This window comes from Leptolyngbya sp. FACHB-261, assembly GCF_014696065.1.
Lineage (GTDB): Bacteria > Cyanobacteriota > Cyanobacteriia > FACHB-261 > FACHB-261 > FACHB-261.
This window is the reverse complement of sequence record NZ_JACJPL010000004.1, coordinates 1-57,671: the sequence shown is the minus strand read 5'-3', so window position 1 is coordinate 57,671 and position 57,671 is coordinate 1. Positions and strand designations below refer to the sequence as shown.

Genomic DNA, 57,671 nt, shown 5'->3' with positions numbered 1-57,671 from the left:
AAGTTGACGATCCAGTCAAGGTTCAAGTTTTCAGAACAGAGGGTATTACCTGCACATTGAGCAATTTAGGCAATAACAAAGGCGTGACCCTTGAAGTAGAAACTCCCGTAGTTCAGAGGCCACTCAAGCTTGTGTTCAATGACGATGGAATTGAAATCAATAATAAAGACACAATAACTGCTAAATTAACAGCGGATAAAATCGAACTAAAAAATGGTGAATCATCCACAGTTACCCTGACTTCTAATTCGATTGAACTTAAAGAAAGTGCCATTGAGATCAAACTCACTGCCAGTAGCATCGACCTTAATTGCTCGCCAGCAACGATCAAGTTGAGCACTTCTTCCGGCCTGGAGCTAATTAATAGTCCGGCTAGCGCCAAGTTGAGCTCATCTGGGGTTGAACTCAACGCTACCCCTGCTGCTGTCAAAATAACCCCATCACAGGTCGAACTCAGCCTCATAGCCGCCAATGTCAAGCTCACTCCTGTTGGTGTAAATATCAACAATGGTGCCCTGGAGGTGACTTAATGCCAGGTTATTTGCTCAATGTTGGCAGCACTGTCATCTGTGTCCATGCAGGACAGGCCAAGCCCACTGTTCCCAATCCCCGCGTAAGAGTGATGGGACTACCCGTGGTGACCCAGGGGCCTCCCTTTGTAATTGCTGGCTGTGTGAATCCGCCCCCACCCGCTAATGTTGGTCCCTGCATTACTGCAACTTGGGTGTTGGCAGCCTTGCGGGTGAAGGTGATGGGCCTGCCCGTTCTACTGCAAGACAGCCAAGCAATTTGTATTCCCACTGGCACACCGCTACAGGTTCTCTTAGCGCAGCCCCGAGTCAAAGGCATGTAGTCAAGGGCATGTAGTCAAGGGCATGTAATCAAGGGCATATAGTTTTATGCATCAGTATCAAATTGGCTATCCCCTAGCGGTAAATGGGCGAGGACGGACCACGGATGCTACTGAAGAACAGCACATTCGGCAACTGATCGAGCAGGTGTTGTTTACAACACCAGGAGAACGGGTCAATCGCCCTAACTTTGGTTGCGGTCTGAGACAGTTAATTTTCGCGCCCAACAGAGATGAATTAGCAGCAGCCACGCAATTTTTGGTGCAAGGGGCATTAGAGCAATGGTTGGGTGAAGTGATCGAGGTGGAGGCCGTAGAAATCGAGAGCGAAGCGGCTCGCTTGCAAGTCACCGTGCAATATCTAATTCGCCGCACCCAGCAAGACCAGATTGCTCAATTTTCGCGTGAGGCTTGAACACAGATGAGCAGCCAGTATCGTTGCAAAAATGAGCGGCGACGAGCTGAAATTCGTAAACGGCCCATTGTAAATGGCATCGATTATCTGGAAGTGTCCCCAGACCAAAAAACGCTGAGTGTTCATTTTATCTATCCGCTGCCTGGGCCTGAGCAGAACAATGCCGTCCCTGACAACCGCAAACTTTTACAAGCAGCTAACGTGGCGATTTCAGGCGGCACGCGCAGAGAAGTGCAGGTCGAATCGGTTAGTTCATTTGCTGAAGTTCTTACCCTTAGAGTTAAAGCACCTGGTGATTTTTCAACCTACACTTTGCGTCTGGTTGACTCCCCTACCGGTTCATCGCCACCCGTAGGCTTCGATCCACAACTGTCTCAAGTCGATTTTTCGTTTCGGGTCGAGAACTTCAGCGAGTTTGACTGTCAACCTGCGGCATCACCGACGAGCCCCAGGCAACCGCCGCCTGCCATCGATTATCTAGCCAAAGATTACGCCAGCTTCCGCCAACTCATGCTCGACCGGTTGGCGGTCACCATGCCAACTTGGCAAGAACGTAATCCAGCAGATCTGGGAGTGGCACTGGTTGAACTGGTGTCCTATGCCGCCGACTACCTCAGCTACTACCAAGATGCTGTGGCAACTGAAGCCTATCTCGGTACCGCCCGCAAGCGGGTTTCAGTGCGTCGTCATGCCCGTTTGCTCGACTACTTCTTGCACGATGGCTGCAATGCTCGGGCTTGGGTTGTTATTGAGGTCAATTCAGGCGCAACGGCCAATGAGAAAACAGGGGAAACCGGAAAGACACAACAGGGATCCCCTGCCACCCTCCCAGCGGGCACTCGCCTGCTGACGAGGGTTGAACGCTTACCCACAATCCTTGAGCAAAGCGAGTTTGAAACCGCTCATCCAGGGGCACAAGTTTTTGAAACGATGCATGACTTGGCCCTACAGGCCTCTCGCAATGAAATCCACTTCTATACCTGGCAAGACGAGCAGTGTTGCCTGCCAGTGGGTGCGACTCAGGCAACTCTACAGAGCAGTGAAGGACTGCGCCAATGGCCTCTTGCCCCAGGCGATGTGCTGCTCTTTGAAGAGAAGTTCGGACCTAATAGTGGTCAGGCTGCGGACGCAGACCCGGCTCACCGTCATGCCGTGCGCTTGACTCAAGTCACGCTAAACCGAGATCCTCTATTTGATCAGGAGGTCATCGAAGTGCAGTGGTCACGTGAGGATGCCCTGCCCTTTGAGCTGTGCCTGTCTACCGTGCTTGAGGGTAAACCCTATGCCAATGTGAGCGTGGCACGGGGCAATGTAGTGTTGGTTGATCACGGCTATACCTATGTAGAAAGCCTCGCTCCTACTCCCTCTGAGGGGCGCTATCGACCCCGCTTAAAATTTGGGCCATTAACCCAACAAGGTTACGTTCAAGATCAGCGCACGCAATGGGTGCGTTTCGACCCTACAGCCTCAGCGAGCGCCGCTTTACGCTGGCAAATGCGTGATGTCATGCCTAGCATTTCGCTACAAGAAACGCAGGGACAAAAACAGACCTGGCAGGTGCAACGGGACTTGCTGAATAGCGATCGCTTCGCAACCGAATTTGTGGTTGAAACTGAGGATGATGGGCGCGCCTATGTGCGCTTTGGCGATAATACTTTGGGCAAGCAGCCAGAAGCGGAGAATCACTTTCAAGCCATCTATCGAATTGGCAATGGTCAAGCCGGTAATGTTGGGGCGGAAGCGATTGCTCACGTATTTCCCAGCGGTAGAGGGGTCCAAGGTGGAGAATCAGCCAGTGGCCTAGAGAGCCTGATTATCAACATTCGCAATCCCCTACCCGCACGCGGCGGCATGGATCCTGAACCGATTGAGCAGGTCCGGCTCTATGCACCGCAGTCCTTCCGCATCCAAAAACGAGCGGTCACTGAAGCTGATTATGCTGCCGTTACCCAACGTTTTCCTGGCGTGCGCAAAGCGGTGGCAACGCGACGTTGGACAGGTAGCTGGTACACCATTTTCATCACTGTAGACCGGGAGGGTGGGCAGCCCGTTGATGCACAATTCGAAGAGCAGCTACGGACTTTTTTAGAACGTTTTCGCCTAGCCGGTCACGACTTGAATATCGATGGCCCTCGCTTCGTACCTCTCCAGATTGGGCTGAATGTGGAAGTGGGTTCTGACTACTTTCATAGTGCAGTTAAGCAGGCATTATTTGAAGCCTTTAGCGCTCAAACTTTAGCCAATGGTCGGCCTGGCTTTTTCAATCCAGATAACTTTACGTTTGGGCAACCGGTCTACTTGAGCCAAGTCATTGCCACTGCCATGCAGATAGCCGGTGTTCGCTCTGTGGTAGCCACTCAGTTTCAGCGCTGGCAACAGCCGCCCCAGGGTGAATTAGAAGCGGGTGAAATCAGTTTTGAGCGCTTAGAAATCGCTTGCCTAGATAGTGATCCAAACGCTCCAGAAAACGGCAGGATCTCCTTTGAAATGCGAGGTGGGCGGTGAGCACTCCCAACGATGCCAATGCCTCGGCACAACCTTACAACCGGCCTGGTTTGCCAGCGCTGACTTATCGGATTGGCGACTATGCCGCTTTTCGCCAGCGTCTATTGGCTCGGTTGCCCCTGGCCCTGAGCCCTGAGAATGATCCGAATCAGGGTGGCCCACTCGCCAAACTCACCACCCGCGCTAGTGATGACCCTGCGATCGCTCTGCTCGATGCTTGGGCAGTGGTCGCCGATGTGCTGACTTTCTATCAGGAGCGGATTGCCAACGAGGGCTATCTGCGCACTGCCACTGAACGCCGTTCGGTTTTGGAATTGGCTCGTGCCATTGGTTACGAGCTGAACCCAGGCGTTGCTGCCAGTACAGTCCTAGCCTTTACCGTAGATGAGAGCCCAGGGACTGCGGGCGTAGCCACTGTGCCCCAAGGAACGCAGGTAGTCAGTATTCCTGGTCAGGACGAACTGCCCCAGACTTTCGAAACCAGGGACGAGATTGTTGCTCGGGCTGAGTGGAATGCACTCAAGCCGAGGCCAACTAGGCCCCAAACTATCAATCAACACAGTCAGAGTCTCTATCTTCAGGGTCTAACCTCTCAATTACAGCCGGGCAGCCAGATCCTGCTGGTTGGTGAAGGCAGCCCCCCTGCTGAGCATCTGCTGACGCTGACTACAGTGCAACCGATTCCTCAGGCAGGCCATACCCTGGTGGCTTGGGAACAGCTTGCACTCCCACCGATCGAGGCTACCCTTCAAAACCCCAAGGTGTTTGCCTTTCGGCAACGGGTTTCACTGTTTGGCAGCAGTGCTCCTCGATGGCAGACGATGCCCGTTGAACTACAGCGGGCAGCTGTGCTGGCAGCTCAGAGCACGATTCCAGGCGGCGTCTTTGCCAGCACCAATAACGGATCCTGGTCCTCGGTTAGCACTGGACTACCCAGTACGGACATCCTTTGCCTCACCCTGGATCCAGCGACAGGCTACCTGTTTGTAGGCACCCCTGGCAATGGAATTTTCCGGTCTACAGACAGAGGCACAACCTGGACCGCAATCAATACCGGCTTAGCAAACCTAAGCATCCAAACTCTTACTTGCCTCGACAAAATGCTCTTAGCTGGAACGCCCGGAGGAGGCGTTTTTCGCTCTAAAGATAATGGAGATACCTGGGCAGCCATCGGCATCGGCAGTGTTCGGGTCAAATCGAATCCCGAGCAACCGAACCGTTGGGGCTCAATCAATACAGGCTTGCCCAACACCGTTGTGCGGGCTTTATCAACTCACGTCCTACCGGGTCGATTGGGTCAGGGCACTGTTTCTGGAGATGGTATGCCCCTTAGGGGAGAGAACACCGATTTTCAGCAACAGTTGTTGTTAGGAGATGCAATTATTATCGAGCGACAAACTCGGATCGTCACTGCAATTGGTCCCGATCAAACGATAGAAATCGATGTTCCTTTCGCCACACCGTTAGTTAGCAAAAACCTCTCAATTGACAGCAGAACTTATATCTTTGCAGGCACGGATGATGGAGTTTATTGTTCGCTCGACCAGGGTAAAAACTGGCAGCTGAAAGGTCTGCCCAGCAAAGCTATTCGCTCGCTTCTGGTTACCACTACTCGCTTGATGTCTGGCAAAATTACTAGCTGTGGCACTCAGGTTTTGGGTAAGGGCACCAGCTTTAAAAAGAATCTGCGGCGAGGCGATGTAATCGTTGTCAGCAATCAAAAAAGAACCGTAGCTGAAATTATTTCTGACACTGAACTACAGCTTGACCTGGCCTTCACTCCAAATCTAAGTGAGGCATCGCAATTTTCCAGTGGCAAGGAAATTACCTATATTTTTGCAGGAACTGATGATAGTATTCATTGCTCTGAAGATCTAGGTGAAAGCTGGTCTCCAAAAAGCCCAAGCGGGAATAAGACCGTTCATACTCTGCTGGCCTACGAAGACGCTGGTAGTCATTATGTCTTGGCTGGAACTAATCAGGGTTTCTATCGCTCCAAGGATCAGGGAGAGCACTGGCAGCACAGCAACTTGTCGGAGGAACACAGAGCCAGTGCTATTCGTTCATTAGCTTTTGACAAGCGTGAAACAGGTCCAGTTATCTATGCTGGAACTGACAGTGGTGTGTTTAGCTCCAGTGATAGAGGAGTTAATTGGCGCTTATGTCAAAACCAGCCAACTGCAATCGAAATTACTGCACTCGCTGTAAACAAAAACGGTGAAGTTTTTGCCGGAACCCGTTTTGTTAACTTTACTGCTGAATCCAGCCAGGCAGCTGCAAGCCGAAATAGTCCTGTTTACACAGATTGGCCCAACTTTCAGGTTGAAACGCAAGCTGTTGATCTAGATAGTCTCTACCCACAAATCCTTGCAGGTAGTCGTTTTGTTCTCCTGGTTTCTGAGCCTGAATCAAAGCTGGCAGCGCGTAAAGTCAGCGATCTTTCTACGGTCCTGCGCCGAGATTTTGCCCTGGAGGCAAAGGTCACACGTTTAGTTCCCAACTCTGCAATTCAAGCCAACAGTTTTGGCCTGCGCGACACTATTGCCTTGATCCAAAGTGAGCCCCTGCAACTGGCTGAGGAGCCTCTAACCGTAACGGTACAGCAGGGCCAGATTTTTAGCGATCCGATTGTTAGCAATAAAATTTTGCTCAGCCAGTTTGTAGCAGGACTGCAAGCCGGTCAAATGCTAATTGTTAGCGGTAAACGCATTCGCGCCACTATCAACACGATTGGTGGAGTTTTTCATCTGCCACAGAGGAGCGCAACCTGGCAGCGCAAGTCTCAGGGCTTAACTGACTCCAGAATTCAAGCTTTAGCTCTGCACCCAAATAATCCAAATAGTGATCTTTTTGCGGGCACCCCAAGCGGTGTATTTGTGCGTCAGCAGAACTCTGAAGCCTGGCAAGCAATCAATGAAGGATTGACTAGTCTAGAGGTCCAAGCCATCGCCATCCACCCAGATGGCTCGGTATTTGTTGGCACGAACAATGGCGTTTTTTGTCTCCCGAATGAGCGCAAGCTGTGGGTACCTATTAATACAGGTCTTGTGCATCCTCAAGTGCGAACCCTGGCGATTCAACAAAATGGCAATCTCTTCGCTGGAACCAAGGATGGCGGTGTTTTTCTCCTGGTCAATGGTGGTCAAACTTGGAGCCAAACTGGCTTAACTAATACAGATATTCAAGTCTTAGCCATTGGTCCCAACGGTAACAGCAGTATTTTTGCAGGCAGCCTTGATGGCGCTGTCTTTTGCTCCAAAGATAATGGCAACAGTTGGCAAAACCTGAGCCAGGGCTTACCCAATACCAGCATTACTGCAATCGTCGCTTATCAAGATCAGCAATCGCATGAGCAGGTTTTGATTGGAACCGCTGATAGTGGTGTCTTTCGCTTGAACCGCTCCTCGGATACAGGCCCTTGGGAGCCGTTCAATATCAATCTCACCGATATGAAGATCCGCTGTCTTGCAGTGAATTCTACTAGTGAGGTAGAGCAAATTTTTGCAGGTAGCGCCAGTGGAACTGTCTTCCGTTCTGACAGCCTAGCTCCTGGTTGGGAAGCAGTTCAGGTGAGCTTGATCAATACAGAGATTCGAGCACTCATTGTTGGCCCATCTAACCAAATATGGGCTGGTGGACCTGGGATCTTGCTTTCCCCAGAGGGTTTTGCAGCTGTTGAACTGAGGCAGGGAGATCAAGTGCAGGTTATGGCACCGCCTACCCTGGCAGTGAATGTCCCGGAAATGAATGCCACGGAAACGAACGAAACTATTGCTAATTCAGCAACTGCTCAAAACTGGACTTTATTAGATAAAAACGGCTTTATTGGCCACCTGACAACCCTGCAGCCCAGTGACATTAGCCTGCAACCGGCTCTAGCTGATGATCCAATGATTAGCGAGATTAGTGTGGTTGCAAACCCACCCGAAGACCAGCAAAAACCGATTTTGGTGTTGCAGGCTCCCTTGCAAAATAGCTACGACCCCACCACCACGACCCTTTGTGCAAACGCTGTACACGCCACCCATGGTGAAACGGTGCTTGAGGCTCTAGGCAGTGGTGATGGCAATGAGGCGAACATGCAGTTCATTTTGAAAAAACCGCCTCTGACCTATGTCTCAGCTCCTACAGCAAGTGGAGCTGAAAGCACTTTGAACGTGCACGTCAACGGTGTGCTCTGGCAGAATGTGCCCTCATTGGCAGAATTGGCTGCCCTCGACCATAGCTACATCACCCGGATTGATGACGATGGCACGACCACTTTGACCTTTGGCGATGGCGAACGGGGAGCGCGCTTACCCACCGGTCAGGAGAACCTGACTGCCAGTTATCGCAGTGGGCTTGGGCCAGCAGGCGAGGTTGCGGCTGGCAGTCTGAGCCTACTGAAAACTCGACCTCTAGGCATTCTGGAGGTTACCAACCCGCTGCCTGCACTCGGAGCGGCGGCACCCGAAACCCAGAATGAGGCTCGCGCTAAGGCTCCAGCCAGCGTGCGCACCCTAGATCGCATTGTTTCTCTGCGGGACTTTGAGGATTTTGCCCTTGCCTTTGCTGGCATCGGCAAGGCTCAAGTAGCTGCGCTGTGGAACGGCGAGAGCCAACTGGCTCAGCTCACAGTTGCGGCTAGAGGGGGAGGACCTGTTCCTCAAGGCTCCAGGCTCTACGAAAACCTAGTTCAAGCCATTGATGCAGCTCGCGATCCAGTACAGCTTGCTCAAGTTGATTCCTACGAGCAATTGCTATTTAACTTGGAGGCCAAAGTGCTGGTTGATTCTCGCTATCCCATGGATGCTGTTTTAGCCCAGATCAATACTGCTCTCCGTGAAACCTTTAGTTTTGAAAAACGCCAATTTGGTCAAGATGTTACTACCTCAGAAGTGATTGCAGCTATTCAGGCAATCGCGGGTGTGGTGGCCGTTGATCTCGATGCTTTATATCGCCTTGGTTTCAGCAAAACCTTAGAAAAGGTGCTACCCGCTAGCCCTGCCCGCTGGAACGCCTCAAACAGGCAAGTTCAACCGGCTCAGCTGTTATTACTCAATGCAGCCGGTGTCACCCTGAGCGCAGAGCTGACGCCATGAATAATTCTCCAAGCCAACGCTCTGCTGAGCGCCTTTATAAGCTACTGCCCTCGATTTATCAACTACAAGATGTGAAGCAGGGTGAGCCGCTTCGGGCTCTGCTTGCGATCATTGAGAGTGAGTTTCAGGCCATTGAAGCCGATATCGAAGGCTTATATGACAACTGGTTTATTGAGACCTGTGAGCCTTGGGTCGTTCCCTATATTGGCGACCTATTAAAGGTACGTGATTTGTACGCTGATGACACGCTGACCTATGGCCCGGAACAGCGTGCTCATGTCGCTAATACCCTGGCATATCGACGTCGCAAAGGGACTGCGCCTGTTCTCGAACAACTGGCTCAAGATATTACTGGCTGGCGTGCTCGTGCCGTAGAGTTCTTTCAGCTTTTAGCCACTACACAGAACCTCAATCACCTTCGTACGAATACTAGCGTTGACCTGCGCAGTAACAAGCAGCCAGAACTGTTGGGTACACCATTTGAGCAACGGGCTGCTTATACAGCAGAAATTCGGCGAGTAGCTAATGCTCAAGGTAAGTACAACGTTGGCAACATGGGACTGTTCTTATGGCGACTGCGTAGCTATCCAATTGAGCGAGGGACAGCTCGGGCCGTTAAGGGTCATAAGGCTAAAATCAACGGCCTTTACTACACATTCAACCCTCTGGGACGTGAAGCTGTACCGCTGTTCAATCAGCCTCAGACCGAAACTGAGATTACTCAGCTAGCTGAGGAAATCAACGTTCCTGGCAAGCTATTTCGCCATCTGCTTCAAGCCTCAATAGGGACTGATTCTGCCTCCAAAATCTTCCCCCGAATTTTTGTTGACGGCCAAGCAAACCCAATTTCACCAGAAGAAATTTTAGTTTATAGCTTGGGCCAGGAAGACTCCCAACAGTGGCAGCTACCGCCTCAGAACCTGTATTTGCAGACAGACGGTACGCCAATCAAGAAAGTCGCTCTCGATCCTGAGTTAGGACGATTGGCTTTCTTGACTGGGACGCCGCGCCAGGTTGAAGTCAGCTACTCCTATGGCTTTAGCAGCGATGTTGGCAGTGGTCCCTACGACCGCAGTGAATCGCTTGCCAAAGCTCTACACGGCTCTGGCTCCCGCCTGATCTGGTCAGTGCAGCAATTCAGTCCTACAGGTCATACAAGTCATACAAAGCATGTAAAACGTAAGCCCCTCGCAGAGGCGGTTCGAGCCTGGAACAAGCTGGCGCAGATTTGGCAATTCTGTCAGGACCAAATTTATATTCCCTTGGCTCAGATTAGTGTAGATGCTAACGGTAAAATCAGCCATCTGGATACCACTCGTCGCCGCCTTGCTAAATCTGCTCGTGGTATTTATCAGCCGGGCATCGTTAAGGGCCTCGACGTCAATCCGGCTGAATCTGGCTTCGCTCAGATTCAAATTTCACCTGGCAAGGCAATCAATCGTAGAAGGCGAACACTCAAACTAGAGAACCGCTATTTACTGGATTTGAGTCCTTACACAGGCCAAACTGTGACCGTGTTCATTGCTCTTATTTCATCCCGAGGACAGTCACCAATTAGGGTGGTTCAGGAGGTAGAAACAGGCGTGATTACGGTTGAGGACAATCACACTTACAGAGGCAATTTAACCCTAAAAATTCCTGCAGGACGGCAGGTGAAGCTACTCGCTGCTAATCAGTGTCGTCCTCATATTCGTGGCAATTTGTCAGTAATAGGTTTAGGCATTGCTGATGAGACGGTCACATCCGGGAGATTGACTTTAAATGGATTGTTGATTGAAGGCAGATTGACAGTTCAGCCGGGAGATCTTAAAAGCTTACAGGTTTCCCATTGCACCTTGGTGCCTGAAGCGGGAGGACTCATTGTTGAAAAGTCAAAACTAGCACCAGAACCGGAGGCAGAGGAAGATGTATCATTCCTCGCTCTGCTCATGTATGGTCTTAGCCTTATTAGCAATATCTTGCGCTGGGGCGCGAGTGTCAATAACACCCCCCCCAAGCAGAATTTAGGCAAACTTGTTGAACTTGGTCTACAACAAACCGTTCGGGTTTTCGCTACGGTTCAAGCAGTGCTTCGAAGCTGGCAATCTTCAGATTTTCAGGATCCTGACTCAGAGTCTGAGGACCCGCAAGAAACTGAAGCAGATTGTCCTGGACAATGTTCAGACACTAGCGATACATCAGAAGTTGATAACAGTCAGCTGGAAATTGCTCTCGAACGTAGCATCTGTGGTCCTATTCACCTGGCTGATACGGTACCGAGTTTGTGGATCGCCGATAGCATTATCGACAAGGGCTGCGACAACGAGAACGGCGCTGCAATCATTGCAACTGGGACTGCGGCTACGATCAGGACTACGACTGTTTTTGGCAGCAGCCATATACGCAGTCTAGAGGCGAGTAGCAGCATTTTTAGTGAGAAAGTAACAGCAATCCGACGACAGGTTGGGTGCCTGCGGTTCTGTTATGTAGTGGACAACTCCCACACACCGCGTCGCTATCGCTGTCAACCAGATCTAGCTCTCAGTGAGGCTTTTAGTGAACCTGATAGCTTACCTAGCGCGATGACTTCACTGGTTGTTTGTGACACTGATTTAAGCTATCTGTTTGCTGCTACAGCAGGAGATGGCATATTTCGTTCCACTGATAACGGCGAGCAATGGCAGCCCTTCAACAATGGGCTCACTAATCTGCATATCACTGCACTTTTGGCTTATCACACCACCATTGGCTCTAATACCGTTGCCAATGGCGCAGAGAACGACGCAGATAACAATACAGACAACAAAGCTTATATTCTCGCGGGTACAGCGGGCGGCGGTATCTTTTATGCTGTAGCAGAGAGTGAGCTGAACTGGATCGCTGTTGACACCAACATCAAGATTGGCACTGATAACGACACTGATGCTGGCCTTGATGCCAAACTGAATACCGATATCACAGCTTTAGCGGTCTACCCTCAACCGGACACTAGCGCTCTGATTTTGGCTGCCACTGCTGGTAACGGGATCTTTAGCTTCTCAGTGAATAGCAGCCTAGAAAATGGCAATTCTTTGCAGCAGCTCAACCGCGGCCTTACTAATCACCATGTCACTGCCCTGGCTGTACATCCCAATGGTCAGATTTTCGCTGGCACAACAGGTGGCATTTTTCGCACAGATCGCAGCCACAACTGGGTAGCAAGCAATCGAGGTTTAACCAGTTCACACGTCACCGCCCTGTTGATTAGTGCCAGTGGCCAAATATTTGCTGGAACTTCGACTGGATTGTTTCACTCCGCCGATCGTGGTGAGCATTGGCAGGTTCTCAACTTGCCTGCAACCACAGAAATCACTGCATTGCTCAACTCAATCAAGTATGGACAAGGCACAATCAACAGTACAGGCACAACCGTAAGGGGTATAGGTACTGCCTTTAAGCAAGAGCTAAAGATGGGAGATGCTCTTGCAGTTGCGGGCCAAATCAGAATTGTTACTCACATTGATTCAGATGAGTTGCTGACGATCAATAGCGCTTTTAAGCCTGATCTACCGGCAGGAACGACTTTTACCATCGAGTCCCTCTGGGCTGGAACTGCAGGTCAGGGTATTTTCTATTCCACTGACAATGGCAATCATTGGATTGCAGCAACCACTGACTTAGCAAGCACTGATGTGGCTGCTCTAGCGATTAAAGTGAGCCACAGCATCAACACGACAAGCGATACCCAAAGCAACGCCCAAAGCAATACCCCGTCAGGCCATCGACAAATTTTTGCCGCAACAGCTGTGGGTGGTATTTTGCGTTCCGGCAATGAAAATAGCAGTTGGACATCCATCAATCGAGGGCTCAAAAATGTAGACGAGAAATTGCTAATTCTAGCTCGATTACAGCCTAGTTTTACCTGGACCTGTTATAGTGATCCAGGCTATGCCCAGCTCGCATCTAGCTGTCCTCCAAAAATTCGAACTGGTGCAGAGGACAGCTCGGAAATGGGAGTTTTTAATGATCTAAAACAACCGCAACGTGAGGCCAACTTACGTGCCAGCCTTGAAGAATATCTTCGGTTTGGCCTGGAAGCGGGTATTTTTTATATCACCTGAGAGAGTAATTTATGAAAGGCGATTTCACCCGGTCTACATTTCGCTCAAAAAAGCGCTATAGCAGTGTGCGCATGCAGCAGGGCCGGTTGCAATTAGATGCTGACTGGAATGAGCAGGTAGACATCCAAAGCGACTTGCTCCAAACTCAGGTAAAGGATACGATTGGCCTTTCGAGTGTTTCCAGAGCGGCAGGCGATGGCTTCAAAATCAGCTTGCTCTCAGAACAAAATGATTTAGATCTCAAAATCTCGCCAGGTCGAATTTATGTCGATGGTATTTTGTGCGAACTCAGCGAAGAGATTACCTATCAGAATCAACCCGACCATCCCAATGCCCTGAAGTCAGATTTACAAGATTCTGGTTTAACAAGTTTAACAAAGGGTTCAGCTTACTTAGCTTATTTGGATGTATGGCAACGCCATATTACTGCTCTCGAAGATCCCACCATTCGCGAAGTTGCACTCAATGGCCTAGACACGACTACACGGACTAAAACCATTGCTCAAATCAAGCTGCTTGCTCTCAAGCCCTTGAGTTCTAATATTGCACCTGGAACCGAGACAACAGACCAAGATCCAGCAGCAAGATCCAAACGGAAAGCCAAGATTAAAGCGCATTGGCAAGAACTCATTCAGGCTCCTGCTCTTAGTAATGCGATAAATGGGTCTAAAGCATCCTTGACGGTGCGAACCGAGAGTAATGCAGCACAGAAAGGTGCTAGCAGTTCAGGAGGCGGTTATCGTCTATCGGAGAACCAACTATATCGAGTTGAAATTCATAGCTCCGGTGGAGTTGAGACAGCTAAGTTCAAATGGTCGCGCGATAACGGCACAATTATCAGTGCAATTGAAGAAATTAAAGGGAACACGATCACAGTTCGCAGCCCAGGTCGGGATGCTTCGCAGTTCTTTGCCCCAGGGCAGTGGGTGGAAGTTCTTGACGAAGAACGAGAATTGAATCGACAAGTAGGAACCCTGGTTCGTTTGACAGGGGCAACGTCTGGAACAAAATTAGTTTTTGATCCTGCAAGCGTAGTCGGTGATGCCATTAGCGCCGAGAACTTTCGACCAGAGCGCAAAGCGAAGGTGCGACGCTGGGATCATCAAGGGTCTGATGCTGCAATTGCAACCAACAAGGCTGATTGGATCGCTCTAGAAGCGGGCATTGAGGTCAAGTTTGAAGTCAATCCCAAGCAGAAGAATCCTTTCTATAGAGCTGGTGATTATTGGCTAATCCCGGCTCGGGCTACGACCAGCGATATCGAGTGGCCCCGCGACTCGTTGGGGCTCCCAGAAGCTCAGCCGCCTCAGGGCAGTGACCATTTTTATTGTCCCCTGGCCCTTCTTCACTACGGCGAGAACGGATTTTCACTGAGTCAAGAAGATGACTACCGCGATTCCTTTCCGCCGCTAGTGCGTTGCTTAGATAAAAGCGGCGATACCATGACGGGTGTGCTGGAGTTGCAAGCCGATCTTCACGTCACTGGCCAATATATCGACGACAAATATCAGGCTGGTAAAGTTGGCATTGGTACCACTAAACCCCAGCAGGCGCTCATCATTGCCGAAGCGGGTAAGATTGGCATTGGCTACAATGACCCTAATCAAACTGCGGCTCTCGCTGTCAAAGATAATGTTGGCCTTGGCACTCATGCCCCTGCCCAAAAACTAGTCATTGCTGACGGCAAAGTGGGTATTGGTTTCAACGAAGCAAACCAAACCGCAGGCTTGGCGGTCAAGGAGAATTTGGGTGTTGGCACTCCCACGCCTGCCCAAAAACTAGTCGTTACCGGCGGTAAGGTTGGCATTGGTTTCAATGAGGCCAATCAGACTGCAGCTCTGGCGATCAAAGACAATGTTGGCATTGGCATTGCCACACCCGCTCAGAAGCTGGTGATCGCCAATGGCAAAGTCGGCATTGGCTTCAACGATCCAAACCAAAGCGCGGCTTTAGCAGTCAGCGGCAACTTGGGCATTGGCACGGTTACTCCCGCTCAGAAGCTAGTAGTTAGTAATGGCAAAGCGAGCATCGGCTACAACGACTCTACTCAGACCGGAGCACTGGCTATTAATGGCAATGTTGGCATTGGCACTGTCAATCCTAACCAAAAGCTAGTGGTGACTGAGGGCCAAGTAAGTATTGGTTTCAATGAAGCTAACCAAACTGGAGCACTAGCTGTCAATGGCAATGTCGGTATTGGCGTTGCTACCCCTGCCCAGAAGTTGGTAGTCAATGATGGACAAGTTGGCATTGGGTTTAATGATGCCAATCAAACTGCAACTCTGGCAATCAATGGCAGCGTTGGCATTGGTGTTGTGGCCCCTGCACAAAAGCTCGTTATCAGTCAGGGCAAAGTTAGTGTTGGCTACAACGACGCTAATCAAACTGCTGCTCTTGCCATTGATGGCAACCTGGGCATTGGCACAACAACTCCCAATCAAAAACTCGTTGTTGATGGCAATCATAAAGTTGGCATTGGATTCAATGAGGCCAATCAAACTGCAACTCTGGCAATCAATGGCAACGTTGGCATTGGCGTTGTCAATCCTAACCAGAAGCTAGTGGTCAGTGAGGGGCAAGTCAGTATCGGTTTCAATGAAGCCAGCCAGACTGGAGCACTCGCTATTAAGGGCAATGTGGGTATTGGCATCACCACCCCGGCTCAGAGGTTGGTGGTCAAGGATGGGCAGGTTGGGATTGGGTTCAACGAGGCAAATCAGACGGCAGCCTTGGCAGTCAATGGCAATGTTGGCATCGGTACTCACCTACCTCAACAAAAGCTGGTGATTGATCAAGGGCAAGTGGGAATCGGCTATAACGACACCAACCAAACTGCAGCCCTAGCGGTCAATGGCAACACAGGGATTGGCACCCATACTCCCAGACAAAAATTAGTAGTTGACCAAGGGCAAGTAGGAATTGGTTATAACGACGCCAATCAGACTGCTAGCTTAGCAATTAATGGCCGGTTGGGAATTGGGACAGTAACACCGGCTGAGCAACTACATCTTGCCAGTAAAGGAAGTGCCAAGATATTGCTAGAAGCGGACACGGACAACAAAGGCGAAGACGGTCATTCACAACTGATCTTTCGGCAGCGGGGCGGGCAAGTTTCTGGCTTTGTTGGCTTTGATGGCAAGACCAATGAGCTACAGATTGCCAACACTTGGGCGAACAGAGCTGCCAACATCACCTTTGCGACTCAGTCGAAAATGAGAATGAGCATCAACGGCGAAGGGGTAGTTCAGATCAATGGCAATGTCTTGCACGATGGTACTTCATGGCAAGTCTCCTCTAGAGAAGTGAAAGACGAGATTATTGAGCTTCCTAGCCAAGAAGCAGCTGAAATTCTAGACAACCTTAACCCTGTCAAATTCGTCTACAAAGCCGATCCAGATAAAAACACGCGTATCGGCTTCATCTCAGAAGAGGTGCCTACCCAAGTTGCAGCCCCAAGTAAAAAAGCGATTAGCTCATTAGACATTGTTGCAACAGTCACACGCTCAGTCAAAGATCACCAACAAATGATGGTTCTGCTGATCAAAGCAATGGAAGAGCAGCAGAGAAAGATGGCGGCTTTGGAAACCAAACTAGAAGCCTTTGAAAGACAAACCAAAAAACAGCTCTGGTTTCGTTAGAGCAGTGGCCCAATGTTTAAAGAAAGACTAGAACAACGGTTGCAAGCCCTCAAAGCTGAGTTTAAGGCAGGGCAGGATATGCTGGCTGAACTAGAAGCCAAGCAAGCCAGTTTACGAGAAACCATGCTGCGGATCAGTGGGGCTATTCAGGTACTTGAAGAAGTGCTGAGTGAAGCCGAGGGGGAAACAGAAAATAACTGATCACCTTCTCTGAAAAGAGGGCATTAAGAATCCGAGACCCATACCCCTTATCTTTCTCACCTTGCCCTTCTCACCTTGTCTTTGCCACCTTGACTTAGCCCCCAGTGTAATAATCGACACAAGTATGCTACATAATAAGCCTGTAGGCCAAACTCTGAGTCAAGCCATTCAAACCCCCTCCTCGTAAGGATAGATGCGGATCTCCTACTCAAAACTGTTAGAGTGAAGCCCAGGCTGGTCAATCGGGGAATCTGTGGCGCACACATTTTTAATGCAGTCTGGCCGCTGGTCACTAGAGGGGAACTGGCTAGAGCGCGATGGGATGCCCCTTCTGGTTCGGGGCAGAACTTTGGTCGTTTGGAGCCGAGACGCTTGGTTCTCAATGGTGACAAAGCTCGTTTTTCCAGATCCCGAAGCTGAACGGGAGGAAATTGCCCTTCAGTACAAGGGACGTCTAGACTCTGCCGAGCGGCAGTACACCTTTGTCCTTCAGCACAGCCAGCTTGGACGGATCGAGGGTGAAGGCTGGGTGGCTCCCGATTCGATTGTGCAACGCTACTGGGTACTTAACGACCGGCAGCGTCGCAGCGGCTTCGAGACTTTACGCCGCTTGGATGAGGACCACTATCATGTCTCCAGCGGCATTATGGCCGGCCACTATCTGATCAGCATTATGGAGGCTAATTTAGAGCGTCAGCCTGAGGCTCAATGAGTTCCATGAGGCAGTCAACATGAAGTTCTGTGCTAGTAGAACTCTACTTAAAACTCTAGTAGTGAAGGCTTTAGCAGCGGCGGTAATGACATCACTGCTGCCAAAGTGAGTCGTGGTGGATTAAAGGGTGGCAGCCTAAACGAGTTTGCTGGCCAATAGATGAGCCTGATTTCAATTTAAGCTGTTGAAATTCTCAGCTGAGTTAAGAAAGTTTCATTTTAATGCTAAGTGGATTTCTTCTAGACACAAACGCCCTGATCTCAGTCTGTTACTTTGCAATTGCGGCTTGGGGAGGCTTCAGCCTGGCAACTCAATTTTGAGCAACGTTTTCAGAAGCTGCTAATCATGGGCTGTGATCGCTTCGACTTAGAGATTGGTGTTCTGGCCCATGTGGCAGGTGAGCAATACGAATTGACTGCTAGATGGAAGACGCTCTCCACTAACTGCACTGTGTTCAAGCAGCGGTGGCAGCGAATAATGCAGTAGGGCTACGGCAGGCAGCTCATGGACTTAAGAGTCAACCAGCGCTCCAAAGGCAGCGCTGGCGCTGTCCCTGTGCTGCCAGGAGCTAGAGCAACAGTTTCTAGCGGGTGCCCTGCCCTGGCCAGTTGCAGCTGTTGCAAGCTGAGTATGAGCGGACCAAAGCAGCTTTGCCGCAGGAACGCCAACAGTGCAACTGAGCGCTGTAGGTCTTAGCGCTATAAGTCTCAGTGTTGTAAGCCTTAGAAGTGGAGAGGAAGAGAAATAACCCCAGCAGGCTCCAACCAAGCTCACAGTCTACCTAGACAAAACCCGCCCCATGGTAGGTGGGCGGGCGAAATTCACTGGTCGTATGGCTGACTCCTATATTGGTGCCCTAAGGAGAAGGGGGACGTGCGCAAGGTCACAGGGTTTGGCCCACTTTGTCACTGCCAATCCTAGCTTTAGGGGCAGGCGAGTATTCTGGTCAGAGCTTGAACGTAGCGACTCAATAGCTCTCATCAGACACATGTTACCCAGAAGTGTATCCTAACCATCACCTCTATTCTTGGTTGTGTATCCTTCTAGGTCTCTTTGATTGTCTCGATCTGTGGCCTAAGATAGGCCTTAGACTATGAACGAAAAATAGTGCTGCTAAAGCTTTTGAGATGCCAATAATGACAGTTCAAAAGGAGAGCCTCAGCAGCTGAAATATACGACCATTACCAATTTTACTTCAGTGCAATCCTTAGCATCGCTCAACGACTGGAGAGGAAAAACTAGCGAGCGTTTGCTGAATAGTTGTCTCTAGTTGTTCCACACTGTAAGGCTTGGCAAGATATTCATCGAACCCAGCCGCTAGTGCTAGTTCTCGATCTCCTACCATTGCCATTGCCGTGAGTGCAATGACTGGAATGCTGGCTGTAACCAAATTGGTTTTGAGACGATGAACAACCTCTAACCCACTCAAATCGGGCATAGCGATATCAAGCAGAATTAAGTCCGGATGATAACGATGGCTTAACTCTAAAGCCATATAGCCGTCGGAGGCGCTGATGCAGGCGTAGTCTAGCAGCTTCAGAATTTGAACCGCCAGGACTTGATTGTCATCGTCGTCATCCACAACAAGAATTAGAAGTGGTTTTTTCATAGTCTGGCTCACGGTTTAAGGTTCCAGTTTCGGCGTTTAACCAAAGTGGAAATATTAACGGTTGTAGCGCTGGCAGTTCTAGAGGCAGGTAGCTTTCTCTAGAAGCACCTCCTGCATAGAGTGGGGCTATATTCTGTGCCTACTTTGAGACAACTATGTTCATTTCAGTGTCCCTCTTCTCAAAACGAACTAAAAGTTAGGATTGCCTAACACTCCTGTGAGTGATCAATCAGATTTTGATGAAGAAAAAGTCATGAGAACCCAAGCACCAAAGATTCTCAACCTTCTCACGGTGATTTAAAATTATCTGCCAGCGATGAGTCTAAATACTGACAACTGACAACCTAGACAAGCTATCTATTGAGCAAACTGCTTAGCGTCGCCACTAAAGTAACAGGTTCAGTCGGCTTGGCTAGGTGTCGTTGGAAACCTGCAGCTAAGGCCCGTTCCTGATCTTCTGGTTTTGCATAGGCAGTTAGAGCAATCGCAGGCAGTTGTTGTCCTTGCTCCCGGAGACGGCGCATCAGTTCGTAACCGTTCTCGCCCGGCATGCCGATATCACTCACTAGGGCATCGGGCTGAAAACTCAGGAGCACAGTGAGGGCTTCCGCCACTGAGGTTGCGGTTGCCACCTCAGCACCACAGGCTTCCAGCACTGTCGAGATCAGAGCGCGAGCGTCAGCTTCATCATCAACCACCAAAATCCGGAGTCCACTCAAGCTGGGAAGCTGCCCCTGAGCAGTTGGGCGTTCGCCAGGTTTCGCTCGAACTGCCAGCAGAGGCAGCTTGACGATAAAGGTCGCTCCACGGCCTACCCCGTCGCTTTGAGCTTGCACTGTCCCCCCTTGCAGTTCGATCAGTTGGCGCACAATTGCCAGCCCAAGCCCAAGCCCGCCGTGGGTTCGCGTGGTGCTGCCATCTGCCTGACGAAAACGCTCAAAGACGTGGGGCAGAAACTCAGGGTTAATGCCTTGCCCTGTATCACTGATGACCAGAGCTGCTTGAGAACTAATACGGGTTAAGGTCACGCGGACTTGCCCGCCTTCAGGCGTGAATTTGATCGCATTGGCAAGCAGATTCCAAGCCACTTGTTGCAGACGAGTGGCATCACCTAGTACGGGACCGACTGAGGCATCTAGGGCGGTTTCTATTCGGATCGCCTTGGCCTGGGACGCTGGCTGAACAACTGCCAAAGCTTCCGAAATTACTGGAATCAGTTCGACCGGGTTGACCTCTAACCGCAGATTGCCAGTAATAATCCGCGACACATCAAGTAAGTCATCGATCAACCGGTTCAAGGATTTGGTATTGCGCTCAATCGCTTCAACCGCCCGAGAGTAAGTTGCATCGTCTAAACGCCGCACACGGATGAGCTGCGCCCAACCCAGCATCGAATTGAGCGGGGTGCGTAGTTCATGGGAGAGCGTGGCCAGAAACTCGTCTTTGAGCTGGTTCGCTGTTTCAGCCTGCTGGTAAAGTCGCGCATTATCGATAGCAATAGCAGCTCGACGACCAAACTCCTCCGATAGCACCTGGTCCGCTGTGCCGAAGCGGCGCTGTGGCTGTGAGGAGATTAGAGACAGCACCCCCAACGTATCGGTTCGCGCAACTAGGGGCACAGCTAATAACGATTGGAGTGACAGGGCTTGCAGCAGCCTCAAATGCTCAGCATCTTGGGCAATAGCCGCTAAATACTCAACCGTCACCTCGGTCACAAGCTGAGACTGACCGGTATGTAGGACCTGGGTGACAGGACCCTGCCAGTTTGGGTGGGGGTAGCGCTGCAACAACTCCCGGAGCTCAGCCTCTGGCTGAGCCTGGGCATGGGCCAACTCCACTGGCATCAGCTGATCTTCGTTTCGAATGAGGTAAACCACACAGGCGTCCGCTAGGTAGGACGCTCCTAGACGGGCAATTTGAGTCAGGGTAGCGGTTGGGTCCAGCGAGCTGGCCAGCGCTTTGCTGGCTTCTGCCAGGAAGGTGGCGTTGCGCTGTTCCAGGCGTTCGCGCTCTAGAAGCTGGTCCCGCTCTGCTTGCAGGCGCGCATTTAAGCGGCGTGCGGCAGCTCTCTCCAGGGCCGAGCGGGCAGCCAGGGGCAGGCGCACAAATTGTTGCGGAGACTTGATTACATAGTCATCTAGGCCGGACTTCATACCTTCAACCGCGATCTCTTCGGTGCCGGTATTGGTGAACATCACGACTGGACAGGCAGGATAGCGGGCTTTGATGGCTTGTAGAATCTTGAGCCCGTCACTCCAGCCCAACTGATAGTCAGTAATGACGAGGTCAAAATCCTCAGCAGTTAGGGCTAGTTCAAAATTGTAGGCATCTGTGACCTGCACAATTTTGACATCGGCAAACTCACGACGGAGCTGACGAATGGCGAGGATGCGATCAGCCGGGTTGTCATCGATTAGGAGGAAGCGTGGTGGAGACAAGGTAGGTTTCGTAGCTCTTTACCCCCGTTGAATTCTAACCAGCCTGCAATCTCACCCATCTAGGACTGCCCCAATTTACTTTCCCAATTTGCTCCAATGCCCTGTCAATACCACTGGCAAGCCACGTATATAAGGCGCATTTGACCAGCGAGCGTATCAATAGTCCTTTGCTAACTGTCCTTAGCTAACAGAATGCTGGCTGCTTTTATGCTCATTTAAAATCTACCTGTTTGGGTAACTTCATTGAGAAGTACTCGCGAACAGTATTCTGCACAGATTCAAGGGAATCTTGTTCTGCGGATGGTTATTCATGCCAACAGAACCTCTGGCACGTTCCATCTGACTCAGCTCCCCCAGCTTGAACCCCATCAGCTGCGGGCATTACCTACCACTGCAATGACACAACCTATCGTTATTCCGTTGCCTCAGCATCCTGCTTCAGGTCTGCGTCCCGCTAGTCAATCTGCTGTAGAGCGGGCTTTAGCGACGCTCGACCTGACTGGGCTGGTTGCCTGCCTGCAACAACTGATCGCCATCCCCAGCACCACGGGCTCGAACGCCGAGAGTGTGGCGCAGCACTGGTTGGCTGAACGTTTCGCGGAAAGTGGCTTCGAGCCTGATCTCTGGCCCATTGATCTCGCAACGACGAAAGCAGCTCCTGACTTTCCAGGAAGCGAAGCACCGCGCAGCCAAGCTTGGGGGCTGGTAGGCAGTTGGGGGCATTCAGCCGGTCCCACTTTAGTGCTCAATGGGCATATTGATGTCGTGCCACCTGGGGACTTGAGGCAATGGACTGACGAGCAGCCTTACGGTGGGCGTGTTGCTGATGGAGCCGTTTATGGGCGCGGTGCCTGCGATATGAAAGGCGGGCTCGTGTGCAACCTATTTGCGCTCAAGGCCATCCAGGCTGCGGGTCTACAGCTTCAGGGGCGAGTGTTGCTGCAGAGCGTCGTTAGCGAAGAAGACGGGGGCTTAGGCACCTTTGCCACCCTGCGCCGAGGTTATCGGGGTGATGCTGCCATCATTACCGAACCGACCAGGCTGAATATCATTCCTGCTTGCGGCGGCGCTTTGACCTTCCGGCTGCGCTTGAGCGGTTGCTCAACCCACGCCAGTGTGCGTCGTGAAGGGGTTAGTGCCATTGAGAAGTTCTGGTTGGTTTGGCAAGCGCTGGAAGCGCTGGAAGTCCGCCGTAATGGGCCAGGCCACCCTCTGATGAAGGGGCTAGATTTGCCCTACCCTCTGAATGTTGGCACCCTGCAAGCGGGGAACTGGCCCAGCAGCGTACCCGACCAACTGGTTGCGGAAGGGCGGTTGGGCGTGGCCTTGGGAGAAGATCCTCAGACGGCACGCCAGGAACTGGAAGCGACACTAGCCGCTGTTTGTGCGCAAGATGCTTGGCTACGGGAACACCCAGTGCAGGTGGAGTGGTTCGGGGGTCAGTTTGCCAGTGGGCAAATTTCAGCGGAGCACTCACTGGTTCAGTTAGTTAGCCAGTGCCACCAAGACCTCCACGATAATCAACCCCAGATCCATGGTGCTCCCTACGGTAGCGATCTGCGTCTGATGGTTGGGCTGGGCAACATTCCAACCCTGCACTACGGCCCTGGGAACGTCAAGCATGCCCATGCCCCTGATGAACCACGTGTCCATTGAAGAGCTAGAGAAAGCAACCCAGACCTTAATCGCTACGATTCTGCAATTCTGCGGTTGCGAAGCCTAACAGATTCTATTTGAGCTTGATCAACAGTGGCTCCCGGTAGGGGCGAGATCCTCTCGCCCTTACAAACACCCCACACAGTTCAAGCAAGAATCCCCAAGAATTTTTAAAGAGGAGCCCTAGTAATTTGGCTGAAGTTCTCTGCAATATCAGAGACTTTGATCGTCAAATTTTGGAGATCAGGCGTAGCTTTCAGTTGGCTAAAAATTGGACCCGCCAAGTAAGCTTGAGCACTGGCCTCATCTTCCAATAAATAGATGCCACCTACTTCCAATGTGCCAGTATTTTAGGTTAGCGCCTAATTTGCTCAACTTCGCCATGCTTTTTCAGCAGAGCTGCAAGCTTGCGCCGCATGATAATGCCTGGTTTATCAGTCAGCATATGCTGTTCCTGATTAATGTCCAGGGGGACATCAAAATCAGTGGTCTCTAGAATTGCCTTGTCCTCCAGAGTGACCTTACGATCGAAAGCGATAATATCCTCGCCTTTTGTGTCTTGTTCTGTATCATTGCGGACGCAGAATTGGACGATTTGTGAAGTCGAGTCATTGATAGGAGTTGTTGTATTAACGATGATATGAACTAAACCGTTAGGATAGGCGATTCGCAGTTTGGCGGTGAAGGGCATAAACCAGGTCATATGCATTGTGCGCACGGTCTTGTCCTGTGCCATTTTCAAGTTCTGCTTTTGCAGTGAGGGATTCACTACGCCGAGAACAGAGCGAAAATGCAGTTCCCATTCCGTTTCACTGAATTCCATGGAATCAGGGACAGGGTGCTCTTCACTACCAAAGGTTTCAGTATGGACGAATGTGGGGTGAGCCGTGTCAAATTCGTTTTCCATGACTCGCAAGCCTGCACAGTGCCAAGGCTCATAGAATTCGTGAATCAAACGATATTGAGGGTCTGCCACTTCCGGAATTTCTGGGATGTCTTTTAATGGATCCGCTAAACAGACCCAGGCGTAGCCATAACGTTCAGCACAGTGATAGGCACTAACTTTGTAACTGGTAGAGATTGGGCTATTTTCAGCCTGAGGAACGTGAACACAAGCGCCGTTTGAATCGAACTTCCAGCCATGATAGGGACAGACAATATTGCCGTTGACCACCTTGCCTTTTGACAACTGGGCAGAACGGTGGCAACAGCGGTCTCTTACTGCCGCAGGCTTACCAGAGGCATCCAACCACAAAACAATTTTTTGGCCTAATAATTCAAAGGATTGAGGGCCGTTTAATAACTGGGCAATGGGAACAACGGGATACCAAAATCGTTGTAATACAAGCTGTTTTGTGACTAGCATAATCAGGAAGCCTAGAATTTGACCATCAGGTTAAGCGATTTGAGATCGGCGATTTTGTAGCAGAAGAACCAAAAACTAGAGGCTGGGATCTCACGGTTTTGGGCTAAGCAGGAGTTTGCCGTCCCGCACAACCACTCGGCCTTGCTTAAGCACCAGCTTCCGTGCCGGACGGGTGACGACTGCCTCAGCAATGCAACTGGCTTCGAGCACAACCAAATCAGCTCTAGCGCCAACCGTCAGGCCGTAATCGCTCCAGCCCAAAACCTGGGCAGCAGCAGTTGTAGGCAGTTCAAAGGCCACAGCTAACTCAGCATCGGTACGAAAGTCTGAGCGATAGGCAATAAGCATGGCCCGTTCGAGCATATCGGCGTCACCAAACGGCCACCAAGCATCGCGGATGTTATCGGAGCCCGCAAAGACGGTCACACCCGCTGACCGGAGCGCCAAGATTGGCGGAAACGCATGACTGCCAGGTGCGTTGGTCATAATCGCCACCCTAGATCTAGCAAGCAGCTCGGCAGTGCGAGCCATCACCGGCTCAGGCACCATACCCAGTGCGTAGGCGTGGCTGACTGCAACGCGGCCTTCTAACCCCAGCGACTGGGTGCGTTGCGCAATCTGCTCAAGCTGATAGATCCCCAGGTGATCAGGGTCGTGTAGATGGATGTCTATACCAACGCCATACCTTTCTGCTAAGGCAAAAATGGCATCTAGTTGTCCTGGAATATCGCCATCGATCCCTGCCGGATCTAGCCCACCGACTAAATCTGCCCCCTCTTTAATTGCAGCCTCCAAAAGGTCAAGCGTGCCTGGGCAAGACATCACGCCGCTTTGTGGAAAGGCAACAATTTGAATCGCAATCAGATCTCTGTAGCGCTCTCGCAGTTCTAGGACACTGTGCAGGTTGCGCAAGCCCAATTCGGGATCAATATCAACGTGGGTGCGTAGGGCAGTGGAGCCACATGAGAGCGCTAGTTCAATCAAGCGAGCAGCTCTTGCCTCTACGGGAACGCTTAAGCCAGCTAATACCTGTTTCTCTGCCGCAATTCGCTCTCGCACTGAGCCACCGGGTACATGCGGTAGCCAAGCGGCTCCTAGGAAGGTTTTGTCTAAGTGAATATGGCCGTCAATGAAGCCTGGACAGAGCAGGTTGCCCTCTAAGTCAATTACTTCTGTAGCCGGACCTATCTCCTCTGGCTGAGCGCCGATGGCAATGATTCGACCAGCTTTAACTGCTACTGAAGTAACAGAGCCATTGGGCAAGGTCGCTTGTTTGAGTAAAAGATCTAAGTCTTGCATTCGCTTAGGTCTATTAAGTTTTGTCGCCCTAAGTCTGTATATCAAGATACAGTCATCAATTCGGTTTTATCCAGTGAAAACTATTAATAAAAAGTGAATGTAACAGTCAAAAAACATAGAGAGGCTGGTAGACTCTTTGGCATTGCTGAAGCAATTCAGTAGAACTCAAACTGGCAAAAGCACTTGTAGATTTATTTTTTTGACTGTGAATTTTTTTAGATCCTTAAGGTTTTATTGAGCCAGCCAAACGCAAGTCCAAGCGGATGTTGACCAATCACGGGCGTTATTCTTATTCAGCGATTGTCAATCGACCAGACTATTGCTGGCCGGAGGGCAAACGTTTAGCCGTCTATATTGCTCTTAATCTAGAACATTTCGCTTTTGGTGAGGGTTTGGGAGCCGAACTTGCCCCAGGTGGTCCGCAACCAGACATTCTCAACTATGCCTGGCGCGACTATGGCAATCGGGTGGGGGTGTGGCGGCTCTTGGAACTGTTCGAGCAATTGCAGCTGCCGGTGTCTTTATTGGTCAACTCCTCTATTTATGACTATTGCCCAGAAGTTGTAACTGCTTTCCGCCAGCGAGGCGACGAAATTGTCGCTCATGGCCGTACAAATTCGGAGCGTCAGAGCCTGCTCAGTGAAGCAGAAGAAGCAGCGTTAATTGCTGAAGTTACCCAAACTTTGAAGCAGCATGAGGGACAGGCGCCGATGGGCTGGTTGGGTCCCTGGATCTCACAGAGTTGGCAAACACCAGATTTACTCAAACAGGCTGGCTATCGCTACTTACTCGACTGGTGTTGCGATGATCAACCCATTTGGTTCAAGACAGAGTCTGGCCCAATTTTGGCAGTTCCCTATCCTCAAGAAGTCAATGATATTCCTGCAATTATGGCGCGGCGGATGGGGGCTGCTGAATTTGCTGATCTGATTATCGACAATTTTGATGAAATGCGTGAGCAAGCCAAGCATCAGCCTTTAGTATTTGGTATTGCCTTACATCCCTACATTGTGGGTCAGCCTTTTCGGCTCCGGCATTTGCGTCGCGCCCTGCAACATATCGTGGCTTATACCTCTGAGATTTGGCTCACGCAAGCGGGTCAAATCGCAGCTCATATTGAGGCTTTACCAAGGGGTACCGTTCCTTAGGTTGTTGCTTTAGTTTGTTTCTTTTAAGAGTAAAGGTCTATTCAAAAGCTAGTACTTCCAGCTCCAAACAGGTTCAATTCGAGTAGAAATTCCTCATGACAGACGTATTGATTACTGGTGGGCGCATTGTTACTGCTGTTGATGATTATGTTGCTGATATCCTGGTGCGGAACGGCAAAATTGAAACAATTGGCCGACAGCTTACAGCTCCCTCAGCACAGCAACATGATGCTAGTGGATTGCTGATCTTTCCTGGCGGCGTTGATGTCCATACCCACATGGAATTCTCTCTTGGCCCCTCAGAAACCTGCGATACCTATGAGACAGGAACCCGTTCCGCAGCCTTTGGCGGTACAACCACCATTATTGATTTTGTGCTGCAACGTCAGGGGCAGAGTCCCAAACAAGCTTTAGATGACCGACTAGCTCTAGCGGAACCTCAAGTTTGTGTGGATTATGGTTTCCACTTAATTCTGACTGACGCCAGCATTGATAAGTTAAAAGAACTGCCCGATTTAATCAATCAAGATGGTATTTCCAGCTTCAAGATGTTCATGGCTTATCCTGGCATTTTGATGATGGATGATGCTGCTATTTTCAGAACCATGCGGACTGTCGGAACCCACGGCGGTATGGTCAATCTGCACGCCGAAAACGGGGGTGTGATTGAAGTTTTGATTGAAGAAGCTTTAGCTCAGGGCAATACCTCACCCAAGTATCATGCGCTCACCCGTCCCAGCATTATGGAAGGTGAGGCAACCCATCGAGCCATTCGTCTGGCTGAACTGGCTGAAATTCCGGTCTACATGGTTCATCTATCGGCCAAGGAAGCTTTGGAGGCAGTGGTTGAAGCCCGTGATCGTGGCATTTCTGCTTTCGCAGAAACTTGCCCTCACTACCTATTTCTGACTGAGGAAGAATATGAGCGCCCTGGATTTGAGGCAGCCAAGTATGTGATGACGCCGCCCCTGCGGGACCACCATTGCCAACAGGTGCTATGGCGAGGATTAAAGTTTGACGATCTCCAAGTAGTTTCTACCGACCACTGTCCTTTTTGCTTCAATGAAAATCCTTACGGTCTGCACCGTTCCAAGCAGATGGGACACGATGATTTTTCTAAAATTCCCAATGGGGCTCCTGGGGTTGAGCTGCGCCTTCCTCTCCTCTTCGACGGGGGTGTACGCTCTGGCAAAATCTCACTCAATCGATTTGTCCAACTCACTTCAACCGCACCCGCCAAGTTGTTTGGTCTGTTCCCTAGCAAAGGCACGATTGCCGTTGGCAGTGACGCCGATCTTGTGCTGTTTGATCCGGAGCAACAACACGTTTTGAGTGCAGCGTCTCACCACGCCAATGTGGACTATAGCTTGTTTGAAGGGCGCTTGGTGACGGGTAAAGTTCAGAAAGTTTTTCTGCGAGGCAATCTAGTGGTTGATGGGGAGAACTGGCTGGGACAAAAAGGCTTGGGACGTTACCAAAAGCGCTCAGCTTCAGGCGTCTTCTAGAGAAGATTAGGGCAGAAATATCTCATTGTTCCTGAGCAATCCCAGTGTCTTGATCAGTATCTTGAAAAGTTTGCATTTCCTGTGCAACTCGTTCTTTACTGGCAAGTAAATGCTCTTTGATTGCCTGAGCCGCAGTATGGGGATCCCGCCGAGCCACTGCTTCGTAAACGCGATGATGCTCGGTCCGGATTTCCAATACATTCCGATTATGTTGAATCGTTTGAATTCTGAATAGGATCATCTTGTCAAATACCTGATCGAGAGAAGATCTCAGCCACAAGTTGCCAGAGCTCTCCGCCAACAGGCGATGGAATCTGTAGTCTAGCTCAAGCAGTTGAAAGTTGTTGAGGTGGGAGGGTTTGCTTTTGACTAGTTTCTCCGCTTGGATGACCATGCCCTTGAGTTCTTGTAACTGGCCGTCCGCTGCATTTCGGCAGGCTTCTACAACTGACAACTGCTCCAAAGCAATCCGGCAATCGTACAACTGCATCGCATCTGTGACCGAAAATCTAGCGACCCGGAGTATGTTTTGAGCATCCAATGTTGCTAGATCCTCGTGTTGTAACTGCCGGAGCGCTTCCCGAATTGGTGTTCTGCTGACCTGCAACTTGTCGGCAAGATGAGTTTCTACTAATCGCTGTCCTGGAGCTAATTCACCAGATAGGATAGCCGCGCGTAGTGCCTGATAAGCCTGTTCCTGTAATGATTGATTCCGCTGGAGTGAGCGAGGAGACAGGGGCAAAACATTACTCCTTACCGTCTTGAGTGAAGGATCAAACCGTTGAATATTCCAATCCTAAAAGTGTATAGACAGCTACACTAATTGGTTCTGCTATGGCTGTATACAGTATACATTCTGTGATTGCTAAGGGTTGCTCGGGCTGATATTTGTACCCATCTCTTTAATCCACTACTGTCTATAGCCCTATCAGCCCTATTGAACAATTTTAATTTGGCCTCATACACCCAATGTCATGATTTTGGTGTAATCGACTTCAGCTTTGTCCGGCAATCTGTGCGAACTTAAGCGGAACTCAGTTTCTTGTCCACATTTACGTAACCCTAGAGTAACGAGCTATGACGGCTGGAACCAGAAACTCCTTCACGGATACAACTATTCAGCAAGCCCTTGCTGAGGCTGCTGAAGGCGTTTCACTCAGGTCAGTCACCAAAAAATATGGCTCGGTGACAGCCATAGAAGACATGACCTTAGATATTGTGGCTGGCTCTTACTGCTGTCTGCTCGGTCCTAGTGGTTGTGGTAAAACTACAGCACTTCGCCTGATTGCTGGTCATGAAGAAGCAAGCAATGGCGATATTTTTATCGGCACTCGTCGGGTAAATGACCTACCGCCTGCCAAACGGAACACAGCCATGATGTTCCAAAGCTACGCCTTGTTTCCCCATAAAACTGTTTGGGAGAACGTAAAGTTTGGTCTTAAGATGCGCAAGATGCTGGAAAGCGAGCGGCGAACCCGAGTGGGGGAGATGTTGGAAATGGTTGGGCTGAGCCATCTCGCTGAGCGCAAACCTCATATGCTGAGCGGTGGGCAGCAGCAGCGCATCGCATTGGCCAGGGCATTAGTAACCCGTCCTCAAGTCTTGATGCTCGATGAGCCCCTAAGTGCCTTGGATGAAAATCTGCGGGTGCGCATGCGGGGGGAGTTACGCAGAATTCAGAAGCAATTTGGTATGACGTTTATCCAGGTGACTCACCACGTCGAAGAAGCTTTCTCTTTATCCGACCAAGTTGTGGTGATGAACCATGGTCATATTGACCAAATTGCTTCACCTACCGAGATTTTCGACAATCCAGCTTCGCAGTTTGTAGCCAGATTTATGGGGGACAACAACATCTTCAGCGGCAAGGTGATGAATTGTGCGCCCGACACGCATGGCCATTTAATTCAGCTAGAAGTCGAGGGAATTGGCTCTCTATTTTGTCGAGGCCAAGCGACTCCCTTGGGCAAAACAGCTGCTTGTTCAGTTCGTCCTGACCTAGTACGGTTAGAGCCTCACTTAGCGAACGCCTCGCCTCAGTCTAGCCCTGGACCCAATCATGTCTCAGCTCGGATTACTGCGGTTGAACTAACGGGTTATGTGACACGAGTTTCCCTTATGGCGGAAGCAACAGGGCAAGAACTGCTCTACAAAGTGCGTACCCATGATTGGAATACAAGCTCTTTCCAAGAAGGCCAATTAGTAACTATGCGCTGGTCGGCAGATGACTGCGTTTTTCTGCCTTATTGAGCCTCAGATTTCCTCCTCACATATCTTTGTTTTCGCCAACCTTGTGACTTCATTTCAAGATGGAGTGCTGAAATTATGCCTAGAATTAGCCGACGCCAACTGTTAAGAACTGGACTGGCTGCTGGAGCAATGCTGACCGCCACGCAGTGTTCTCCTAAAACTGCTGAAGCGCCTCTAGGGACGCCGAACAACCCGTCCACTGGGCCCCAAATTAATACCAACCAAATCAAGGATGTGACGCTGCGCTTCATCGGGACTGGCGTCTCTCAAATCAACGAAATTCGGGATAAAGCTCAAGCCGATCTCGGTTTCAAACTGGATATGCGAGCCCTCAGCACCGAGGAAAATAACCAGATCGCGATCACTCAGCCGGGCCAATACGACGTTTTTGATGGGGAATACTTCAGCCTGCCCTTGGTGGTTCCCTCGGGAAACCTTCAGCCCGTCGACGTCAGTAAGATCAAAGACTTTGACAAGATTGTCAGCATCTTCACCACCGGCAAGTTTGAAGGGGCAAAAGTTGAGGCATCTCAAGGCACCGCTCCTTATCGAGTGATGTACCTCAAGGATAAGGACGCCAAAGAGTTCGCTACTGAGCCAACCGATTGGGCAACTCTGATCCCATTTCAATACAATGCGGATACCCTAGGTTACCGCCCCGATCTGGTGGGCAAAAAGATTGAAAGCTGGGCTGAGTTGTTTGACCCAGCCTTCAAGGGTAAAACTTCGCTTCTGGATATTCCCTCGATCGGCATTATGGATGCAGCGATGGTTGCCGAGGCATCAGGACTGTTGACTTTTGGGGACAAAGGCAACATGACCCGCGAGGAAATCGATAAGATTACAGCGCTTTTGATTGAACAGAAAAAAGCCGGTCAGTTCCGCGCCTTTTGGAAAACCTTTGATGAATCGGTCAACCTGATGTCATCGGGTGAAGTGGTGTTGCAGTCCATGTGGTCGCCTGCTGTAACTGCGGTTAAGGCTAAAGGAATCAAGTGCGTTTACGCGCCCCTCAAGGAAGGCTATCGCGCCTGGGGGGGTGGCATTGGCCTGTCTAAAAACCTCAGTGGCATTCAACTAGACGCAGCTTACGAGTATATGAACTGGCTGCTAGATGGTTGGGTCGGAGCCTTTCTAGGACGGCAGGGCTACTACAGCGCCATTCCAGACAACGCCAAGAAGTTTATGAAACCAGCCGAGTGGGATTTCTGGTATGAAGGAAAGCCTGCTGCCGAAGACATGGTTGATCCCTTCGGCAAGACTTTGGAAAAGAAAGGGGCTCTACGTGATGGCGGTTCCTTCAAAGAACGGATGGGCAACGTTGTCGTTTGGAACTCCACGATGAAGGAGCAGGTTTATCTGGTTCAGAAGTGGAATGAATTCATCGCTGCCTGATCGTGTACCTGCTCGTGTTTGAGGCGCTGTTTGAATAGGTAATAGGCGATGGGTAACGGGCAGATATTTTCGACCCGTTACCCGTTGTCACTTTAATGAAAGGTCAAATGCATAAAGCTTGGAAAACTGTCCAACCCTATCTACTAGCTACACCACAAACCCTGATTTTTCTTCTGTTTCTGGTGTTTCCAATCGCCATGATTGTTATTGTCAGCTTCTGGCAATTCAATGGCTATGCAATGGTACCCGCCTTTACGCTGGATAATTACGTCAGCATCTTTACCTCCAAGGTATCGGTGGCAACCTATGTAAACACCTTTAAATACGTTTTTCTGGTCTGGTTTTTCTCGCTAGCTCTTGCTTTCCCCGTCGCCTATTTTCTAGCGTTCCATATTCATAATCAGCGTTTGCAAATCATTCTATTTTTGGTCTGTACCGTGCCCTTTTGGACATCCAATATCATTCGCATGATCTCTTGGATTCCAGTTTTGGGTAAGGAAGGGTTAGTTAATCAACTGCTGATGGGGTTGCAGCTAACCCAGCAACCTGTTGAGTTCTTTCTGTACTCTGATTTCGCGGTTGTGCTGGGGATGGTGCATCTCTACACCTTCTTCATGATTGCGCCGATCTTTAACAGTTTGATGCGGATCGACCGGCGATTGATTACAGCAGCAGTCGATATGGGAGCTTCCGGTTTTCAGACCTTGAAAGAAGTTATCTTGCCGTTGTCAGCGCCTGGTATTGCGATTGGCTCAATTTTTATTGTGACTCTAGTGATGGGAGAGTTTGTGACCGTGCGACTGATGGGCGGTGGCCAATCGGCTTCAGTTGGCAAACTGATTAGCACCCAGATCGGCAGCTTGCAATATCCTCTGGCGGCAGCCAATGCGGTGATTTTGCTAGCAGTGACCCTGATTTTGGTGATGGCAATTTTGCGAGTCGTTGATATCCGCCAGGAGTTGTAGCGATGGGCCTGCGCAAACGACCCCTTTCCTTTTATTTTCTCGCAGTCTTTTTTGGGCTCTTTGTCTTGTTTCTCTATGGCCCGATGATCGGCATCTTCATGCTGTCACTCCAGGGGCCGGATGGTGGACTGACCTTTCCGCTTAGGGGCTTTAGCTTTTACTGGCTAGGACAGGTGTTTCAGGAGCAGCGGGTGGGCAACTTTGTCGAGGCCTTTCAGCGCTCACTGCTCTTGGGTTTGGCAGTCACCGTTCTGTCAGTCATTGTCAGTGTGCTAGCAGGGCTAGCATTTCGTAGTCGCTTTAGAGGTTCTAGTTTTGTTTTCTACCTGACAATCTCTAGCTTGATTGTGCCGAGTGTGCTGATCTCATTGGGGATTGGCATTGCCTTCCAAGTTTCGGGCGTTCAAACCGACTGGTTTTCGTCAGGTTTGGGAGCCCATTTGACCTGGACAGTTCCCTTTGCCTTCTTGATTATGATTGGCGTTTTTAATCGCTTTAATCCGTCCTACGAAGAAGCAGCACGGGATTTGGGAGCTAGCGACGTTACAACTTTTGGGGAAGTGGTTTTACCCTTAATTGCGCCCAGTTTGGTCGGCATCGCGCTGCTGGGTTTTACACTTTCCTACGATGAATTTACGCGAACCTCCCTGGTTTCAGGTCAGGACAATACTCTACCCTTAGAAATCTTTGGCATGACCACCAATGTCACTTCTCCAGCCCTTTATGCGCTCGGAACCTTGACGACGGTGTTCTCATTTAGTTTGATTGCCATTGCCTTTGCTGCCTTCCAATTCTTTGCTCGCCGTCAGGAAAGTTAGAAATTTCACTATGACTGCCAGCTTAGCGCCCAAGATCAACAGTGAGCGTCTGAACCAGAGCATTGCGGATTTGGCAGAGATTGGTCGTTTGCCCAATGGCGGGATCCGACGCATTTCCTATAGTTCGGAAGACCTACAGGCCAGACAACGGGTGCGGGACTGGATGGTTGAGGCTGGCATGACGGTCCGCAGCGATGCTGCCGGTAATATGATCGGCACCTACGCTGGCCGACAAGCGGGGCTTGGGGCGCTGGCGACCGGCTCTCACATTGACACAGTTGCTGTGGGGGGGCGCTACGACGGCGTGCTGGGGGTGCTGGCAGGAATTGAGGTGATTCGGGTGCTGCAAGACCATGCCATCCGTCTGCTACATCCGATCGAGGTCATTGTGTTTACCGACGAAGAGTACAGCATGATTGGCTGCAAAGCTATGGCTGGTACTGCGGTGAACGATCCAGAACGCTATCGGCACAGAGATGGTACGCCGATTCAAACCTGCTTGGCACGATTAGACGGAGATTGGTCGAAGCTAGCCACGGCGCAACGTGATCGCTCCGAGATTGCCGCCTACGTTGAGTTGCATGTGGAACAAGGTGGCCTGTTAGATGGCGCAGGCAAACAGATTGGCGTCGTTGAAGGCATTGTCGGCCAGTACCGCTATGCCGTGACCCTCATTGGCCGCCCCAACCACGCTGGCACAACTCCAATGAACCTGCGTAAAGATGCGCTAGTGGCAGCTGCTCAGGTGGTATTAGCTGTTAATGCTTTGGCAACCCAGACAGTTGGCGAACAGGTGGCAACTGTGGGAGCGCTCAATGTCTCGCCCAATGCGGTCAATATTGTGCCCGGTCAAGTTGATCTGAAAATAGACATTCGCGCCCTGTCACAAGCTCATCTCGATCAGTTGGTCGACACCCTAAAGCAACAGTTGGCTGAGATTGCTACTGCCACTGGCACAGAAATTACCATAACCCCAATCTTGCAGGCTGCTCCGACCTTGGCGGAGCCTAAAATTCAGGCGGCAATTGTTCAAGCTTGCCAACAATTGGGGCTCACTTATGCCCATCTGCCCAGTGGAGCGGGACATGATGCTCAAGAGATTGGACACTTCACTGATATGGGCATGATTTTTGTGCCCAGCCTCGCAGGCATCAGCCATGCCGAAGATGAGTACACTTCCCCAGAGCAATGTAGCCAGGGTGCTAGTGTTTTGCTGCAAACTCTGTTGCTACTGGATGCTCTGTATTGAATGTCTCTATGTTGAATTCTGATGTTCAATACTGGGATATTGAATACTGGGAAGTGAGTCTCTCTAGAACTTGAACTGCCCATTGATGTCTGGTCCCCTGCCTGCTGTTCCCTCATTGCCTGCTCTTGGAAGTTCTCTCTACAGCCCAGGGCTGCATTTTCGCTATCGGGTAATTGGGCCAGTCTGCCGTCTATTTGACCGGGAAGAGCTGCCCTGGCCCTGTTGTTCGCTTAGTTGGCGGGGGAAACAGCCCTCTTGGCGCCGCGTAGGGAGGCGCTTGGTTCTAGACCAAGCGACTTACAAGCACCCAAGCTACTCTGTTCTGCTGGACGACAAACCTCTGGTCGTGACTTTCTTCTCAGTGCAACTGAGTGCTGACGAATGCCAGTGGTGGTACAGCAAAAAACCGTAATCAATATAAATCCTCCTCAAGTCTATTTATGAGCAGCTGATCTCTGACCTGTGGGTAGGTGAATGTTGCTCTTTCCTGTTGGAATCTAGAGGAAAAATAAAACAAATCAAAAAACTGGAAATTAACCATGATTAAGCAGCTTTATGAGACTTGTGATGACCACATGCGGGCAGTGCTAGAGCAATGTCTGATCACACGAGTCCCTCCTCTGGAGGATGCGCCAGGTCTGGTTATTAATAGCCCTTCCCCTCGAGTCTCAGAGAAGGTCATGGGCTACGCTGTAGAGCTGTCTTTAATTCTGGAGGCTTACTCAGGCTCAACCGATGTTGCTGTGGTCGATGAAGAGGGCTTACACCGATTTAACAGTACCGAGGTCTATGTCTGGTGGCGTGCAAATCCACAGTAATCTTTATCATTAGTTATGCAGCATCGCCAGAAGTCCAGCCGGTTTTGGGCCAAGTCAATTAGGCCGTTCATTCAGCTACTTCATTGGAGGACTTAGCTCCGGCCTCAAACAAACTTGGCCTTAAACTCGGATGAGTTTCAGTGGCAACCTTCATGAAACGGCAAGTTCTGGCGGTAGGGTTTTGTCTGGTCAGCTTTCTGGTAACGCTCATTCTCACCATTGGAGTGTCAGCTCAGAGTCCTAAACCAAGTTCAGGAATCTCCAAGATTTTTGTCTTTGGCGACAGCCTTTCCGACATTGGTAATTCTTTTCAGGGATCTAATGGGACTTCTCCCCCTAGCCCGCCCTATTTCCAGGGCCGTTTCTCCAACGGTCCAATCTGGGCTGAGTATTTAGCCTCTGATTTGAATTTAAAGCTTCAGCTAGGCCAGGACTTCGCGTTTGGCGGTGCGACGATAACCGAGGTCAACACAGGTATTCCCAGCTTGAGAATGCAAATCAAGCGCTTTACCCAAGCGAATTCGAAGGCGGATGCCAATGCCCTCTACGCCATTTGGGCAGGCGCTAATGATTATCTGCGCGGGGCTGATAGTTCTGGTCAGGCCCTTGCAGATTTATCACTGGCTCTGAATGAGTTGACAGCCGCTGGAGCGCGTAAGATCATCGTCGCTAACCTGCCGGATCTGGGCAAGCTACCTAGCACAGTCAATACCTCTCGTTCTGAAAGCCTAAGTTCCTTGGTTCAAGCTCACAACCTGGGTCTGGTTCGCACGCTTGAAACTTTGCGGCAGCGCCCAGGTTCAAGTTACCAAGTTCTACTTTTGGATGCGAATACTTTATTTAAGCAAGCGGTTGCTAACCCCAACCAATTTGGTTTTAGCGATGTGAGGTATCCCTGCTTAATAGAACAAGCTGTTTGCAACCATCCAGAGCAGTTTTTATTCTGGGATGGCATTCATCCAACGACAGCGGCTCACCGACACCTAGCTCGCTTGGCTTCTACCTTATTGAAACCGGAAGACCCGAGGGAGGTGCAGGCGGCTGAAACTGAAACTAGTACTAGTCGATTTGACCCGGCTTGGGCTGTGTTAGCCCTTGGTGTGTTAGGTGGGAGCATCATCTTATATGGTCGTGGGCAAGGCGCGCGAGCAGCCCAATCTAAGAACCGCCGTAAGTAACTGGCCGTAGGTAACTGGCTGAGCAAGGCACAAATCGCAAGCTCTCTCTGGCGAGCGATGTTGTGGTGATTGGCTCTTTTTACGGTCAAAGGCAGGGCAAGTCAGTCTGGAGACCGCCGGATGCAAGCTTACGACGTTGTGCTTACTGGGGCAGGCCATAATGCTCTGGTCTGTGCTGCCTATCCTCTAAAAGTAGGCTACAGTGTACTGCTTTTAGAAAAAAACTCAATTCCAAGAGGCGGCTGCACTACAAAAGAACTGTTGCCTGAGGACGCCCCTGGTTTTCTATTTAATCCCTGCGCCATTGACCATATTTTTATTCATCAAGGCCCAATTGCTGAAGAACTAGAATTAAATCGCTACGGCCTGGAATATTTGTTTTGCGACCCGGTCGTCTTTTATCTCAATCCTCACCCTGGCAGCTCCATTTCCGGTATGCCTGGGCGCAATTGCGCTCGCACTTTTCTGCACAAGCAACACCCGATTGCGCAGACTCTGGCCGATGCTGGCGACTCGCTCAAGTCAACAGCCAAATCAGTTTTCCACTCGTAGTTGGTTTCAGGGTAAGCATCGCCCTGGTTCTTTATGCTCCTTCGCCTAGACGAGCTAGCCCAGTTTTTGGATCGGTTCCTAGCCGTTCATCCCTTCGATAGCGACCAGAGGGGCATCTATCGCCCTTCTAGTCGCCCCATTAGACGGCTGGGTCTGTCTCTGGAGCCTTGGAGCCAGTTGTCGACCTGGGTGAACCGTGAGCGGTTGGACGCCCTATTTTTGCATCGCCCTTGGGATCTCCAGCTAGAACACCTGCCCCCAGACCTGGGAATCGTTGCCTACCACCTGGCCTTCGATGAGCGCCTCACCCTAACCTTTAACCCTCGTCTAGGCCAGATCTTGGGTATGGCTAGCCTAGAGGTGCTGGGCGAGAAAGCTGGACGACCGATTGGCATGCTCGGCGAGGTTGAGCTCCAGAGCATTGACCAGTGCTGCCAGCAACTCAGGGCGATCTTTGGCAACGTAGAAGAAGTTTTGCTAGGAACTCAGCCCAGTGTCTACCGGATCGCCATAGTAGGAGCGATGACCGACAGCCTGGTACGTCAGGCTGCGGAGCGTGGCGCTAATCTCTACATCACGGGTCAATTCCGAAAGGTTGCCAGACAAGCCCTGTTGGAAACCGGGCTGAGCCTTGTGGTTGTTGGCCACCGCCGTAGCGAAGAATGGGGACTGCGCGCCTTGGCAGGAGTGGTACGAGAGCGCTGGGCTGGGCTGGAAGTACTACTGCCGCCTCAGGAAAGTGCTGTGCTCGGTGGAGGTGCGGACTTGCTGCCGAGCCTAGAATGATTCCAATGACAAGAACGACCGCGTTCTGGATATCCTTCAGATTCAAGCCGAGTGAGCATAGACCCTACTGAACATCTCAGCTCAACCGAGTCTCCACCCAGACCGCCGGGCATGGCAGTCGCAGCTGTTGCCCTAGGCCTGATGTTGGCAGGCCTAGCTTTTGACAATGCCTGGATTGGGATTTCCAGTGGCTCTGTGGCGCTGCTATTGGCCTCGCGTTCGTTGCTCCCTCCACTCAAGAATCTGTGGAAGTCTCCTACGATTAGCCCTAACCAAGAGCGGTTGCTGGCTGTGGCTGTGCTACTGCTTGCCGTTTTGGGACTGGGAACTTTTACCGGCCTTAACGCACGCTTTGGGGCCTGGGTGGATACTGTGAACTGGGACGCCTTCGGGGCGCTCGGGCAAATTCTGATCGCCATTCTCACCCTCTGGGTGGCCTGGCGCCAGTATGTGATTTCTAAAGAACTGACCAGCCAGCAGAACAAGATTACTCAGCAGCAAACTATCGACTCTTACTTTCAAGGCATTTCCGAGTTGGTGCTCGATGACGAAGGCCAGCTCGAAGATTGGCCGCAGGAACGGGCCATCGCCGAGGGTCGCACCTCTGCTATTCTCAGCAGCGTCGACGCCGATGGCAAAGCCCGCATCCTGCGCTTTCTGTCGCAATCCAAGCTGCTCACCCCCCTACGCCGCGATGCGCTTTTGGGCCGAGCCATGCTCGACGGCTCTGGTGGCTACCAGGAAGACCGCGCCTATGGTGTACGCGTGGTCGATCTGGGTGTCATGCTGGCCGGTGCAGATTTAACCGGGGTCGATCTGCGCTGGACCGATTTGAGCGAAGCCAATTTGATTGGTGCCAACTTGTTCCGCTGCGATCTGGTCCGGACGCAGTTTTATCGCACGATCCTGATCAACGCCAACTTCCAGGGCGCCGATCTGTATCGTGCTGTTTTCTTCTTTGGCAAAGCGGATCAGGCCACGCCGCGAGAGCGGGAACTACCTCCCGACTACGACACTGGCATCAGTACGGGAGCCATTGTCGAAAACGCGGACTTCAGCAATGCTCGACGCCTCTCCGAGGAGCAGCGTTACTACTTATGCGCCTGGGGTGGACCGCAGACTCGTGCTACTATACCGGGCGGCTGCGAGGGGATCCCCGACAAACTGGAACGCTGACCACACAACCCACCATCTTGTAGTGAAGCAACCCATTCCAATCACCCGGCCCAAATCTACTCCAGCGCCCCGTGGCGTTCATCCTATTGCCGCCCTGTTGGTCGGCGTTTTTCGCTTGAGCTTATTGGCGCTCGGTGCAGGCCTAGCCTGGAGCATCGGCATGGGCGTGGCCTTATTTCAGCCCGCTGCCACTACTCCAGCCAATCCACCCTGGTCGGAGCAGATTCGCCGGTTACTGCCCCTAGGGGCAGCCGAGCCTGTCGCCAAGACCAATGCGATTACTGGCAATTTGGCCAGTGATGCACTTTTTGAAACCAACTCGGTGGTTCAGCTCCGCGCCAACGCGGCTGAAGTCTTAGCTCCAGTGATCGCTAGCCTCAAGGCTCAGCCAGGAGCAACGGTGCTGATCACGAGCCATACAGATGAGGGTGGTAGTCCAGATGCGGCTCTAGCGCTCTCTTACCGGCAGGCCTTGGCTGTCCAAACGGCGCTAAGCCAAAACTTGGGCGCTGACGCTTACGAATGGGTACCTATTGGTGCCGGGACTGAGCAACCGGAAGGCACTAGCGGCAGCCAGGACCTAGCTCGCCGAGTTGAGATCGCTATTCTTCCTTAGAGTTGCGATTATTTCAAGCTCTCGGGATCTAACTTTTATGATTTGATAATTTCTTCAGATCGCATAGGAGTCGGGACGTGGTCGCAGCTCAGCAACAAGCGTCAAAACTGCGCGTGGTCTTTTTTGGCACTCCAGAGTTTGCAGTGCCCACGCTAGAGCATTTACTGTCCCAGCCGCAGTTTGAAGTGTTAGCGGTGGTCACGCAGCCAGATAAGCGGCGCGGTCGGGGGAGCCAGCTCACACCTTCGCCCGTGAAGGTGCTAGCCCAGGCTCACAACCTACCGATTTGGCAGCCGCGCAGCGTCAAAAAAGACGACGAAACTCTGGCTAAACTTGCCGACACTCAAGCTGATGCCTTTGTTGTGGTTGCCTATGGTCAGATTCTGTCTCAGCAAATCCTCGACATGCCCCGGTTAGGCTGCGTCAATGTGCATGGCTCGCTCCTGCCCAAATATCGGGGTGCTGCTCCAATCCAATGGGCGATCTATAACGGCGAAACCGAAACCGGAATTACCACTATGCGGATGGAAGCTGGCTTGGATACAGGCCCCATGTTGCTGAAAGCTAATACTCCAATTCCACCCTTAGCCAAAAGCACCGACTTAGCCAAGATTCTTTCTGTCCAAGGCGCAACCCTGCTGCTCGAAACGTTGCTACAGCTGGCCGCAGGCACCCTTCAAGCAACGCCTCAGGACGATGCCCAGGCAACTTATGCGCCGCTGCTTAAGAAAGAGCACTTTGCTTTGGATTGGTCTCGCTCTGCAAGCCAGCTCCACAATCAAGTTCGGGCCTTTACACCCAACTGTTTTGCGAACCATCGCAGCGAAGGGCTCAAAGTTACCTCAACGCTGCTGCCGGAACTGCTACCTGAGCCCCTGCCCGAACTTCTAGAGGCGAGTATCCCGCACTCAGACCGCCCACGGCCAGGAGAAGTGCTGGGTACAATCAAAAGGGTGGGACCCGCAGTGGCAACCGGCGATGGGGTGCTCTTATTAAGTGAGGTGCAGCCTGCTGGCAAGCGAGCGCAGTCCGGTTGGGATTATGCCAACGGCTGTCGTTTGCAACCAGGGGAGCGGTTTGAAAACGGTGCTGCTGAGGTGATCCACTCTCTCTGACCCTTATGACTTGTCACGCAATAGAGCGAGGCATCTGAGTATGTTTTTTCACCCATCAATGCTAGTGCTGATTCCTGGCATGATTCTGATGTTTTGGGCTCAGAGTCGTGTGCAAGGAACCTATCAGAAATATTCGCAGGTCCGTTCAACGCTGGGCATGACGGGAGCTCAGGTTGCTGAGACCATCTTGCACAAGATGGGCGTCAACCACGTCAATGTAGAGCCAGTTGCAGGTCAACTCACCGACCACTACGACCCCTCCGCTAAGGTTGTGCGTTTATCTGAAGGCGTTTATTACTCTGACTCGCTGGCCGCAGCTGCAGTAGCTGCTCACGAATGTGGTCACGTGCTTCAGGATGTCAAGGGCTATATGCCCATGAACCTGCGAGCAGCCGTTGTGCCAGCCGCTAACATTGGCTCCAATTTGGGCCCATTCTTGGTGCTGGCAGGCATTTTTACCAATTTCACCGGTCTAATTAACCTGGGGATTCTACTGTTTGCAGCGGTGATTGCCTTCCATGTGGTGACTCTGCCGGTGGAGTTTGATGCATCCAACCGCGCCTTGGCGATTGTAGATAACCTGGGCATCCTGCGGGGTGAAGAACGGACGGCTGCCCGTCGAGTGCTCAATGCTGCCGCCTGGACCTATGTCGCCACTGCTTTGTACGCGGTGTTGAACCTGGTGCAACTCCTGTTGATGCGCAGAGACTAGTCGAGAACCTGTGCCAGCTGCTCATTCCGATCCTCGGCAACTTGCCCTCACAGCCCTCCGGTCCATTCGAGGCCGGGGGGCCTTTGCCGATCTAGCCTTAGACCGGGTACTTCAAACCAACCAACTAGCTGATGCCGACCGGGGTTTGCTCACCGAACTGGTCTATGGCATCAGCCGTCGTGAACGCACCCTTGATGCCTTAATTGACCAGTTTGCGCGTAAACCCGCTGCCGACCAGCCGCCCGACCTGCGTAACCTGCTGCACCTGGGTCTGTATCAACTGCGTTACTTGAACCAGATTCCGGCCTCGGCTGCCGTGAACACCACCGTTGATCTCGCTAAGCGCAACGGGTTAGCGGGCTTGAGTGGTCTGGTAAATGGGTTGTTGCGCAGTTATGTGCGAGCGCAGGCAACCGGTGAGCCACTGCAGCTGAGCGAGGATCCGATCAAGCGCCTGGGTGCTTTGCACAGCTTTCCTGACTGGCTGATCCAGCTTTGGCTAGAAACCATAGGCCATGAGGAAACCGAAGCCCTCTGCACCTGGCTTAACCGGCCTCCCCACTTCGACCTGCGGGTGAACCGTCTGCGGGCAAGCTTTGAGCAAGTCCAAACAGCGCTGGCTGCTTACGATGCCATGCCAGTTGTCGGTGTGCCTGGCGCGCTGCGCCTCAGAGGCAGAGTGGGCGCTGTGCAAAAACTGCCTGGCTTTGCTGAGGGCTGGTGGACTGTCCAGGACAGCAGTGCACAATTGGTCGCTCAACTGCTAGATCCTCAACCGGGCGAGGTCATTGCGGATGCCTGTGCAGCCCCTGGCGGCAAAACCACCCATCTTGCTGAGCTGATGGGTGACCAGGGCAAAATCTGGGCCTGTGACCTCTATGCCAATCGCCTGAAACGCTTGACCGGGAACTGTCAACGTTTGGTCTTAAGCTCAATCAATCTACGCTGTGGAGATAGTCGCAGCTTCGACGATTTGCAGGGCACTTGTGATCGAGTTTTGATCGATGCTCCCTGCTCTGGGCTGGGCACCCTGCATCGTCATGCCGATGCCCGTTGGCGGCAAACCCCTGAGACCATCCAAGATCTAGCTCGTCTGCAAACCGAACTGCTTCACCACACATCAGGTTGGGTGAAACCGGGAGGTAGCCTGGTTTATGCAACCTGCACCCTACATCCCTTGGAGAATGAGCAGGTTGTTGAGCAGTTTCTCAGACAGCATCCGCAATGGCGTATCCTCTCACCAGAACGTTTGAACTTGCCTGAATTAGTCACGCCCGAGGGCTACATAAAAGTCTGGCCCCAGCGACACGATATGGATGGTTTTTTTATGGCAAAGCTGGTTTGTACTGCGACCTAGGGCAGCCCGATCTAGATCAGCATTTGAGCGTGAATTTCTGTTAACGTGCGCTTGCTGAATTAGAGCAGTTTGCTATTCTAAATTCAGAGCACAAAAGGCACAAAAGCCAAGCGGTATTCAGGGCTGTGCTCCCTTCCCTGAGCCAACTACAGCCTCTTAAAACCTTCTTGTAGCATCCATGCAACTGGTGAATCTTAAGTGTGTTTGTGGCCCTTGCGCAATCACTTAAGTAAAGAGCCAAGCTCGATAATTTTGAGCATGGAGTGATGCATAAGCGGGTGAGTCAATCGATTTAGGTGGTTGTAATAGTCGGTTGTAAACCTTAGTTCTAGACACGGTTGAAACAATATATTACGTGGACCTGGTAGCTCTCTACTAGGTCCACTAAGTTTTTAGAGTCGCTGAGTTTTTGACAAATTCTGAGGGTTCTTACTCAGCTTCTTGAGGCAGACTCTTAAGGTTTAGCGCGGCCTTTTAAGTAACGAGTGTGCTCCCGTGGCTCAAGAAGCGAAGAACCAGCAAGGGCTTAAATTAGAGGCGGGCTAGTAGAGAACGACCGTGGGTATCAGTGCCGCAGGTATGCAGAAGCTGGTAGCGCTCACCTAGTTTATGAACTAGAGCTGTCTGCTCCGGGCTGGGCCGCCAGTGGGTTGGGTTGTTGTAGCAGTAGTAGGTCTCCACGCCATCAATGCCCAAATCAGCCGCTCCCAAAATCAGATCGGCAGGGTCGCGACGGTAGCGAACTGGGTGAGCTAAAACAGCCAGCCCACCGGCTGCATGTAAAGCGCCAATCACTTGTTGGGCTTGGTAAGCCTGACCCTTGGCTGTGTGACCTTGCAAGTAGGGTGCGAGCACAGCTGCATCTGGATCAAAGCCATAACCGAGGATATGAACCTCACCTCCCAAGAGGTCAGCGTTGATCTCTATACCGGGCCAGAGTTGAGGCTTCATCTGAGCCCTGTCTGCCTTTAAGCAGCGCAGTGCCTCTCGGTAACCGGCGACCGTGTGGTGGTCTGTAATTGCAAAGCCTGTTAAGCCAAGCGCCAGCGCCTGTGTCACTAGTTCCGACGGCTTTAGCTTGCCATCAGAATGCGCAGTGTGCATGTGAAAGTTGAAGTGGCGCGGGCAACTCTCAGGGGAAATGCCACGAAATACTTCACGGAGCGAAGCAGAGTCCTGACGGGGAACGGTGGAGGAAAGGGCCATAACAGCCTCCAAGCTAGGAAGGTTCAGCAACCCAAATGGCGAAACAAAACCATTGCTTGCCTATATTAACTAATATTAATGAGGCTGCTTCGAGTGGCTGTTTACATATGCTAATGCTGCCTATAGGCCAGCATTGATTCAAAAGTCTTTCAAGCTTTTATTTCTTGGCTTTCTCAGCCAATTTACGTCTGAACTGCTAGGTAATTGCTAATGGACTCGGCTGTCTGTCCTGCCCGTCGCACACAGTCACCCAAAGCTACCCCGTCCAGATAGTTGGCGCATAGCTGCAGCCCAGGCAGGGATTTCAACTCCTGCTCTATTGCTGCTAAGCGTTGCCGATGGCCTAGCGTGTACTGAGGAATCGCGCGCTGCCAAAGATGCACCGCTAGAACCTTGGGGGCTTCAGCGTCTGGCTTCAGCAGTACTCGGCTCAGATCTTGATGCACAGCCTGAACGATTTCTGCTTCGCTCAATTGAGCAATGCCTGGATCAGTAGCACCCCCAATAAAGTTAGTGAGTATGTGCATTCCAGCCGGTGCGCGTCCTGGAAACAGGCTGGAACTCCAGATGGTTCCTAAAGTGCGTACGCCCTGCCCTCGAGGTACTAAATGACCAAATCCTTGCAAGGGCCGAGCTAGGGCCGAATTGGGATAAGCCAACACAACACAGGCAACCGGGGGGTAAGGGATCTCGCGTAACTGCTGACTGCCCACTGGCGCTAGCTCCGCCAGGATCTCAGCGGTAACAAAGGCCGGAGTCGTCAATACTACCGCACGGGCTTGAACCTGGCGGGGGCCTTCAGGGGTTTCAAATTGAGCTATGTAATTTGAGCCTGAACGTGTCAGACGATTTAGCCGCCAACGGAGGCGCACTGGATCTTTCAGGTGGCTTGCCACTGCTTCGGGTAAAGCCTGTAAACCGCTCTTGAAGGAGCCCAACTCGCCAGCGCGGGTGGGGGGCAAGTTAGGGTCAGGTGCCTGACGCCCCTTGCGGGAACCCAAAGCTCCAGCTAGAAGCCCGCCACCTGCCTGCTCCATCTGGGCAACGCGAGCAAAAGCAGCCCCAGCGCTGAGCTGATTAGGATCGCCTGCGTAGACACCGGAGACGAAAGGAGCAACTAAGCGCTCTAAAACTTGCTGGCCTAGATGCCGACGGAAGAACTGAGCAACTGTCTCCTCGCCCCCCTGATGGGACTGAAGACCCATCGCGGGATTGACAAAGCCTAGAGCCCCAGCTAGAGCCCGTAGCTTAGCTGAGGTGGAGAGCAATGGAGTCTTGAGCAAAGCAGGCGGGCTCATCGGCACGGCCTGCAATTGCTGCTGCCAGTAGACAAAACGTGGCAGCTTGCGATCCGCCAGCACCAGCTCATCCCGCAAGCCAACCTCAACCGCCAAACGCAGCAGATCAGGACTGGGGGAGAAGCTGTTGGGGCCTTCTTCCCAGAGAAACTGCTCCTGATCGCTGTCAAGCCGACGACTGGTGATTGCACCACCTACGCGCTCTTGGGCTTCAGTAACTAGCACAGCCTGCTCAGAGTTGAGTTGCTGTAGCTTGTGAGCCAAGGCGAGACCGCTGATCCCTGCACCAACGACCAAGACATCCGCTCTCAACTCCCCCGGTATTTGGGAAGTCGGAGTTTGGTTTGAAAACAGGGAAGCAGTCATAGCAGCGGAGACATCCGAAGAGACGACATAAAGCAGCAACCTCTAGAGGCTGGGCTGGAACAGCGTGTTTAGGTAGACGCGTGCTGCCCGACGGTCGCAGTCTCCATTCTGGAGCAGAAACAGGGAGAGTGCAGCTGAGAAAACCCGATCCTGGTCCCAATCGGGATGAGTCTCAAGATACCCTTTGAGCGTCTCGTGCAGCTCTTCGGGAATCTCCGCCACAATACTGACCGTCGTGTTCATCATGACCGCTTGCCTTAAATGTTGAAAGTGTTGTCTCGGGTGAGTGGGCATCATTGTGCGCCCAGTAGGGGTGGGGTTGTCAATGCGAGTGACCGCCACTCCCTCATTCAAGGCTAATTTCTACTTTTTCACATCTACGAGTCGAAGGGATTTCTAGGCCGATCCCCGCAATATATTGCAATCTAAAAATTCAATTTCTCAGAAAACCGTTGTTTTCCCCAAACAAGGGGTGAAGGCGCATGGCTGCGTTGGTGCCTGTGGAAAACAACTACTAACCTGTGGAAAACTCAGAGTCTTCTGTGGAGGAGATGTGGAAAGCACAGGCAAATCAAGGCTGGAAGATAAGAATTAGGGAAAGCCGTTAGGCCAGCGATGCACTACTGCTTGTGGCCAGCCAAGCTTGGTCCTTTAATCTAAGGAGTTCCTAGATGAGAGGATGTACCTGGAAAGTTTAAGCCTCTATTCTCAGCGGCTTCCTACCAGCAGCCAGGTCAAGCCATCTGCTGTTTAGGGGACAAACAAAAACACCCTGCGCTTCAGGGTGTTTAAGCAAGGTTTAGGAGAGTGGGCTGGATGGTCAGTCCAGCAAGCCTTCTAGGGCATCTGGGTCCATAATGCACAGCACATCGCGGTCCTTGTCGCGTAGGATCAGGCGCTTTTTCTCCAGCTTGCCTAGGACACGAGTAACGGTTTCACGAGCTAAGCCACTCAGGCTACTCAGTTCACGGTGCGGTAGATTAGGAATTTCTACCCCTTTACGACTGACCTTGCCCTGCCCTTCTGCTAGAAACAACAGGATATCAGCGACCCGGGAGGTACTATCCGACTCGCGAAGGCGCAAGCGGCGATTAACCTGACGTAGGCGCTTGGCCATCAGTTTGGCTAGCCGAATACCGGCCAGGGGTTCGGTGCTAAGTAGGGTGACAAAATCTTGGGAAGGCAAACTGCCAATCGCAGTCGGTGTCAGGGTAATGACATCGGTTGAGCGGGGGACCTCATCTAGAGGAGCCATCTCACCAAATACCTCCCCTGGTCCCAAAATATTGAGCGTGACTTCTTTCCCATCCAGGTTGTGGGTTCGAATTTTCACCCAGCCGCCCAGGATGAAGTAAACCGAACTACCCCAATCGTTTTCGAGCAGAATGATCTGGTTGGGAGGGTGGTGGCGTGTCACCACATGGGCAGTCGCCCGCTCAGCAGCCTGGGTCGGCAAACCTTCAAAAAAGAAAGATGCCTGAATTTGGGCACTGGCTTTTGGATCTCGGGGGCTATATTGATCGTCCATAGTGGCGGATTGCAGTAGTGCCATAGTGCCCTAGATTTGAGCAGCCGTTCGGCTGAGGATAACAAACGGCATTGGCCTTTGTCACAGCAAAGTTTGAGGAAATATGCTATCTATCCTCAAATTGTGCTCTGTGTGCCTAGAATTTTGCTAGCTCATTCCAGGTGAGTTTGTACGGAGTTCTTAGATCCGGGTCTGCGACTGGGGCAACTGGCAGTAGCCCTTTTCAACGAACCAGGCAACAGCATCTTTAAGGGCAATATCTAAAGGGGTCTGGGGTAGGCCAAGCTCTCGCACCGCTTTGGCTGGGCTGTAGTACATGTAGGACTGAGACATTCGCACCCCATCAATAGGCACAGAGGTACTCTTGCCCAAGAGTGGACTCAGTAGACGTTCGTCCAGCCAAGCCACACTCAGAGGGAGCCAGTGAGGAACCGAGCGCTGGGGAGCTCTCAGCCCAGTCAATGCCTCTAAGCGATCCAAAAGAGCTTTAAGGCTTAAATTCTCGTGACCTAGGATGTAGCGCTCTCCTGATTTGCCTCGTTCAAGTGCGAGTAAGTGCCCCTGAGCAACATCGCGCACATGAACGAAATTCAGACCCGTATCCAGGTAGAAGGGCATTTGACCCCGCAGAAACCGTAACACAATGTCGCCAGTTGGGGTCGGCTTGGCATCCCAGGGTCCAAGAGGGCTACTGGGATTGACGATCACTACATGCTGACCCGCAGCTGCCTCTTGAGCGACTTGCTCTGCTAGGAATTTGGATTTTTTGTAGTGCCCAACCAGTTTTTCCACATTGGTCTGATGGCTCTCATCGGCGACCTGACCTTGCGCTGGCACCCCAATCGCAGCGACAGAGCTGGTATACACACTGCGTTCTACCCCAGCCCGGCGGGCTGCTGCCAGGATGTTGCGGGTACCCTCGACATTGCTGCGGTAAAGACTATCCCGGTCCGCTTGAGCAAGGCTGTAGTGAGCTGCAACATGGAACAGTGCGTCACAACCCTTTAGGCTTTCATACAGGTCTGGGCTCAGCAGGTTTCCGGTTACTAGTTCCACGTCAAGCCCCTGCAAATTACCTAGTGCTGCCTTAGGGCGCACTAGGGCACGAACCTGGTGTCCAGCACTCAGCAACTCGCGCACGACATTGGCACCAATAAAGCCCGTACCGCCTGTGACGAATGTCCGCATCTAATACCCTTCTGCTTTGGATTTGCTTTGTGGATGATCTGTAGAAACTAGGGTTTCAGCTTACCTTGAAGCACCAGAACAGCAAAACAAAATCAGGTTTGTCGGCGAAAATGAGAGGTCACTTGTCACTCAGCAAATTTAATCAATAACAGTCGTCAAACTTCCAATGATTAAGCTAGAGCACGAATGATGGACTGAAGCGTTAGCTGCGTCCTGTTTAGGGATGTTTTAGAGATAACATTGCGCCTACTACTAGAGAGAGAATTGCCAATCAATGTATTACAAGACACACCTAATTCCAGGCAGGCAGGTTAATTCTTTTATTCCAAACAGTGACTCACCCGATGGTTCAGGATTAGGAGTTTCATTGTATCCATTGTCACGTATTCAAGTTGGAACTAGAGTTCAAGTCCTGCAACCCGACTACGTTGCTGGATGCTTGGGCGTTGTCTGTGCCCGAGAGGCACTGCTAGACGGGCAGGGGTTGGATCGTTGGTTGATTCAAGTCGATTCTGGAGAAGTTTTGGTCTCGCTGCCCCCTAATGAATTTCAAGTTCTCGAGCTTAACGCCTGCTAACAACAAATAAGCGAATGTCGCTGCCTCTGCTGGTCTACAAACTGGTAGCCTCAAACAGGGGCTGAAGTCGGGTGCTGGAGGAGAGATGGAAAGGGTGCGTAGACGATTAGTTATCGAGATGGGAATGGGCGTTGATCAACATGGACAAGATCCAACGGTGGCAGCAGCACGGGCGGTACGCAATGCCATTGCCCATAACGCTCTACCTGGAGTGTGGGAAGTAGCAGGTCTTGAAGACCCAAACCAGATGATCGTGGAAGTTCAAGTGGCAGTGCCTTATCCAGAGCGGGTGCGGGAGCCAGAAGTTCTAGCAGTCCTGCCCTTTGGTCGTAAAACGCTAGCCGTCGAGTCGGGAGGCATGATCGCACAAGGGCGTGCCATTGCCTCGCTCAACGACAGCAGTGACGAAATGCTGGTTGCTGTAGCAGCAGTAACAGTGCTGATAGAGATGGATTAGGAATTCACCGCTGAGTCAGGTTTCAACCGCGAGAATAGCCCTGCCCAATCGACTGATCCGGTTTCTAATGAGTCCGTTCTGCTTAGAGATCCCTTCACAGTGAACGTGACATTGCAGGCTTTAGGCTGACTAAGGGCTTGAACACAAACCTCTGCTAAGTCTTCGTAACGAGTTGGGCCTTGACTGTTGTGATCTGTCTGCTTTGTCTGCTCAAAAACTAGAGGTTGTTCGCCAGTAGTCGAAGTTAGGCTACCAGGACGAATAATGGTATAAGTTAAACCGCTCGTGCGAACAATATCTTCTCGATCTAATGCTGCTTGAGTTGGTGCTGAACTGACCAAGACCAGTTGAGGTAGATTAACCTCCCCATAAGCTCGAACAGACTCGATTTCTAATTGAAAAGGGCCAGGGGCAAATTTGGGATTCAAGGCACCGTCATACTCAAACTTACTGAGCATGATTTGGAAGGAGCGAACCTGACTCGAGCTGAGAGGTTCGGCATTAGGCACTGTTTTGGCTCGAAATACAGGTTGCATGGCCGCGAAAGGCACAGCCACACTCATCCAGGTGCCATCCACTGTATCGAAGGAATAGCAGTAAGCGGTACCATCCCAACGCGCTTCACTGCGCAGCATAAATTTGTAGCGTTTGCCGTCGCCTTTCAGTCGCAACTCCAAGCCTTCATAGTTCGAAAAATCAAAAGCGGGGTCGAAGTTACGGGTACGAATGGAAGCGAATCCGCCGGAGTTATCCGTTGAAACGTAGCCTGAGAACAGCGCTGTTTTCTCCTGTAAACGGATAGTACTCTGGCTAACACCGCCCATAACAACGTCGTCTAGAGCACCCCAGATCTCTTTTAGATCGCTAGAAGGTTCACGGAAATCAAAGACTAAGCCTTGATTTTGGGCTAGCGCTTGCACCAGGTTCTTCCAACTTTGTAAGTTTGCTGCTGTGTTTGAGCTGTCTGTTATATCTGTCTCTGCCAGATGCTCAGCAGATTCGAGGCAGCAGATTGTCGCCTGGATGTTGGCTAGCAAACTAGGCACTAGCGTTTGAGCGTGAGTAATATCTCCTGCCACTAGCTCAACCGAATTTCCCCACGAAGACTGGCTACGGTCAGGGTCTCGCACTAAAGCTCGTACAGAATAACCTCGTGCGACTAGATGCTGGGCTACGCTTTTGCCAAGCTCATTGTCCCCAACTACCAAAATGACCGAGTCTTTACCTTGTGGCTGCTCAGCTTGGGTTCCGAACCATTGCTGAAGGCTGGTCATAAAAGGAATCACTTGAAAATAGGTTAGAGTTTGCCAAAACCGGGCCAAATCCCAGCGAGCAGCATACTTTTGATTCATAGCTCCACAGCTGTCTGACAAGAAGCCACAGCTTTATCCAAACACTTCTATTATCCTTTAAATATCTTTTGAAATTCGGCGCTCTCGCGTCCCTTATATAAAGTATTTTTGCTCTAGAATATATTTGTATCTTTATAAGTCCGGGTATCTCTGAAGCTAGATGTTTTAGGCCAAACTACTAGACTAAATTACTATTCCAATTAGACAGTAACAATGGCCTAGGCCTGGGATAAAAGTATAGAGAAAGAAGAGATGTTGAGGGTCTGCGCTTAAAACGAAGCTTACTTCAGTACATTTCAGTACAATGAAAATCTTGTTCTAAAATAGCGGTTGAGATACACCCTGACTGAAACAGTAGGTTCTTCTAAATCACTGAGCTACTCGCTGCTTAGGCGTCAGCATTAACTCCGGTTGCTCACATCAGCGGGTAGCAATTCTGTTAACTTGCGTCATTGGCTGATTCCGTGCACTGATGCCTGTGACCCAGCCTAACCAAGAGAAGAGAGTAAACTCCTCATCGGGCAACTCTATGCCCTGTAGACCGAGGCTGTAACCAAGTTTGTAAGGGTCTTGTGTCTTAATCATGGTTTTAAAATTGGTGTGTGAGGTCAGTGTCGGGATACATCCCTCTGTTTCAATTAATACTGCCTGCTCAGTAGACAGGCCGACGTCTGTATTAGGGTAGAAGCAGCCTCTACATAAGGATAGAAGACCAAGACAGAATTAGTCTGTCGATTTGATTACGTTTTGATCTGATTTTCAGTAACTTTTTAAGTGCCAAGCCCTGGCCCATCGTGGTCAAATTACCCTGCCCCCGCCTCTAGATCTCAGCCTGCTAACTTTCCCGTTCAAACACCATGAAATGTTGCTGCGGCAAAAAGTTTTTAGTTTCGCGCCAGGCCAATCCCACGGCCCTCATCTCTTCGCGCACTTGCTTCTGAGTCATCTTGTGTAGGCCTTTGATCGGGATGAACGGGTTTTCCCCTCGGTATTCCACAAGAACAACGCGGCCCCCTGGCTTCAACGCTCTGACAATACCAGTCATGACTTCTCGAGGGTAGTCAAACTCGTGGTAAGCATCAACCATTAGAGCGATATCTACACTTTGAGGCGGCAGATTTGGGTCTGTAGGCGTTGCTTGAACTGGCTCAACATTAGTAATCGCTTTTTCTTGCTTTAGCCCATTGAGAATTTCAATCATCTCGGGCTGAACGTCTACTGCCAAGACCCTACCCTGAGGTACTAGTGGACTGATGCGAAAGCTAAAGTAGCCTGTACCTGCTCCAATGTCTGCCACTGTATCTCTGGGCTTAAGGTCCAGAGCCTCTACAACTTGCTCTGAGCCTTCCTCCCTATCCCGCCACGGACGCTCCAGCCAGCCGGCTCCCTGGTAGCCCATGACCTGAGCAATTTCGCGTCCCATATAAAACCGGCCAATGCCATCGGGGCTGTGCGCCGCTTTCTCCTGATAAATAACCTCTTGATGGACAGCAGGTGCATCAGCCCTGGCAGGTGTGACTAGCCCAAAACTCAACAACCCCCAGAAGATGGCCGTCAGCAAAATACTGACGCCTGTCCGCAGCAGTTTCGCTAATTTCCCTATTGTTTTGGCGCTCACTGTTACTTTCACACCCCGCTCAATCACTCTATTAACCTACTAGAAATTCCCTACACTGAGCAGCAAGGCTCTAAAGCTTTTACCATCCTGCTTTTCGCTGAAACGAGGGCAAGCTAAAGTTAGCCTTGAGCAGTTCTACAGGTCATTGTGGAAGTTCGGCAGCAACCCTCCCCTCAGCCCGAACGTTCACTTAGATCGACTCGGGCCGCCATCAACTAATTGAATTTAATGCCCGAGCTAGCAATCTAGGTCTGCCCTTAAATCTTGATGCTCTGGTTACTCAAATTAATGATCGAAAGGCACAATTACAGAACCTCTTCGGTGAAGCTTTAGGGATTATCCTCGGCACTTTCACCAAGCTATTGGATGTATTACTCATAGTCGTGCTGACCTTCTACTTGCTCCAGTATGGCAATCAACTTTGGTCTAGCTTAATTGAGTGGTTGCCCGACCCCATTCAACGACCTTTCTCACAATTGCACTTGTAATCAAAGCTGCCTTAGTGGCTCTACCCTCGTGGCAGCAGGCACAAAGAGCAGTTACAGTCCAAGCCGCTCTCGCAGCCAAGACCCAGCCCCAGATCCTAGAACTCCAGATTCTAGAACTCTAGAGAATGACGTATCGTCAGAAGGGACTTCAACGGGTCCCGACCGCTAGTGGGAGCACAAGACTGGAATGCATCGTTTAGCAGCTTTACCAGGAGGGTGGAGCAACGAAACCGAGGGAGTAGTGTTCATTGAGCAGAGTGCTGCGCCCCTGATTGTGCTGACAGCAGCCGATACCGATATCCAGGTGTTAGCAGCGGCAGCCCGCACATTACCTTCAGATTTTCCAGAGCTGCGAGTTACTAACTTGCTGAACCTGCAACAGCAGCTCACGATCGACACCTATGCTGAAACAGTGCTGCGGCAGGCTAAAGCCATTGTGGTCCGGCTGCTGGGCGGTCGAGCCTACTGGCCCTACGGGCTGGAAGTTCTCAAGGATTTGGCTGCTGAGACAGGCGCGTTGCTGTTAGTCCTGCCTGGGGATGACAAACCTGACCCTGACTTAGTGAGTCACTCAACTGTGTCCCTTGAGATCATGGATCGGCTCTGGCGCTATTTCACCGAGGGTGGAATTGAGAATGCCGCCCATGCGCTGCAATTTCTAGCGGATCAAGCCCTCGGCACCCAATATCAACCACCCCTGCCCCAGGCTCTACCCCGTCTGGGACTCTACCCCTGGCAACCCTCAGAATCAGAAGTGGTTGAGATCACTGGAAGTGCGGGGCTCTTGTTCTACAGAGCTCATGTTCTAGCGGGCAATACAGCTGTGATCGACGCTTTGTGCTCTGCGCTGTACCAGCGCGGCCTGCAACCGGTGCCAGTTTTCGTCTACTCGCTGCGCGATCCAGACTTCCCAGAAGCCCTGCTGAACTATCTGAAGGGTATTGAGGTTCTCCTAAATACCACTAGCTTCTCCCTTGCCAAGCTCGACGGCGCCCAACCTGACGTCGACCTCTGGCAACGTCTAAATGTGCCTGTCTTGCAAGTCATCCTGAGCAGCAGCACCACTGAAGCTTGGTTGGATAGCTCTCAGGGCTTATCTCCCCGCGATGTTGCAATGAATGTTGCGTTGCCAGAGGTTGACGGCCGGCTTATCACTCGAGCCGTATCGTTCAAAGCAGTGCAAACCCAAAACCAGCAGCTAGAAACCGATGTCGTTGTCTATGAACCCTTGCTAGATCGGATTGAGTTCGTTGCCGACCTAACTACCAGTTGGGCTCGTTTACGCCAAACTCCACCGCAGCAACGTCGGGTTTCTCTGGTGCTTGCTAACTATCCCTGCCGCGATGGCCGTTTAGCAAATGGTGTAGGACTAGATACACCTGCCAGCTGTGTTCAGATTCTTCAGGCGATGCAACAAGCAGGCTATAGCATCTACGACTTGCCTAGCTCCAGTGACGAATTGATGGCCCTGCTCACTAGCCGCACGACCAATGACCCAGAAGCACAGGGCTTGCGTCCTGTGGTTCAAAGCCTGCCGCTTGCTGACTATAAAGTCTTCTTTTTGGCCCTACCCCAGGCCGTTCAATCCCGCATTCTTGAGCGCTGGGGTCTGCCTGAGCAAGACCCACACTTATGCCAGGCTGCTTTCCCGATTGCAGGGCTGCAATTAGGCTCAGCATTTATTGGCATTCAACCTCCTCGGGGTTATGAGTTAGATCCAACTCTCAACTATCATGCTCCCGATCTTGTGCCCCCCCATGCCTACTTGGCATTTTACGTCTGGCTACGTCAGCGCTTCCAAGCTCAAGCAATCGTCCATGTGGGCAAGCATGGCAATTTAGAGTGGCTACCTGGTAAGGGAGTGGCTTTGTCACAGGATTGCTTTCCAGAAGCAATCCTAGGTCCTTTGCCCCATCTTTATCCCTTTATTGTTAATGACCCTGGCGAAGGTTCTCAAGCCAAACGTCGCTCTCAGGCAGTCATTGTAGATCACCTAACTCCACCCTTAACTCGGGCGGAACTATACGGCCCTCTGCAGGCTTTAGAGCATCTAATTGATGAGTACTACGAAGCTCGCAGTCTAGATCCAAAACGGCTTAAGACACTAGAAGCTCGCATTAGTCAGCTAATCCACGACTCACATTTGCATCAAGATTTAGGAACCGATGCCAACTGCCCCCTGAATGAATTTCTTGCTCTCGCTGATGGTTATTTATGCGAACTTAAAGAAGCTCAGATTCGCGATGGGTTACATATTTTCGGCCAGTGTCCTCAAGCGCAGCAGTTACGCGATCTGATCGTAGCTTTAGCCCGCAGCCCGCAAGCTGGCAGGCTAGGTCTTACTCAAGCAATCGCCGAAGCATATCAATTAGACTTTGATCCACTTACTGTAGATTTAGGACAAGTCTGCGTTGAACTGCCTGATGCATTGCAAGCCTATCTCAATCGTCCCTGCCGAATCACAGGTGATGCTGTTGAGGCACTAGAGCATTATGCTACCTACCTAGTTGAAGCGTTATTGGCGGACAATTTGCACCAGGTTTCCGATCTGGGGCCTGTACTTCCCTGGCTGCAAAAAGAACTGCTCCCAGCACTTCAGCAAACAACTTGTGAAATCACGAACTTACTGCATGGCCTAGCAGGTGGCTACGTACCCAGTGGCCCTAGTGGTGCACCTACTCGGGGACGCACGGATGTGCTACCAACAGGACGCAATTTTTACTCAGTTGATATTCGTGCCATTCCTACTGAAACAGCCTGGGCTCTAGGCCGAAAAGCAGCTGAAGCGTTAATCGAGCGCTACACCCAAGATCACGGAGAATATCCGAAGACTTTAGGGCTATCTGTATGGGGCACTTCGACCATGCGTACTGGTGGAGACGATATTGCACAGGCGCTTGCTCTACTAGGAGTTCAGCCCCTTTGGGATGGTCCTTCGCGACGAGTTGTCGACTTCGAAATTCTGCCACTGACCGCTATAGGACGACCTCGGGTTGACGTGACCCTGCGCATCTCTGGCTTCTTCCGAGATGCATTTCCCAATCTAATTAGCTTGTTTGATAGTGCTGTACAAGCCATTGCCCAACTTAACGAGCCACCCGATCAAAATCCTCTTGCAGCCCAAGTACAGCAAGATAGTCAAAGATGGCAACAAGCAGGACTAGATATTAACCAGGCTCAAATAAGGGCTCAATATCGAATTTTTGGCTCGAAACCCGGTGCTTATGGCGCGGGTTTACAGGGCTTAATCGAGGCGCAGAACTGGCAAAACGAACAGGATTTAGCACTGGCCTACCTCAATTGGGGCGGATATGCCTACACTGGTTCTGGTAATGGCACCAATGCTGCTGAAGCTTTTAGCCATCGCTTAAAGGCACTGCAAATCGTTTTACACAATCAAGATAACCGAGAGCATGACTTGGTAGATTCTGATGATTACTATCAGTTCCAAGGTGGAATGACTGCTGCAGTCCGAGCCCTCAGCGGCACTCAACCTGCTACCTACTTTGGTGACCATTCTCGACCTGAAAAACCCCAAGTTCGCTCCCTAACTGAAGAAATGAGACGAGTGTATCGTTCACGAGTCATCAACCCCAAATGGATTGCAGGCGTTATGCGCCATGGCTACAAGGGAGCGTTTGAAATGGCTGCTACTGTGGACTATATTTTTGCCTACGACGCAACCACTAATTGCGTTGAGGACTTCATGTACCAGGGTATTGCCGAGGCTTATGTTCTCGATCCACAAGTTCAGTCATTTATTCAGCAGAAAAACCCTTGGGCTTTACGAGACATTGCTGAAAGGTTAATAGAAGCTCATAGCCGCAACCTCTGGCAAGAAGCTCCCACTGAAACTTTAAAAGCGCTAAGAGCAATTTCCTTAGAAGCAGAAGCTCTTATTGAGCAAGGATTGAACTCCTAGCCCATTACAAGCACAATCTTCTAGGTTCTTCTTCAAAAAGAAAGGCTCCCTCCAACTACGGAGAGAGCCTTTCTTTTTGTTTAAAAACAGCCTGGCACCGAGCTATATTCCCAGGAGGTGACCCTCCAAGTATTGTCGCCGCAACAACGTTTCACACCTGAGTTCGGGATGGGTCAGAGTGG

Annotated in this window: 43 protein-coding genes and 1 rRNA gene (1 of these 44 running past the window's edge); 30 read left to right on the top strand and 14 right to left on the bottom strand. The window is 51.2% G+C overall.

Translation table 11 applies throughout. The features are described 5' to 3' along the window. The 9 genes from H6F94_RS03045 to H6F94_RS03005 all read left to right on the top strand — a co-directional run. Window positions 1–530 carry the 3' portion of a phage baseplate assembly protein V gene (locus H6F94_RS03045; RefSeq protein WP_190800773.1) on the top strand. It extends 274 nt beyond the left edge of the window, so 530 of the gene's 804 nt are visible here — the last part of the coding sequence; the start codon falls outside the window, past its left edge; the stop codon is at window positions 528–530. Continuing rightward, complete coding sequence (locus tag H6F94_RS03040) at window positions 530–853, top strand: hypothetical protein (protein WP_190800772.1); 324 nt, start codon at window positions 530–532, stop codon at window positions 851–853. The genes H6F94_RS03045 and H6F94_RS03040 overlap by 1 nt, the downstream gene beginning before the upstream one ends. 46 nt (window positions 854–899) lie before the next feature. Then, the gene (locus H6F94_RS03035) at window positions 900–1,265 is read left to right on the top strand and encodes a GPW/gp25 family protein (protein ID WP_190800771.1); all 366 of its coding nucleotides are present in this window, start codon (window positions 900–902) and stop codon (window positions 1,263–1,265) included. Between the two features lie 6 nt (window positions 1,266–1,271). Next, window positions 1,272–3,770 carry a putative baseplate assembly protein gene (locus tag H6F94_RS03030; RefSeq protein WP_190800770.1) on the top strand — a complete coding sequence of 833 codons (2,499 nt, stop codon included), beginning with the start codon at window positions 1,272–1,274 and terminating at the stop codon, window positions 3,768–3,770. Further along, window positions 3,767–8,851 (top strand): putative baseplate assembly protein, encoded by a 5,085-nt coding sequence (locus tag H6F94_RS33185; protein ID WP_190800769.1) that lies wholly within the window; start codon window positions 3,767–3,769, stop codon window positions 8,849–8,851. The genes H6F94_RS03030 and H6F94_RS33185 overlap by 4 nt, the downstream gene beginning before the upstream one ends. Then, entirely contained in the window at window positions 8,848–12,930 is a 4,083-nt protein-coding gene (locus H6F94_RS03020) for a hypothetical protein (RefSeq protein WP_190800768.1), read from the top strand. The genes H6F94_RS33185 and H6F94_RS03020 overlap by 4 nt, the downstream gene beginning before the upstream one ends. Window positions 12,931–12,941: 11 nt before the next feature. Continuing rightward, window positions 12,942–16,568, top strand: a complete 3,627-nt coding sequence (locus tag H6F94_RS03015) for a DUF6519 domain-containing protein (RefSeq protein ID WP_190800767.1) — start codon at window positions 12,942–12,944, stop codon at window positions 16,566–16,568. 12 nt (window positions 16,569–16,580) lie between these two features. Next, the gene (locus H6F94_RS03010; protein ID WP_190800766.1) at window positions 16,581–16,769 is read left to right on the top strand and encodes a hypothetical protein; all 189 of its coding nucleotides are present in this window, start codon (window positions 16,581–16,583) and stop codon (window positions 16,767–16,769) included. A 271-nt stretch (window positions 16,770–17,040) separates the two neighbouring features. Continuing rightward, entirely contained in the window at window positions 17,041–17,481 is a 441-nt protein-coding gene (locus H6F94_RS03005; protein ID WP_199320167.1) for a hypothetical protein, read from the top strand. Window positions 17,482–18,688: 1,207 nt separating this feature from the next. Here H6F94_RS03005 and H6F94_RS03000 read toward each other — a convergent pair. Both H6F94_RS03000 and H6F94_RS02995 read right to left on the bottom strand, forming a co-directional pair. After that, window positions 18,689–19,090 carry a response regulator gene (locus H6F94_RS03000; RefSeq protein WP_190800764.1) on the bottom strand — a complete coding sequence of 134 codons (402 nt, stop codon included), beginning with the start codon at window positions 19,088–19,090 and terminating at the stop codon, window positions 18,689–18,691. Between the two features lie 353 nt (window positions 19,091–19,443). Continuing rightward, window positions 19,444–21,528, bottom strand: a complete 2,085-nt coding sequence (locus H6F94_RS02995; RefSeq protein ID WP_190800763.1) for a response regulator — start codon at window positions 21,526–21,528, stop codon at window positions 19,444–19,446. A 396-nt stretch (window positions 21,529–21,924) separates the two neighbouring features. Between H6F94_RS02995 and H6F94_RS02990 the strand changes: the two genes are divergently transcribed. Beyond that, window positions 21,925–23,184 carry an ArgE/DapE family deacylase gene (locus H6F94_RS02990; protein WP_199320166.1) on the top strand — a complete coding sequence of 420 codons (1,260 nt, stop codon included), beginning with the start codon at window positions 21,925–21,927 and terminating at the stop codon, window positions 23,182–23,184. Window positions 23,185–23,354: 170 nt separating this feature from the next. Here H6F94_RS02990 and H6F94_RS33415 read toward each other — a convergent pair whose 3' ends face one another. The 3 genes from H6F94_RS33415 to H6F94_RS02975 all read right to left on the bottom strand — a co-directional run bounded on the left by H6F94_RS33415 (window position 23,355) and on the right by H6F94_RS02975 (window position 25,849). Then, window positions 23,355–23,522 (bottom strand): YdhR family protein, encoded by a 168-nt coding sequence (locus H6F94_RS33415; RefSeq protein ID WP_190800762.1) that lies wholly within the window; start codon window positions 23,520–23,522, stop codon window positions 23,355–23,357. A gap of 17 nt (window positions 23,523–23,539) precedes the next feature. Next, window positions 23,540–24,550 (bottom strand): aromatic ring-hydroxylating dioxygenase subunit alpha, encoded by a 1,011-nt coding sequence (locus H6F94_RS02980; protein ID WP_190800761.1) that lies wholly within the window; start codon window positions 24,548–24,550, stop codon window positions 23,540–23,542. A 90-nt stretch (window positions 24,551–24,640) separates the two neighbouring features. Next, window positions 24,641–25,849 carry an amidohydrolase family protein gene (locus H6F94_RS02975; protein ID WP_190800760.1) on the bottom strand — a complete coding sequence of 403 codons (1,209 nt, stop codon included), beginning with the start codon at window positions 25,847–25,849 and terminating at the stop codon, window positions 24,641–24,643. Window positions 25,850–26,112: 263 nt separating this feature from the next. Between H6F94_RS02975 and H6F94_RS02970 the strand changes: the two genes are divergently transcribed. Further along, window positions 26,113–26,997, top strand: a complete 885-nt coding sequence (locus H6F94_RS02970; RefSeq protein ID WP_190800759.1) for a polysaccharide deacetylase family protein — start codon at window positions 26,113–26,115, stop codon at window positions 26,995–26,997. A gap of 95 nt (window positions 26,998–27,092) precedes the next feature. Then, window positions 27,093–28,502 carry a dihydropyrimidinase gene (gene hydA / locus H6F94_RS02965; RefSeq protein WP_190800758.1) on the top strand — a complete coding sequence of 470 codons (1,410 nt, stop codon included), beginning with the start codon at window positions 27,093–27,095 and terminating at the stop codon, window positions 28,500–28,502. 22 nt (window positions 28,503–28,524) lie between these two features. Here the strand turns inward: hydA and H6F94_RS02960 are convergent, their stop codons facing one another. Further along, window positions 28,525–29,244 (bottom strand): GntR family transcriptional regulator, encoded by a 720-nt coding sequence (locus H6F94_RS02960; protein ID WP_190800757.1) that lies wholly within the window; start codon window positions 29,242–29,244, stop codon window positions 28,525–28,527. 335 nt (window positions 29,245–29,579) lie between these two features. Here H6F94_RS02960 and H6F94_RS02955 point away from each other — a divergent pair, with 335 nt between their 5' ends. The 15 genes from H6F94_RS02955 to H6F94_RS02885 all read left to right on the top strand — a co-directional run bounded on the left by H6F94_RS02955 (window position 29,580) and on the right by H6F94_RS02885 (window position 43,489). After that, window positions 29,580–30,752, top strand: coding sequence for an ABC transporter ATP-binding protein (locus H6F94_RS02955; RefSeq protein ID WP_190800756.1), 1,173 nt, complete (start codon window positions 29,580–29,582; stop codon window positions 30,750–30,752). Between the two features lie 75 nt (window positions 30,753–30,827). Then, window positions 30,828–32,147: an ABC transporter substrate-binding protein gene (locus tag H6F94_RS02950; protein ID WP_190800755.1), complete on the top strand. Its 1,320-nt coding sequence runs from the start codon at window positions 30,828–30,830 to the stop codon at window positions 32,145–32,147. Between the two features lie 107 nt (window positions 32,148–32,254). Further along, on the top strand, window positions 32,255–33,112 hold the full coding sequence (locus tag H6F94_RS02945; RefSeq protein WP_190800754.1) for an ABC transporter permease: 858 nt from the start codon (window positions 32,255–32,257) through the stop codon (window positions 33,110–33,112). Between the two features lie 2 nt (window positions 33,113–33,114). Further along, window positions 33,115–33,930 carry an ABC transporter permease gene (locus H6F94_RS02940; RefSeq protein WP_190800753.1) on the top strand — a complete coding sequence of 272 codons (816 nt, stop codon included), beginning with the start codon at window positions 33,115–33,117 and terminating at the stop codon, window positions 33,928–33,930. Window positions 33,931–33,940: 10 nt separating this feature from the next. After that, window positions 33,941–35,179, top strand: coding sequence for a Zn-dependent hydrolase (locus tag H6F94_RS02935; RefSeq protein WP_190800752.1), 1,239 nt, complete (start codon window positions 33,941–33,943; stop codon window positions 35,177–35,179). A gap of 85 nt (window positions 35,180–35,264) precedes the next feature. After that, window positions 35,265–35,591 (top strand): DUF8632 family protein, encoded by a 327-nt coding sequence (locus H6F94_RS02930; protein ID WP_190800751.1) that lies wholly within the window; start codon window positions 35,265–35,267, stop codon window positions 35,589–35,591. Window positions 35,592–35,718: 127 nt separating this feature from the next. Then, on the top strand, window positions 35,719–35,997 hold the full coding sequence (locus H6F94_RS02925; protein WP_190800750.1) for a hypothetical protein: 279 nt from the start codon (window positions 35,719–35,721) through the stop codon (window positions 35,995–35,997). Between the two features lie 152 nt (window positions 35,998–36,149). Next, the gene (locus H6F94_RS02920) at window positions 36,150–37,175 is read left to right on the top strand and encodes an SGNH/GDSL hydrolase family protein (RefSeq protein WP_190800749.1); all 1,026 of its coding nucleotides are present in this window, start codon (window positions 36,150–36,152) and stop codon (window positions 37,173–37,175) included. Window positions 37,176–37,295: 120 nt separating this feature from the next. Next, complete coding sequence (locus H6F94_RS02915; RefSeq protein WP_190800748.1) at window positions 37,296–37,727, top strand: NAD(P)-binding protein; 432 nt, start codon at window positions 37,296–37,298, stop codon at window positions 37,725–37,727. Between the two features lie 33 nt (window positions 37,728–37,760). Further along, the gene (locus tag H6F94_RS02910; RefSeq protein ID WP_190800747.1) at window positions 37,761–38,513 is read left to right on the top strand and encodes a Nif3-like dinuclear metal center hexameric protein; all 753 of its coding nucleotides are present in this window, start codon (window positions 37,761–37,763) and stop codon (window positions 38,511–38,513) included. Window positions 38,514–38,624: 111 nt separating this feature from the next. Beyond that, the gene (locus H6F94_RS02905) at window positions 38,625–39,689 is read left to right on the top strand and encodes a pentapeptide repeat-containing protein (protein ID WP_190800746.1); all 1,065 of its coding nucleotides are present in this window, start codon (window positions 38,625–38,627) and stop codon (window positions 39,687–39,689) included. 22 nt (window positions 39,690–39,711) lie between these two features. Further along, on the top strand, window positions 39,712–40,305 hold the full coding sequence (locus H6F94_RS02900) for an OmpA family protein (RefSeq protein WP_190800745.1): 594 nt from the start codon (window positions 39,712–39,714) through the stop codon (window positions 40,303–40,305). A 77-nt stretch (window positions 40,306–40,382) separates the two neighbouring features. Further along, window positions 40,383–41,420 (top strand): methionyl-tRNA formyltransferase, encoded by a 1,038-nt coding sequence (gene fmt / locus H6F94_RS02895; RefSeq protein WP_313949206.1) that lies wholly within the window; start codon window positions 40,383–40,385, stop codon window positions 41,418–41,420. 40 nt (window positions 41,421–41,460) lie between these two features. Further along, complete coding sequence (locus H6F94_RS02890; RefSeq protein ID WP_190800744.1) at window positions 41,461–42,132, top strand: zinc metallopeptidase; 672 nt, start codon at window positions 41,461–41,463, stop codon at window positions 42,130–42,132. Between the two features lie 10 nt (window positions 42,133–42,142). Continuing rightward, entirely contained in the window at window positions 42,143–43,489 is a 1,347-nt protein-coding gene (locus H6F94_RS02885; protein ID WP_190800743.1) for a 16S rRNA (cytosine(967)-C(5))-methyltransferase, read from the top strand. Window positions 43,490–44,020: 531 nt separating this feature from the next. Here the strand turns inward: H6F94_RS02885 and H6F94_RS02880 are convergent. From H6F94_RS02880 to hpnA, 5 genes are all read right to left on the bottom strand, one after another. Beyond that, on the bottom strand, window positions 44,021–44,695 hold the full coding sequence (locus H6F94_RS02880; RefSeq protein ID WP_190800742.1) for a PHP domain-containing protein: 675 nt from the start codon (window positions 44,693–44,695) through the stop codon (window positions 44,021–44,023). A gap of 182 nt (window positions 44,696–44,877) precedes the next feature. Further along, a complete protein-coding gene (hemG, locus tag H6F94_RS02875) occupies window positions 44,878–46,359 on the bottom strand; it encodes a protoporphyrinogen oxidase (protein ID WP_190800741.1) in 1,482 nt (493 codons plus the stop codon). A 42-nt stretch (window positions 46,360–46,401) separates the two neighbouring features. Continuing rightward, window positions 46,402–46,713 carry a DUF2811 domain-containing protein gene (locus tag H6F94_RS33410; protein WP_396426411.1) on the bottom strand — a complete coding sequence of 104 codons (312 nt, stop codon included), beginning with the start codon at window positions 46,711–46,713 and terminating at the stop codon, window positions 46,402–46,404. A 466-nt stretch (window positions 46,714–47,179) separates the two neighbouring features. Next, on the bottom strand, window positions 47,180–47,911 hold the full coding sequence (locus H6F94_RS02865; protein ID WP_396426410.1) for a Crp/Fnr family transcriptional regulator: 732 nt from the start codon (window positions 47,909–47,911) through the stop codon (window positions 47,180–47,182). 156 nt (window positions 47,912–48,067) lie between these two features. Continuing rightward, window positions 48,068–49,075 (bottom strand): hopanoid-associated sugar epimerase, encoded by a 1,008-nt coding sequence (gene hpnA / locus H6F94_RS02860; RefSeq protein WP_190800740.1) that lies wholly within the window; start codon window positions 49,073–49,075, stop codon window positions 48,068–48,070. A 376-nt stretch (window positions 49,076–49,451) separates the two neighbouring features. Between hpnA and H6F94_RS02855 the strand changes: the two genes are divergently transcribed. Next, on the top strand, window positions 49,452–49,652 hold the full coding sequence (locus H6F94_RS02855) for a hypothetical protein (protein WP_199320165.1): 201 nt from the start codon (window positions 49,452–49,454) through the stop codon (window positions 49,650–49,652). Window positions 49,653–49,746: 94 nt separating this feature from the next. Next, the gene (locus H6F94_RS02850) at window positions 49,747–50,109 is read left to right on the top strand and encodes a Lin0512 family protein (protein WP_313949205.1); all 363 of its coding nucleotides are present in this window, start codon (window positions 49,747–49,749) and stop codon (window positions 50,107–50,109) included. Here H6F94_RS02850 and H6F94_RS02845 read toward each other — a convergent pair. Both H6F94_RS02845 and H6F94_RS02840 read right to left on the bottom strand, forming a co-directional pair. Then, window positions 50,106–51,461: a CIA30 family protein gene (locus tag H6F94_RS02845; RefSeq protein WP_190800737.1), complete on the bottom strand. Its 1,356-nt coding sequence runs from the start codon at window positions 51,459–51,461 to the stop codon at window positions 50,106–50,108. The genes H6F94_RS02850 and H6F94_RS02845 overlap by 4 nt on opposite strands. 835 nt (window positions 51,462–52,296) lie before the next feature. Continuing rightward, window positions 52,297–53,091 carry a class I SAM-dependent methyltransferase gene (locus tag H6F94_RS02840; protein ID WP_313949204.1) on the bottom strand — a complete coding sequence of 265 codons (795 nt, stop codon included), beginning with the start codon at window positions 53,089–53,091 and terminating at the stop codon, window positions 52,297–52,299. Window positions 53,092–53,754: 663 nt separating this feature from the next. Between H6F94_RS02840 and cobN the strand changes: the two genes are divergently transcribed. Next, window positions 53,755–57,489, top strand: a complete 3,735-nt coding sequence (gene cobN / locus H6F94_RS02830) for a cobaltochelatase subunit CobN (protein WP_190800736.1) — start codon at window positions 53,755–53,757, stop codon at window positions 57,487–57,489. Between the two features lie 89 nt (window positions 57,490–57,578). Here the strand turns inward: cobN and rrf are convergent. Continuing rightward, a 5S ribosomal RNA gene (gene rrf / locus H6F94_RS33715) occupies window positions 57,579–57,671 on the bottom strand; the annotation flags it as partial.

What these genes read in the sequence shown, in the direction of transcription:
- H6F94_RS03040 (WP_190800772.1), top strand. Translation starts at nt 530, where the DNA reads ATGCCAGGTTATTTGCTCAATGTTGGCAGCACTGTCATCTGTGTCCAT.
- H6F94_RS03035 (WP_190800771.1), top strand. Translation starts at nt 900, where the DNA reads ATGCATCAGTATCAAATTGGCTATCCCCTAGCGGTAAATGGGCGAGGA.
- H6F94_RS03030 (WP_190800770.1), top strand. Translation starts at nt 1,272, where the DNA reads ATGAGCAGCCAGTATCGTTGCAAAAATGAGCGGCGACGAGCTGAAATT.
- H6F94_RS03020 (WP_190800768.1), top strand. Translation starts at nt 8,848, where the DNA reads ATGAATAATTCTCCAAGCCAACGCTCTGCTGAGCGCCTTTATAAGCTA.
- H6F94_RS03015 (WP_190800767.1), top strand. Translation starts at nt 12,942, where the DNA reads ATGAAAGGCGATTTCACCCGGTCTACATTTCGCTCAAAAAAGCGCTAT.
- H6F94_RS03010 (WP_190800766.1), top strand. Translation starts at nt 16,581, where the DNA reads ATGTTTAAAGAAAGACTAGAACAACGGTTGCAAGCCCTCAAAGCTGAG.
- H6F94_RS03005 (WP_199320167.1), top strand. Translation starts at nt 17,041, where the DNA reads ATGCAGTCTGGCCGCTGGTCACTAGAGGGGAACTGGCTAGAGCGCGAT.
- H6F94_RS03000 (WP_190800764.1), bottom strand. Translation starts at nt 19,090, where the DNA reads ATGAAAAAACCACTTCTAATTCTTGTTGTGGATGACGACGATGACAAT.
- H6F94_RS02990 (WP_199320166.1), top strand. Translation starts at nt 21,925, where the DNA reads ATGACACAACCTATCGTTATTCCGTTGCCTCAGCATCCTGCTTCAGGT.
- H6F94_RS02980 (WP_190800761.1), bottom strand. Translation starts at nt 24,550, where the DNA reads ATGCTAGTCACAAAACAGCTTGTATTACAACGATTTTGGTATCCCGTT.
- H6F94_RS02975 (WP_190800760.1), bottom strand. Translation starts at nt 25,849, where the DNA reads ATGCAAGACTTAGATCTTTTACTCAAACAAGCGACCTTGCCCAATGGC.
- H6F94_RS02970 (WP_190800759.1), top strand. Translation starts at nt 26,113, where the DNA reads ATGTTGACCAATCACGGGCGTTATTCTTATTCAGCGATTGTCAATCGA.
- hydA (WP_190800758.1), top strand. Translation starts at nt 27,093, where the DNA reads ATGACAGACGTATTGATTACTGGTGGGCGCATTGTTACTGCTGTTGAT.
- H6F94_RS02955 (WP_190800756.1), top strand. Translation starts at nt 29,580, where the DNA reads ATGACGGCTGGAACCAGAAACTCCTTCACGGATACAACTATTCAGCAA.
- H6F94_RS02950 (WP_190800755.1), top strand. Translation starts at nt 30,828, where the DNA reads ATGCCTAGAATTAGCCGACGCCAACTGTTAAGAACTGGACTGGCTGCT.
- H6F94_RS02945 (WP_190800754.1), top strand. Translation starts at nt 32,255, where the DNA reads ATGCATAAAGCTTGGAAAACTGTCCAACCCTATCTACTAGCTACACCA.
- H6F94_RS02940 (WP_190800753.1), top strand. Translation starts at nt 33,115, where the DNA reads ATGGGCCTGCGCAAACGACCCCTTTCCTTTTATTTTCTCGCAGTCTTT.
- H6F94_RS02935 (WP_190800752.1), top strand. Translation starts at nt 33,941, where the DNA reads ATGACTGCCAGCTTAGCGCCCAAGATCAACAGTGAGCGTCTGAACCAG.
- H6F94_RS02930 (WP_190800751.1), top strand. Translation starts at nt 35,265, where the DNA reads ATGTCTGGTCCCCTGCCTGCTGTTCCCTCATTGCCTGCTCTTGGAAGT.
- H6F94_RS02925 (WP_190800750.1), top strand. Translation starts at nt 35,719, where the DNA reads ATGATTAAGCAGCTTTATGAGACTTGTGATGACCACATGCGGGCAGTG.
- H6F94_RS02920 (WP_190800749.1), top strand. Translation starts at nt 36,150, where the DNA reads ATGAAACGGCAAGTTCTGGCGGTAGGGTTTTGTCTGGTCAGCTTTCTG.
- H6F94_RS02915 (WP_190800748.1), top strand. Translation starts at nt 37,296, where the DNA reads ATGCAAGCTTACGACGTTGTGCTTACTGGGGCAGGCCATAATGCTCTG.
- H6F94_RS02910 (WP_190800747.1), top strand. Translation starts at nt 37,761, where the DNA reads ATGCTCCTTCGCCTAGACGAGCTAGCCCAGTTTTTGGATCGGTTCCTA.
- H6F94_RS02905 (WP_190800746.1), top strand. Translation starts at nt 38,625, where the DNA reads ATGGCAGTCGCAGCTGTTGCCCTAGGCCTGATGTTGGCAGGCCTAGCT.
- H6F94_RS02890 (WP_190800744.1), top strand. Translation starts at nt 41,461, where the DNA reads ATGTTTTTTCACCCATCAATGCTAGTGCTGATTCCTGGCATGATTCTG.
- H6F94_RS02880 (WP_190800742.1), bottom strand. Translation starts at nt 44,695, where the DNA reads ATGGCCCTTTCCTCCACCGTTCCCCGTCAGGACTCTGCTTCGCTCCGT.
- hemG (WP_190800741.1), bottom strand. Translation starts at nt 46,359, where the DNA reads ATGACTGCTTCCCTGTTTTCAAACCAAACTCCGACTTCCCAAATACCG.
- H6F94_RS02865 (WP_396426410.1), bottom strand. Translation starts at nt 47,911, where the DNA reads ATGGCACTACTGCAATCCGCCACTATGGACGATCAATATAGCCCCCGA.
- hpnA (WP_190800740.1), bottom strand. Translation starts at nt 49,075, where the DNA reads ATGCGGACATTCGTCACAGGCGGTACGGGCTTTATTGGTGCCAATGTC.
- H6F94_RS02845 (WP_190800737.1), bottom strand. Translation starts at nt 51,461, where the DNA reads ATGAATCAAAAGTATGCTGCTCGCTGGGATTTGGCCCGGTTTTGGCAA.
- cobN (WP_190800736.1), top strand. Translation starts at nt 53,755, where the DNA reads ATGCATCGTTTAGCAGCTTTACCAGGAGGGTGGAGCAACGAAACCGAG.